49 protein-coding genes and 1 riboswitch (2 of these 50 only partly in view) are annotated in these 57,671 nt (G+C 34.7%); of the genes, 19 read left to right on the top strand and 30 right to left on the bottom strand.

From position 1 onward, the window contains the following. From LKL37_RS04300 to LKL37_RS04270, 7 genes are all read right to left on the bottom strand, one after another. Window positions 1-575 carry the 5' portion of a chorismate mutase gene (locus LKL37_RS04300; RefSeq protein WP_431609368.1) on the bottom strand. Its footprint begins 505 nt before the window's first position, so the window shows 575 of its 1,080 coding nt (coding positions 1-575); its start codon is at window positions 573-575; its stop codon lies beyond the left edge, outside the window. Window positions 576-976: 401 nt separating this feature from the next. After that, on the bottom strand, window positions 977-1,552 hold the full coding sequence (locus tag LKL37_RS04295; protein ID WP_431609366.1) for a hypothetical protein: 576 nt from the start codon (window positions 1,550-1,552) through the stop codon (window positions 977-979). A 38-nt stretch (window positions 1,553-1,590) separates the two neighbouring features. Continuing rightward, window positions 1,591-2,676: a DNA polymerase III subunit gamma/tau gene (dnaX, locus tag LKL37_RS04290; protein ID WP_431609365.1), complete on the bottom strand. Its 1,086-nt coding sequence runs from the start codon at window positions 2,674-2,676 to the stop codon at window positions 1,591-1,593. A gap of 98 nt (window positions 2,677-2,774) precedes the next feature. Next, window positions 2,775-3,407, bottom strand: a complete 633-nt coding sequence (locus LKL37_RS04285; protein WP_431609364.1) for a TetR/AcrR family transcriptional regulator — start codon at window positions 3,405-3,407, stop codon at window positions 2,775-2,777. A gap of 5 nt (window positions 3,408-3,412) precedes the next feature. Further along, window positions 3,413-4,669 (bottom strand): aminotransferase class I/II-fold pyridoxal phosphate-dependent enzyme, encoded by a 1,257-nt coding sequence (locus tag LKL37_RS04280; protein ID WP_431609363.1) that lies wholly within the window; start codon window positions 4,667-4,669, stop codon window positions 3,413-3,415. A gap of 429 nt (window positions 4,670-5,098) precedes the next feature. Next, the gene (locus tag LKL37_RS04275) at window positions 5,099-5,452 is read right to left on the bottom strand and encodes a helix-turn-helix domain-containing protein (RefSeq protein ID WP_431609362.1); all 354 of its coding nucleotides are present in this window, start codon (window positions 5,450-5,452) and stop codon (window positions 5,099-5,101) included. A 97-nt stretch (window positions 5,453-5,549) separates the two neighbouring features. Further along, entirely contained in the window at window positions 5,550-6,287 is a 738-nt protein-coding gene (locus LKL37_RS04270) for a response regulator transcription factor (protein WP_431609361.1), read from the bottom strand. Window positions 6,288-6,376: 89 nt separating this feature from the next. Here LKL37_RS04270 and LKL37_RS04265 point away from each other — a divergent pair, with 89 nt between their 5' ends. Continuing rightward, complete coding sequence (locus LKL37_RS04265; protein WP_431609360.1) at window positions 6,377-7,024, top strand: DUF1349 domain-containing protein; 648 nt, start codon at window positions 6,377-6,379, stop codon at window positions 7,022-7,024. Window positions 7,025-7,116: 92 nt separating this feature from the next. On the opposite strand, the gene LKL37_RS04260 is transcribed toward LKL37_RS04265, so the two are convergent. Continuing rightward, a complete protein-coding gene (locus LKL37_RS04260) occupies window positions 7,117-7,326 on the bottom strand; it encodes a hypothetical protein (protein WP_431609359.1) in 210 nt (69 codons plus the stop codon). Between the two features lie 750 nt (window positions 7,327-8,076). On the opposite strand from LKL37_RS04260, the gene LKL37_RS04255 reads away from it, so the two are divergent. Next, window positions 8,077-9,051, top strand: coding sequence for a sensor histidine kinase (locus tag LKL37_RS04255; protein ID WP_431609358.1), 975 nt, complete (start codon window positions 8,077-8,079; stop codon window positions 9,049-9,051). 5 nt (window positions 9,052-9,056) lie between these two features. Then, window positions 9,057-9,668: a response regulator gene (locus LKL37_RS04250; protein WP_431609357.1), complete on the top strand. Its 612-nt coding sequence runs from the start codon at window positions 9,057-9,059 to the stop codon at window positions 9,666-9,668. Window positions 9,669-9,797: 129 nt separating this feature from the next. On the opposite strand, the gene LKL37_RS04245 is transcribed toward LKL37_RS04250, so the two are convergent. Beyond that, window positions 9,798-10,643 carry a hypothetical protein gene (locus LKL37_RS04245; RefSeq protein ID WP_431609356.1) on the bottom strand — a complete coding sequence of 282 codons (846 nt, stop codon included), beginning with the start codon at window positions 10,641-10,643 and terminating at the stop codon, window positions 9,798-9,800. A 342-nt stretch (window positions 10,644-10,985) separates the two neighbouring features. On the opposite strand from LKL37_RS04245, the gene LKL37_RS04240 reads away from it, so the two are divergent. From LKL37_RS04240 to LKL37_RS04230, 3 genes are all read left to right on the top strand, one after another. Then, on the top strand, window positions 10,986-11,873 hold the full coding sequence (locus LKL37_RS04240) for a helix-turn-helix domain-containing protein (protein WP_431609354.1): 888 nt from the start codon (window positions 10,986-10,988) through the stop codon (window positions 11,871-11,873). A gap of 115 nt (window positions 11,874-11,988) precedes the next feature. Next, window positions 11,989-13,191, top strand: a complete 1,203-nt coding sequence (locus LKL37_RS04235; protein WP_431609353.1) for an MFS transporter — start codon at window positions 11,989-11,991, stop codon at window positions 13,189-13,191. Window positions 13,192-13,387: 196 nt separating this feature from the next. Next, entirely contained in the window at window positions 13,388-13,801 is a 414-nt protein-coding gene (locus tag LKL37_RS04230) for a hypothetical protein (RefSeq protein ID WP_431609352.1), read from the top strand. Between the two features lie 154 nt (window positions 13,802-13,955). Here the strand turns inward: LKL37_RS04230 and LKL37_RS04225 are convergent, their stop codons facing one another. Together LKL37_RS04225 and LKL37_RS04220 are read right to left on the bottom strand one after the other, a co-directional pair. Then, window positions 13,956-14,636, bottom strand: a complete 681-nt coding sequence (locus tag LKL37_RS04225; RefSeq protein ID WP_431609351.1) for a hypothetical protein — start codon at window positions 14,634-14,636, stop codon at window positions 13,956-13,958. Window positions 14,637-14,641: 5 nt separating this feature from the next. Beyond that, the gene (locus tag LKL37_RS04220; protein ID WP_431609350.1) at window positions 14,642-15,391 is read right to left on the bottom strand and encodes a hypothetical protein; all 750 of its coding nucleotides are present in this window, start codon (window positions 15,389-15,391) and stop codon (window positions 14,642-14,644) included. Window positions 15,392-15,635: 244 nt separating this feature from the next. Here LKL37_RS04220 and LKL37_RS04215 point away from each other — a divergent pair, with 244 nt between their 5' ends. From LKL37_RS04215 to LKL37_RS04190, 6 genes are all read left to right on the top strand, one after another. Then, window positions 15,636-16,232, top strand: a complete 597-nt coding sequence (locus LKL37_RS04215) for a Crp/Fnr family transcriptional regulator (RefSeq protein ID WP_431609349.1) — start codon at window positions 15,636-15,638, stop codon at window positions 16,230-16,232. 65 nt (window positions 16,233-16,297) lie between these two features. After that, window positions 16,298-16,918 carry a hypothetical protein gene (locus tag LKL37_RS04210; protein ID WP_431609348.1) on the top strand — a complete coding sequence of 207 codons (621 nt, stop codon included), beginning with the start codon at window positions 16,298-16,300 and terminating at the stop codon, window positions 16,916-16,918. Between the two features lie 13 nt (window positions 16,919-16,931). Beyond that, on the top strand, window positions 16,932-17,333 hold the full coding sequence (locus tag LKL37_RS04205; RefSeq protein WP_431609347.1) for a DoxX family protein: 402 nt from the start codon (window positions 16,932-16,934) through the stop codon (window positions 17,331-17,333). Between the two features lie 139 nt (window positions 17,334-17,472). Beyond that, a complete protein-coding gene (locus LKL37_RS04200; protein WP_431609346.1) occupies window positions 17,473-18,384 on the top strand; it encodes a PhzF family isomerase in 912 nt (303 codons plus the stop codon). A 76-nt stretch (window positions 18,385-18,460) separates the two neighbouring features. Next, window positions 18,461-18,802, top strand: coding sequence for a YciI family protein (locus LKL37_RS04195; RefSeq protein WP_431609345.1), 342 nt, complete (start codon window positions 18,461-18,463; stop codon window positions 18,800-18,802). A 193-nt stretch (window positions 18,803-18,995) separates the two neighbouring features. Beyond that, window positions 18,996-20,234, top strand: coding sequence for an RNA polymerase sigma factor (locus tag LKL37_RS04190; RefSeq protein ID WP_431609344.1), 1,239 nt, complete (start codon window positions 18,996-18,998; stop codon window positions 20,232-20,234). Window positions 20,235-20,281: 47 nt separating this feature from the next. Here the strand turns inward: LKL37_RS04190 and LKL37_RS04185 are convergent, their stop codons facing one another. Further along, window positions 20,282-20,929: a DUF1062 domain-containing protein gene (locus tag LKL37_RS04185; protein ID WP_431609343.1), complete on the bottom strand. Its 648-nt coding sequence runs from the start codon at window positions 20,927-20,929 to the stop codon at window positions 20,282-20,284. A gap of 523 nt (window positions 20,930-21,452) precedes the next feature. On the opposite strand from LKL37_RS04185, the gene LKL37_RS04180 reads away from it, so the two are divergent. Both LKL37_RS04180 and LKL37_RS04175 read left to right on the top strand, forming a co-directional pair. Further along, window positions 21,453-22,868, top strand: coding sequence for an aldehyde dehydrogenase family protein (locus LKL37_RS04180; RefSeq protein WP_431609342.1), 1,416 nt, complete (start codon window positions 21,453-21,455; stop codon window positions 22,866-22,868). 114 nt (window positions 22,869-22,982) lie between these two features. Beyond that, window positions 22,983-23,780 (top strand): helix-turn-helix domain-containing protein, encoded by a 798-nt coding sequence (locus LKL37_RS04175; RefSeq protein ID WP_431609341.1) that lies wholly within the window; start codon window positions 22,983-22,985, stop codon window positions 23,778-23,780. Window positions 23,781-23,881: 101 nt separating this feature from the next. Here the strand turns inward: LKL37_RS04175 and metE are convergent, their stop codons facing one another. Continuing rightward, complete coding sequence (gene metE, locus LKL37_RS04170) at window positions 23,882-26,185, bottom strand: 5-methyltetrahydropteroyltriglutamate--homocysteine S-methyltransferase (RefSeq protein ID WP_431609340.1); 2,304 nt, start codon at window positions 26,183-26,185, stop codon at window positions 23,882-23,884. 178 nt (window positions 26,186-26,363) lie between these two features. Then, a riboswitch (cobalamin riboswitch) is annotated at window positions 26,364-26,549 on the bottom strand. Between the two features lie 195 nt (window positions 26,550-26,744). Here metE and LKL37_RS04165 point away from each other — a divergent pair. Then, entirely contained in the window at window positions 26,745-27,206 is a 462-nt protein-coding gene (locus LKL37_RS04165) for an Lrp/AsnC family transcriptional regulator (protein ID WP_079241360.1), read from the top strand. Between the two features lie 81 nt (window positions 27,207-27,287). On the opposite strand, the gene LKL37_RS04160 is transcribed toward LKL37_RS04165, so the two are convergent. From LKL37_RS04160 to LKL37_RS04150, 3 genes are all read right to left on the bottom strand, one after another. After that, entirely contained in the window at window positions 27,288-27,830 is a 543-nt protein-coding gene (locus LKL37_RS04160; protein ID WP_431609339.1) for a hypothetical protein, read from the bottom strand. A gap of 103 nt (window positions 27,831-27,933) precedes the next feature. After that, window positions 27,934-28,302: a hypothetical protein gene (locus LKL37_RS04155; protein WP_431609338.1), complete on the bottom strand. Its 369-nt coding sequence runs from the start codon at window positions 28,300-28,302 to the stop codon at window positions 27,934-27,936. Window positions 28,303-28,308: 6 nt separating this feature from the next. Continuing rightward, window positions 28,309-29,169 carry an alpha/beta fold hydrolase gene (locus tag LKL37_RS04150; protein WP_431609337.1) on the bottom strand — a complete coding sequence of 287 codons (861 nt, stop codon included), beginning with the start codon at window positions 29,167-29,169 and terminating at the stop codon, window positions 28,309-28,311. A gap of 286 nt (window positions 29,170-29,455) precedes the next feature. Here LKL37_RS04150 and LKL37_RS04145 point away from each other — a divergent pair, with 286 nt between their 5' ends. The 4 genes from LKL37_RS04145 to LKL37_RS04130 all read left to right on the top strand — a co-directional run bounded on the left by LKL37_RS04145 (window position 29,456) and on the right by LKL37_RS04130 (window position 32,278). After that, complete coding sequence (locus LKL37_RS04145; RefSeq protein ID WP_002980068.1) at window positions 29,456-29,599, top strand: bacteriocin-like protein; 144 nt, start codon at window positions 29,456-29,458, stop codon at window positions 29,597-29,599. A 27-nt stretch (window positions 29,600-29,626) separates the two neighbouring features. Further along, on the top strand, window positions 29,627-29,773 hold the full coding sequence (locus LKL37_RS04140) for a bacteriocin-like protein (RefSeq protein WP_431609336.1): 147 nt from the start codon (window positions 29,627-29,629) through the stop codon (window positions 29,771-29,773). A 793-nt stretch (window positions 29,774-30,566) separates the two neighbouring features. After that, complete coding sequence (locus LKL37_RS04135) at window positions 30,567-31,166, top strand: hypothetical protein (RefSeq protein ID WP_431609335.1); 600 nt, start codon at window positions 30,567-30,569, stop codon at window positions 31,164-31,166. A gap of 74 nt (window positions 31,167-31,240) precedes the next feature. Then, window positions 31,241-32,278, top strand: coding sequence for a hypothetical protein (locus LKL37_RS04130; RefSeq protein WP_431609334.1), 1,038 nt, complete (start codon window positions 31,241-31,243; stop codon window positions 32,276-32,278). A 950-nt stretch (window positions 32,279-33,228) separates the two neighbouring features. On the opposite strand, the gene LKL37_RS04125 is transcribed toward LKL37_RS04130, so the two are convergent. The 14 genes from LKL37_RS04125 to LKL37_RS04060 form a co-directional block, all read right to left on the bottom strand. Further along, on the bottom strand, window positions 33,229-33,912 hold the full coding sequence (locus tag LKL37_RS04125; RefSeq protein WP_431609333.1) for an MBL fold metallo-hydrolase: 684 nt from the start codon (window positions 33,910-33,912) through the stop codon (window positions 33,229-33,231). A 53-nt stretch (window positions 33,913-33,965) separates the two neighbouring features. After that, window positions 33,966-34,553, bottom strand: coding sequence for a Crp/Fnr family transcriptional regulator (locus tag LKL37_RS04120; protein WP_431609332.1), 588 nt, complete (start codon window positions 34,551-34,553; stop codon window positions 33,966-33,968). Between the two features lie 483 nt (window positions 34,554-35,036). Beyond that, a complete protein-coding gene (locus LKL37_RS04115) occupies window positions 35,037-36,584 on the bottom strand; it encodes a hypothetical protein (RefSeq protein WP_431609331.1) in 1,548 nt (515 codons plus the stop codon). Between the two features lie 1,399 nt (window positions 36,585-37,983). Further along, complete coding sequence (locus LKL37_RS04110; protein ID WP_431609330.1) at window positions 37,984-38,847, bottom strand: DUF4238 domain-containing protein; 864 nt, start codon at window positions 38,845-38,847, stop codon at window positions 37,984-37,986. 34 nt (window positions 38,848-38,881) lie between these two features. Then, the gene (locus LKL37_RS04105; RefSeq protein ID WP_431609329.1) at window positions 38,882-42,946 is read right to left on the bottom strand and encodes a hypothetical protein; all 4,065 of its coding nucleotides are present in this window, start codon (window positions 42,944-42,946) and stop codon (window positions 38,882-38,884) included. 311 nt (window positions 42,947-43,257) lie between these two features. Next, window positions 43,258-44,976 (bottom strand): UvrD-helicase domain-containing protein, encoded by a 1,719-nt coding sequence (locus LKL37_RS04100; protein WP_431609328.1) that lies wholly within the window; start codon window positions 44,974-44,976, stop codon window positions 43,258-43,260. A 2-nt stretch (window positions 44,977-44,978) separates the two neighbouring features. Next, window positions 44,979-46,949 carry an ATP-dependent nuclease gene (locus tag LKL37_RS04095; protein WP_431609327.1) on the bottom strand — a complete coding sequence of 657 codons (1,971 nt, stop codon included), beginning with the start codon at window positions 46,947-46,949 and terminating at the stop codon, window positions 44,979-44,981. A 484-nt stretch (window positions 46,950-47,433) separates the two neighbouring features. Continuing rightward, window positions 47,434-47,847, bottom strand: coding sequence for a hypothetical protein (locus LKL37_RS04090; RefSeq protein ID WP_431609325.1), 414 nt, complete (start codon window positions 47,845-47,847; stop codon window positions 47,434-47,436). A gap of 5 nt (window positions 47,848-47,852) precedes the next feature. Continuing rightward, window positions 47,853-48,677, bottom strand: a complete 825-nt coding sequence (locus LKL37_RS04085; RefSeq protein WP_431609324.1) for a hypothetical protein — start codon at window positions 48,675-48,677, stop codon at window positions 47,853-47,855. A gap of 191 nt (window positions 48,678-48,868) precedes the next feature. Continuing rightward, the gene (locus LKL37_RS04080; RefSeq protein ID WP_255814766.1) at window positions 48,869-49,309 is read right to left on the bottom strand and encodes a hypothetical protein; all 441 of its coding nucleotides are present in this window, start codon (window positions 49,307-49,309) and stop codon (window positions 48,869-48,871) included. 5 nt (window positions 49,310-49,314) lie between these two features. After that, window positions 49,315-51,852: a hypothetical protein gene (locus LKL37_RS04075; RefSeq protein WP_431609323.1), complete on the bottom strand. Its 2,538-nt coding sequence runs from the start codon at window positions 51,850-51,852 to the stop codon at window positions 49,315-49,317. Window positions 51,853-51,937: 85 nt separating this feature from the next. Beyond that, window positions 51,938-52,444, bottom strand: coding sequence for a hypothetical protein (locus tag LKL37_RS04070; RefSeq protein ID WP_431609322.1), 507 nt, complete (start codon window positions 52,442-52,444; stop codon window positions 51,938-51,940). Window positions 52,445-52,565: 121 nt separating this feature from the next. Next, entirely contained in the window at window positions 52,566-54,143 is a 1,578-nt protein-coding gene (locus tag LKL37_RS04065) for a hypothetical protein (RefSeq protein ID WP_431609321.1), read from the bottom strand. A 29-nt stretch (window positions 54,144-54,172) separates the two neighbouring features. Continuing rightward, window positions 54,173-57,671 carry the 3' portion of a hypothetical protein gene (locus LKL37_RS04060; RefSeq protein ID WP_431609320.1) on the bottom strand. 440 nt of this gene lie beyond the right edge of the window, so the window shows 3,499 of its 3,939 coding nt (coding positions 441-3,939); its start codon lies off the right edge, out of view; the stop codon is at window positions 54,173-54,175.

Here is a 57,671-nt window from a genome sequence, read left to right as displayed (position 1 = left end):
AACTGGCTTTTGAAATCAAGGGCAATCTGCCAGTTCGGGTTGTTTCTGTATTTTGTTTTCTGGTATGTAGAAAATCCTCTGTGAATTGCTCCAAGGTTCTTAATATCCTGCCCTAGAAGTCTTTCCAAAGCTCCGATCCATAATGCAAGATCCGGATTAACAGGATTTTTCACGAATACCGGCTTATCAGTTCCCCTTAAAGCCATTGCAATTTCCTGTACCGTAAATGGATTTACTGTAGAACGTGCTCCAATCCAAAGAACGTCAACATCTGCTTCTAAAGCTGCAAATACGTGGTGTGCATTGGCAACTTCCGTAGCTGTTTTAAAACCGTATTCTTCTTTTACTTTTTTTAGCCAGTTCAAACCGATCACTCCTACTCCTTCAAAACCGTTTGGTTTAGTACGAGGTTTCCATATTCCAGCACGGAAAACAGAAACATTGGCGTTGGATTCTTTAATTCTTCTGGCTGTTTCAAGCATCTGAGCTTCACTTTCTGCACTACATGGTCCCGCGATCATTAAAGGCTGTGTAAGCTCATTGATCCACTCATTTTTTAAATCATTTAAATTCATTATTCTAAATTTTATTGTTTTTTTATATAATTTTTTTTGTTGACAGCAATAGCCCTTTGGATTATAAAATTTAATTTATAATTCTTTTCAAAAAATGCCGTTCAAAATTGTTTAAAGGAATCAGGAAAATAATAGGGCTCTACTTCTCCTGTATTTTTTGGAAAGAAATTCAGTTAACAGTACCAATAAAATCGGTAATACGTTCTAAAATTTCTATAATAAGAAGCAGAAAAACTAAAATAACCGCTAAAAAAGTAATTAGCGGGTGCAAAAAAAGACTGATATGTGTTATTCAATTTTTCCATTTTATTCTGGAAATGTCTTTGTTTAGCGTTTCTGGTTGCAATTTGTTCTTGTTGAAAACATATTTTCAACAGAAATATTTGACAAATATATAAAAATTATGTCAAATCAAACTTCATTAAATCATCAAGATCTTTTAAAAGTGGATTTTTTTCTATAAGTTTTTCAAAAATTTTTCTTTTCGTCACCACCTCAATCTTCAGATTTTCAACGTCTCTGACGTATTCTACCTCGATGATATGGTTCTGAATTTTTCTTTTAAAATGATTAAAAAATTCTCCACTTATTTTATCAAATTCTACTTTTGCAGAATCTGAAGGGAACAAAACTTTGATTTTATGTTCCTCGGCTTTTTCCAGCTTGAAGGTTTTTACTGCATTAAAAACAAAGTTGTCTTTTATCTGAAGCTGTTTAAGCATAATTTTCCATTCCATCTGCAGATCTGTATCTGTAAAATGGTTTTGAGGAAGATTTTCGTTTTTCAAAACAACATTTTCGGCTGTTTCCACTTTATCTTCTTTAGTAAGGAAAGAATTGATGCTGAAACCGGAAGAAATTCCCGGTCTTGATAAGGGTTTGGACGTTTTTGTTAACGGAGCTGTTTCAACTTTTTCTAAAGCAGCAGGCGGTTGCTCTATTTTAGTTTCTTTTTTCTCCGGAGCTTTTTCCGGCATTTTCACTTCCTGTTTCTCACTGAGAAACGGAGCCAGAATCAGGAACTTTTTTTTTTAGTATCGCCTAAATTAGCTGTCAGTGAAGCCAGCTGCATTAATGCAATTTCAACCGTAAGTCTTGGATTTTTGGAATTCTTATAATTAATATCTGCATGGTTGCAAATCTCAACGCCATCTATAAGCTGCTGGGCGGCCCACTTCTGTCCCTGTTCTACAAACTTAGCTTTTGTCTTCTCTCCTACTTCAATGAGTTCCATTGTAGAAGCATTTTGCGCCATCATCAGATCTCTGAAATGATTCCCTAATCCGGCAATGAAAATATGGGGATCAAAACCTTTCTTTACAATTTCATTGAATGCAAAAAGCACTTCTGGAATTTTGTTTTCCTTGGCAAGATCTACAATATTGAGATATTGATCATAATCCAGAATATTTAATACTTCAGCAGCTTTTGCCAGCGTAATATTTTTCTGGGAGAAGGTAGACAACCTGTCGAAGATAGAAAGAGCATCTCTTAATGCACCATCAGCCTTTTGGGCAATCAGATACAAAGCGTCGTCTTCATACTGTATATTTTCTTTCTGGGCAATATTTTTGAGGTGATTCTGGATATCTTCAATGACAATTCTCTTGAAGTCATAGATCTGACAACGGGATAAAATTGTTGGAATAATTTTATGCTTCTCTGTGGTTGCCAAAATAAAGATCGCATGGGCAGGCGGTTCTTCCAGGGTTTTAAGGAATGCATTGAAAGCGGCAGAAGACAGCATATGAACCTCGTCAATAATATACACTTTGTATTTACCGACCTGAGGTGCAAATCTTACCTGGTCTATCAGTTCCCTGATATCATCTACGGAGTTATTGGATGCAGCATCCAGCTCATAGATATTATAAGCAAAGCCATCTTCTGAAACCGAGCCATCTTTCTCATTGATTTTTCTTGCCAAAATCCTTGCACAGGTAGTTTTACCCACACCACGAGGACCACAAAAAAGTAATGCCTGAGCTAACTGACTTTCTTCAATTGCATGTTCTAAAGTATCCGTAATATGGGATTGTCCTACAACTGTATCAAACTCTTGAGGACGATATTTTCTTGCAGATACTATAAAATTTTCCATTGGTCAAAAATAAGAAATATAGTTTTAATTTGAAAATTAAAAGTTTTCAAATATCAACAAAAAACATATTTCTGTTTAAATCGGAAAACTTTTAACCTCTACTTTTTCTTGCTGTATGCAAAGTCAATCAACTCAACGATAGCGCCTTCAATCTCTTTTCTACCTTCTTCAGTTTTCAGGTCAATACCGCAGAACTTGTTGGCGTTATATCCTGTATAAAGGTTAAGATAGTAAGCTCCGGAAACAATCAAAGCCATAATAGCTCTGTGTCTTGTAGCTACTCCTTCACCAAAATAAGGATCTGAGATATTCCCAAATAAAACTTCTCCTACTTCTTCACGTTGTTCGACTGATTTCTTAAGAATAGGCTTACTTTCTGAAAGCTCCCAAAGGATAATCTTCTGAAGTTCTTTATTCTTCTTCAGGTTTTCGAACTGGTTTAATACAACCATTTTGGTAAGCTCGTGTCCACCATCAGAGAAATCCATATCAACATCCTGATTGACCTGGCTCCAGTAGTCCTGAGATTTGATATATTCATCGATTAACTTATCAGTACTTCCAAAGTACTCATAGATCAATTTTTTATCAAATCCGGCCACTGCGGCTATTTTACTTACTTTTAGTCCGGAGTATCCTTTTACTCTTAAAATTTTACCAACTGCAGCAAGCAGTTTTTGCTTTGTTTTTTCTTTGTCCCTAATGGGGCCCTGCACTACTTTTCTAGGCATAATTATTATTTTTTTGCAATATGCAATTTTTTATTAATATCATCAAACGCATTAAGCGTTTTGTCGAGATGTTCTTTTTCGTGTCTTGCGGTTACACTCATTCTAATACGCGCATCTTTTCTTGGTACAGCCGGATAAAGAATCGGGTTGGTATAGATTCCTTTCTCTATTAGTAGTTTCCCGGCCTCTCCTGTTACATAGGGGTCTCCTATTTTCACTGGAATAATTGCGGAACAGGTAACTCCGGTATCCAATCCCAGATCATCAAGTCCTTTTTTGAAATAATTGATGTTGCTCCAGAGTTTTTCTCTCCAGATGGGTTCTTCGTCTATTAAATCAATGGCTTTAACAATTCCTGCTGATGATGGTGGAGCTGTTGCTGAGAAAATCTGCTGACGGGAATGGAATCTCATAAAGGCAGCCAATTTTTTGTCAGCTATGACATATCCACCAAGGTTTCCAAACGTTTTACTGAATGTTCCTGTGATAAGGTCTACTTTATCCAATAATCCAGCCTGTTCCAAAGTACCTCTACCCGTTTCTCCAAGGATACCAACGCCATGTACGTCGTCTACCATTAAAAAGGCATTATACTTTTTCACAAGATTATAGATCTCATTGATTCGGGAGGTATCGCCATCCTGGGAATACACTCCGTCCACAATAACGAGTTTCGTACGGTACAGATTTTCAGATACCTTCAAAATGTGTTCCAAAGATTCCAAATTATTGTGCGGAAATGTTTTTTTATTGGTAAAAGCGCATCCTTCGTGTACGCTGGCATGCACGGCCATGTCTAAAATAGCAAGATCTTCTTTCTGCATTAAACATTGTAAACTCGCGCTATTAGCGGTATAGCCGGTAGTAAATACTACGGCTTCATCTTCTGTTCGTTTAAAAAAACTTGAAATTTTTTTTTCTAAGGCGTTATGGTAATCAAAATAGCCACCAATAAGAGGAGTAGCTCCTGTTCCTGTTCCATATTTTTCTATTCCCTCAATAGCAGCTTGTTTTACTTTTGGGTGCTGTGTAAATCCCAAATAATCACTTGATACAAAACTAACAAATTCTCTGTTTTGGTTTGCAATATTTACATTCAGTATTGCATTTGTTCCTGAAGTATTCTTCAGTCGATAGTTCATGTGTCCATTAGACTTTACAAAATCTAAATATTCATAAAAAATTTCAGCTCTTTGAGCCATATCATTATCTGGTATATTCTCAAAGTCTTTAATAGTTGCTGTTGTGAAATTGATGTTCATCCTTAATCTTGTTTGTTGTGTGGTTTAAAAGAAACAAATATATAACTATTTATAAGGCCTAAGCGCCTCTATTGAGATTAAATATTATTAAAGACACAATATTTTATTCTTATTATCTGGAAACCAAAGTATTTGTATCTGTATCAATCTTTTTAACGTTTTCACCTATTGAATTAATTAGTTTTTTCTTACCTAAATTTAATAAAAAAATCAAACAATAAAGAAATATTAGTAAATAAATAATAAAAAAATGTTATTATTTTTCACAAACAGCTCATTTATAAAAGATTATTTTCTTGTTATTTTAACATTTTAATTCACTAAACAGCTTTTTAAATCTGACAATTTAGACGGCCAAATCCCTACCCAGAGGCAAAAGCCGGCACAAATCTTCTGACACAGCAATATTAAACAAAAAAAGTGGTCAATTTAAGCTCTATTTGAATTTCTGAAATTTCCGGGAGTAAAACCGGTCATTTTTTTGAAAAATTTTGAAAAATTGGAAGGGTCGTAAGTAAAAATACGGGCAATTTCTGCTACAGATTTATCGGAAGTAATAAGCATTTGTTTGATCTGATCAATAATCTTTTCATCATAGAAGGAACAGGGATGCTGTCCGGTTTCTTTTTTAATGGTATCCGTAAGGTGCTTGTGAGATATTGCAAGCTCTCCGGCAATTTGGTTCAATTCCAGGAATTCAGGAACAGCTCCGGAAATAACATCATGGATATGACTATCCAAAAAGGCAAAATACTGAAGGGTAATTTCTTCGCTTCTTTTCATCGTGTAGGGTTCTTGCTAATCTGTATTCAAGATATAAATTTAATCATAAGATACAAAATAACACGGTGAACTTTTCGGATGATGCCAACTCGAATAGTTAATAAAAACTATCTTTAAAAGCCTGCGTAGAATTTTTCACCTTCAGTTTTTCCAGAATATTCTGGCGGTGCCTGCTTACGGTATTGATACTGATAGAAAGCAGATCAGCTATTTCTTTGCTTGCATAACCTTCGCCAACGAATTTTAAGACTTCCAGCTCCCTTGGACTCAGAATATTCTTATAATCAAGTTTATCTTTTACTACCACCTCTCCTTTTATGGTATTGATAATCATAAAATCAGGAGCTGAAGATGAAGAAAGAGATAGGTTATAAAGACAAAAAGCCAATCTCAGTTTGCTATTGTAAGGAGAATAAATATAAAACATACGGTGTTTTACCCAACGGTACTCCTCATTTTTATCTTTCATCCTTATTTTTGACACCACACTATAGGCGGTACGCTGTTCCATTTCCATGGCATCCAGTAATTTAAAAAAACGAAGTTCATGGATGTATTTCTTCAACCGGTCGTCGGGATGCATTTTTTTCAGCATTTCCTCTTCCCAGATGGTATTTATTTCTGTTGGACTTTCACCCATACTAAGTCCCAGTTCGGCCGCTGCTGCAGATTTATAAACATAGCTCTTATTCGCCTGCATATCGCTCAATACAGATATAGCACCTTCCATCTGAGAATACACAAGTGCCCTCTGCTTATAGATTTCTATGTTTAGCAGGCATTTTTTGGAGACATTATCCAGTAATTTATCGCTGAGTTGTTCACGGATTTCCATAATGGTTATTTATCAGTATTGACCCGATTTGAGTTTAATTATACTTTTGCTAAAATAATAATTTACCTGTAGAACTTATTCAAAAGAGAATGAAGAAATTATTTTTAGGCTTTTGTACGCTGATTCTGATTCAAAAATTGTCATCTCAGACTCTGGAAAAAATGACCTGGTTTAATGAGCCCGAAAAATGGGAGGTTAAAAACAACAGCCTGTCGATGTTTGTAACACCACAGAGTGATTACTGGAGAGTTTCACATTATGGATTTACTGTTGATGATGCCCCCTTTTATTACACCACTTACGGAGGTGAATTTGAAGCCAAAGTAAAGATCACAGGAAACTATAAAGCAAGGTTTGATCAGATGGGTCTGATGCTGAGAACAGACAAAGAGCATTATATCAAAGCCGGGGTAGAGTTTGTTGATGGCAAATATAACCTCAGCACAGTTGTTACTCATAACAAAAGTGACTGGAGCGTAATCACTTTAGACAAAACACCGCCTGCCGTATGGATAAAAGCGGTAAGAAGACTGGATGCTGTGGAAATATTTTATTCTTTTGATGATAAAAATTACATCATGATGAGAAATGCTCCTCTGCAGGATAATACTCCTGTAATGGTTGGTTTAATGGCCGCATGTCCTGATGGACAGGGATTCAATGCTGTTTTTGAAAACTTCAAAGTAAAACATCTGCCGGACGAGCGCAGACTGAAGTGGCTTGAAAACAATAAATAACGATTGAATTACACTTCAATATACAGTCAATTTTATTCACCTCCCATCATTTCCGGGAGGTTTTTTTATTCACGTATGTAACGGGAAACAGACTAACGGTTTTTAAAGGTTTTATGCAAATTCACATTACTTGCTTTATTGTCATTAAATAAGACAGACAGAATAACCTTTTTCCCAAACCAAGTCTTTCCTACCTGGTATGTCCAGATATCATGTTTAAAAAAATTGAATCCATCACCCATTTCCGCTTTCACTTCATGGCGTGTTTTTCCAATAAGATAGTTAAAATTATCTTTATTCATATCATTGTGTTTGCCACCAATCATCAAAATCAATGCCATTTCACAACCCTGCAAATCAATAGTTTTTATGATTATTTTTTTAATAAAAGAAGTGGTTTTTATGATAGAAGCAAAAGAACGAAAACATCAAAAGATCTCCTTAAGAGACCCTTTGCTTTTTGAGATAAAACCGTTTGTGTTCTTAGAATCATTATTGAGACCATGAAACGTCCTTAATTGTTCTGAGAATATTTTTGCAAAAATATGAATATTCATGAGCCTTAACAAAGACCTTATGTAGAATTAACCTCAGTTTTTTATCAAACTTTTACTACAAGAATGAATATATATAAATTAAACCTGTAATCAAAAAACAGTTAAAAAATTACAAAAACATCAATATTTATCATTTATAAAAATCGAAAAAAAATCGAAAATTCTGTACAGCATTGGGATTCAAACAAGATATTTCAAAACAAATTTATCACTTATTATTGAAATACTAGAAATATTTCAGAAAATGACAAGTACCACACCAACCGCAAAGCATGATAAAACTTATAGAAAACAGATTATAAGATACTGATTTATCTCCATAATTTCACTATTTTTACACGATCAAAAAATATAAAACACAAAAGACCAGAAAACTTCAATGATAAAAATTTATTTTCAATCGTTCCCGATCATTAAAAAAACTTCGACTTGTACAAATACTATTATTAACCACCTATTGCATTAGCAGCAGGTATAGACCAGTTTTGCACATATATGAGAGTTTGGGCATTTATTTTTGCTTGCATATATTTAAACGTTTCCGGACAGCGCCACATTTCCACGTGGTACAACATAGACAATAGGGTTTCACAGGTTGAACCACCCTTCTATCAGACAATGCTGTTCAGAGTATCTGCAGCCATCATTATTCTGATTATTATTATTGTTATTTTTCAGCTAACGACCAATTTCTTAAGAATAAAAAATAAAACATTAAAACAAATTGTTCATAATAAAAATTCTGAGCTAAAAGAAACCTATCTCCACCTGGAACTGGTAAAAAGCAATCTACAAAAGGAAACAGAATATCAGAAAAAACTGGTAGAAACCATTAGCCATGATATCACCACTCCAATCAGGTTTATTGCGATGCTTTCTCAAAAAATTCATGAGTCTGATGATGTAGAACTTCAGAAAAAATATTTCGACAGTATTTATAAATCTTCGGAGCAGCTTTATCAATTTACCTTGAACTTAAAAGAATATACGGAGCTGTACAAAGCCGAAAATATTTTTGAAGAAAAAGAATATCCTATCAACAGAATTCTGGAAATCAAGCACAGATTATTCTGTGAAATTGCTAAAGAAAAAGGAACCGTCATAACCAATCTGACAGAGCATAAGGTGTATTCGAAGGTCAATGAAAGTATTGTAACTGCCATTATTCATAATATCCTTGATAATGCTGTGAAAAATACTTTTGAGGGAAATATAACCCTTAATATTACAGAAAATCCACAAAAATCCATAATAATCATTGCTGACACAGGAACCGGAATGTCTGCGGAACAGATTGCCAACTATATGAATCTGTTCAGAAATCCTAAGCTGGAAACTCCAAGTTTCAAAGGAAAAGGCCTTGGATTACATATGGTTATCCATCTGGTGAAAAAGATCAATGCAGAAATCAGCTTCAGGCAAAACCAACCTGAAGGAACTATGGTAGAAATAACACTCACTAAAAACTAATTTGTATGAATGAAAGAATTTTAATCGCTGATGATCATTATGTAGTAAGGGCAGGAACCTCTTTGGTTCTTGAAACTGCTTATCCGGAGTTGAAAATAGATTTTGCAGAAAATTATGATCAGGTGAAAAAAAAGATCGCCTTTTCGCGTTATGATCTTCTTATTTTAGATATTGATATGCCGGGAACTCAGTACAAAAAAATGATTCCGGAATTGAAAGATATACAAAATGACCTAAAAATCCTTATATTCTCAGGATATGATAAAGATGTTGCTATCCAGTACATCAGAGAAGGTGCTGAAGGGTATCTGAATAAGCAAAGCAGTGAGGAAGAAATTAAGAATGCCGTGAAAACAGTAATCGAAAAAGGATATTTCTATCCTGCCGAACTAATTGGTCTTATTATTCAAAATAAAAGAGATAATCCTGTAGAAAAATTATCCTCCCGTGAGTATGAAATCTTCAAGCTTCTTGCTGATGGAAACGGAAACCTTGAAATTGCCAACAGGCTCAATATCCAGATGTCAACAGTGAGTACTTATAAAAAAAGGATTTTCCAAAAGCTTAATGTTGCTAATATTGCAGAGCTGATCAAAGTATACGAAATGATGCATTAAAAAGAGGCTGGAATAATTAAATTCCAGCCCCGGAAAAAACACAAATCTCATTAGGTTTTAAACAGCTAACCTATAGAGCCCGTAGATTTTTTATATTTCATTGCATTTTTAGAATCATCAAAAACCTTATTAATAGAGTCTCTGTACAGAAAGAAACAGTTCTCTTGTATTATCAGCAGTATTGGAATCTGTTGTTGTAGCATCACTGCTTCCTGTTGTAGATTTGTTATCTACACGGAATGCAAAATACACTCTGTACCATCTTGGTTCCGGTTCCTGGATTGTAATATCGAATGTTACGGTTTCATTATTCGTCTGGGTAAGATAAACACCATCATCAAACTGTCTGAAGGCTCCTGGTGATAGTTTAATATTTCCGTTATCAGAATCCCCGGTATGGGTAGACATTTCCGAAACCCAGATTTTCACATCTGAAGTTCCTACATTATAAAGTCTTGGATTAAAAGTGGTGGCTGCTCCTGTACCTGCTGAACTGCTGTTAAATTGAGCATCAAGCCTTAAAAAACCTCCCAACACAGGAAGATCTGTAAGATAGGTGCTTGCTAAAACATTAGCTCCGGAAGTACCTGCAGGAATGCTTCCATGATAGTAAATAAGATCTCCAATGGTAATATCATCGTCTTTACCCCCAAATGCAAACTTCCAGGTGGTTCCATTGAACATATAGTATCCGGCTTTATCTACTTTCGCCGTTTTTACAGAAGGTGCAGTCACAGCCTGCGTTACATAGACTAACGCTCCGGTCTGTGCGGCTAAATAAACATCATCTTTAGCTTTCAACTGATCTCCTGTTATTCTTGGAGCCATCACACCATCAGGCACAGTAACCACGTCTGGCTTTCCTTCTACATGTAATGTTACTTTGGGAGAATCTGTATTAATACCTACTTGGGAAAATGCAGCTACTGAAAAACACATCATTATGCTGGCAAGAGTTAATTTTATTTTCTTCATTTTAGTATATTTGTATTAAAAATTATTTGACTTATTTAAGAATTGAACAAATCATGTGGGATCAACTGAGATATCATCAGTCAACTTTTATTGAGCTAGCTGGTGCAAAGTTATCTGCATTGACAAATCAAATTCATGAATAATCAATGAAAAACCGGAAACGGTTCATCAAAACACAAATAGCTAACAATCAGTATTTTAATCCAGCCATTTTTTAATATTTGACTGTTGGAGAAACGTATTGGAATGATTTAAAATTATCTATTACCACAAATGACTACCGAACAAGACATACAAATTGAACAATATAAAAGACAACTGGTATATTATTACAATATTCTCATGTCAGTTATTCTTGCCATATTTGGTTTGATATTTACTTTTATCATTCCTGACAAAATAATGGCATGGTATCTTTTCGGGGGACTTTTTTTACTATTATACACTTACATGATCGTGCGTAAGACGTACTCGGTAGATGTAATGGTGCATTCTTATATTGTTATTGCAACCCTTTATAATTTTTACATTATGCTTGCTTTCTGGGATAATTCTATAGCAAGTTTTGTGTGGCTTATTCCAATTCCACTAGCCGCATATGTCTTCTTTCAGAGAAAGTATGTCTTTATTTACAGCCTATTTGTATTGCTGAATATTATTGTGGGATATCTTATTTCAAAAACATTCAGCTTTAATTTCCCAAAACACAGACCTGAAGATGTAAGAATTACAGACACCATTCTTATGATGTCCAATGTAGCTGTAATAGCACTCCTGCTCTATTTTAAGGATAAAATAAAAAGAGTTGAAATTTACCAAGAAATTGAAGAGAAGAACAAGAATACAGTGACCCAAACAATTCCTGCGGCAGAAAAAGCTCCTTTTGCAGATGAATTATTTGAGAAAATTGAACTTGTAATGAGGGAAAAACAACTGTATAAAGATGTTAACTTTAATATTTCAAAACTTTCTACAGAGATGGATATCAACAGCAGTTATATCTCAAAATCAATCCGTGCAAAAGGATATCCTAACTTCAACAATTACCTGAATATGTACAGAATTGAATGTGTAAAAAGGCTTCTTAGTGAAAATGATATTGAAAAGGTAACGCTTATGTATATTTACACGGAAGCAGGGTTCTCCAACCAGTCTACCTTCAACCGGGTTTTCAAACAGATGGAAAATATTACGCCTTCAGAATACATCAGCAGTCTGCAGCTTCACTGATTTGTTTCACCAATAAATATTATTGAGATAATGATTTTTAAATTCGGAAAATAATCAGGAAATTTACAGGACTTAATTTTCTGTCAAACCACTGCATTTTAATTGCAAAAAAATCATGAATTCATCTGAAAAAGCCATTCAGGGAAGCTCACGTTTCCGATATATCAAACTTTGTATTTTCTTTTCAGGACTTTCGGTTTTTGCACAGCTTTATCTTTTCCAGCCAATGCTGCCAATGGCAGCAGAGCAGTTTGGGGTATCCGTAGGTGATACTTCCCTGCTTGTATCATCTTCTACGATCGGTATGGCGTTGGGATTGCTATTTTTTGCTTTTAAGGCCGACAGCTATTCAAGAAAAGGCCTGATGGTATTCTCGCTAATTTCGTCTGCTCTGCTTACCATTATTTCTACATGGATTCCGAGTTTAAGCCTCCTTATTGCCGTCGGAGTACTGAAGGGTTTTGTTGTTTCCGGTGTCTCAGCAGTCGCCCTGGCCTATCTTACAGAGGAAGTAAATGCTTTGGCAGTGCCTGCAGCAATCAGTATGTATCTCAGTGGGAATACAATCGGCGGGATGAGCGGAAGGATAATGGCCACTCTGTTTGCAGGTGAATTCGGCTGGCGTAATGCCGTTCTTTTGATTGGAGTAGAAAGTTTCATTCTTGGGGCTGTATTTTGGAAATTATTTCCTGAATCGCGGTTTTTCAATCCACAGAAAACCGATTATCACCTCAAGGTAAAACAAATGAAATTTTTCCTTACCAATCCTTATATGCTTCGTTTATACTGTACAGCAGCTTTACTGATGGGTGTTTTTGTGAGTGTTTATAACTACCTGACGTTCAGACTAGAGGCAAAACCTTTTTCATTAAGCCATTTTATTATTGCTTTTATTTTTCTGATGTATATTTTTGGCGTCTTTGGAACGATGATCGTAGGCCGTCTTTCCAGAAGGTTTCCCATGAATAACATTCTTAAAGCATCTATCCTGTCTATGATTACCGGAGCCGCTTTATTGCTATCTAAAAATATCTATATTCTTATTTTCGGGCTTGGACTTTTTACTTTGTCATTTTTTGCAGCCCATACGATGGCAAGCCAGATGACTGCATTATATGCCAAACGTGGAAAATCTTCAGCAACTTCTATTTACTGGCTGTTTTACTATTTTGGTTCAAGTATTCTGGGAAGCGGCACCGGATATCTGCTGCATGCCTATTCCTGGAACGTTTTCATTGCCGTTCTTATTATTTCTGTAATCATCGCACTCATTTTGACGACTTTTAATGTAAATCCAAAAACAGCGACAAAACGCTAGTACCACATACATACCACATTTATTTTTTACAGATATGCAATAATTCGCCTTTGTGTGTACTATTTTAACATATCATTAATTTTTTATAGTAAAAATTTAACCTAATCTTTACTAAAACAAGGCTTAACAAAACAATGCAGGGCATACTATTTGATGTTTATCTGGGACCCTATCATCAACTAAAAATCAAAATATTATGAACGTAGCAGATCTAAAAATCAAGAACTTAGTCGAGTACAAAAATCAGATTTATACCATTACTGAGATCTTTCACAATGTGGAGCAGGATTATTTTGTTAAAATTGAAAATGATATTCAAAGTATTTCCGTTCCGGCAGCCTCCATAAAACCTATTAAAATAACGGAAGAATGGCTTGAAAAACTTGGATTTTCAAGAACGTACAGTTCGGAACAGAGCATCCGATATGAAAGACCGGAATCCTTTATAAAATACGATATAGACCTGAGTTCCAGAAAAATACTGGAAGGTCTGAAAATATACGGGAACGCCATAAAATGCAGGTATATCCATGAGTTTCAGAATATTTTCTCAAGCTTATTCGGAAAAGAAACTGCTTTACATTATGGGTATTTGAAAACAGAATCGTAGTTAAATAGTTCTTAGTTGAGGAAGACCACAATTTAGCCCGTAAATTGTGGTCTTCTTTTTAGAATAAAACATACAAAATCTCTCATCTTTTTCATTTAAAATAAATGAAGTAAAAAATGGCATATGTTATTAGTTTATGATTTAAATGACATTGCTAATTTTCAAACAGATTTTCGTGTTTTTGAATAAAGTAAATTTTTTTGTTTTTATCATTTTCTTTAGAGTTTAAATTATAAATTAAATATGTATCATTTACATACTCTAGCTTGATATTTGGAAATTGCTTTTTAAGTGATTGTATTTTATTGTCATGGGTAATGTTAAATACATTTAGTGGTTTAGAATAAGTTAAAAATATGACCACAACTATTGTTAAAAATAAACCAAATGCCATTGGCAATGCACTGACTGACATTAATTTAATGATATAAATACAGAACATTGTTGCTAAAATTAAAAAAAACGTTTTTAAAACGATATCAGAATAAGAAATTGCGGAAAAATTATAATAATTTTTTAAAAAAATATAGCATATTATTAACAAAGAACCTATACCAAAAAGAATTTTGAGTGAATGGGATTTATACCTCTCAACAAATTTATTAAAATAGAAAACTGTAAACAACATTATAGAAAGCTGAAATAATATTGAAATTCCATCAAGTAAAACTTGACTAGTTGAAAAATAAATTAGCAATGAAGGAGATAATATACTTAATAATAAGAATTGTCTAATACCTCCCAATAATGCAGGGATGATAATTATAAGGGATAAATTTTCTGATAAATATTTAATTATCCGGTTTTCGAAAAGTTGATTTTGAGTACTTGTCATGTTAATTATTTTTTATCCAGTGTTTTCTCTTCTTCAAATAGAGTTTCAAACTTTTGAACATAAAACCTTCTTTTATCAAGTTCATCATCAGGATTTTTGATAAATACTAAATATGTATCGTTATAATAAATTAGTTCAGCTTTTTTTGAAAATTTTTCTCTAACATTTTTTGTCAAATTAGTAACATTCTCCACATTATACTGGAATGGTTTAATCATAACTATATAAAAAACAGCATATAATATAGTCACAGCAGTAATAAGCTTTAATGCTATTTTCATTTTATTTGAAGAGTAAATTTGAGTATTAATCGATGTATCGTAAGAATCTGCAAGAAGTAAAGAAAGTAATATTAAAGAAAGGCTTTTCAGAAAATATGATGTGAAAGTGGATAAATTATAAGTTGTTTCTATTACTCGAAAACCATTAAAATAAAAAAGTATTCCAGAATATAATAATAAAAAAAAGAGCATTAGAATTTTTTTTGCAAGAAAGTTTCTAATGTTTTTTAATACTATTTTATAAAAAAAGATTGCAGTACAAATCATAAATATTACTTGAAAAATTGTTTCTAAACCATCTATTGCAATTTGAGTAAAAGAAAAATATTGTATAAGGGTTGGAGAATAAAATAAAAGTATGATGAATTGTCTTAATCCACCTAATAATGAAGGGACAAAAATAATTAATGAAAAGTTTTCTTTAATAAATTTGAAAATTTCATTTTGCTCGATTTTTTGTATTAATGTATTCACAAGTTATTTAGTTTCAACAAATATATTAATTAGTTAGGGATTTGGAAATATTCGAAATATCTTAATTGTCGGTTACTTTCATTGTTTATTTTTTGAATAGTTTTCTGTTGTGTACTTTACTCCATTAGAAGACTGTATCTTTCAAAACCTATTATCCTTTCCGCTGGTATTCACCCTGCTTTATCACTACAAATTTTTAATATTTGCTTAAATTTGTATCTGTAGGCTATAAGTACAAATTCTCATGACAGATACAATATTTTCACAACTCATAGAACACTTTAAAGAAATCGTATCTTTAGAAGATAAAGATATTAACTGTATCACTTCCAAATTAGAAATCATATCCCTTAAAAAGAAGGAATATCTGCTTCGTGAGGGACAGGTTTCCAGACATATGCGTTTCATTGCAAAGGGAAGTTTGTATGCTTATCATATTGATGAAAAAGGAAAAGAAAATACCACACAATTAGGTATTGAAAACTGGTGGGTGAATGATCTTTACAGCTATCTGAGTGAACTGCCTTCAAGAATGTTTATTCAGGCTAATGAAGATAGTACAATCATACAGGTCAGTAAAAATAACCTGGAATTATTATACAAAGAAGTTCCCGCGATTTCCGAATTCTGGCGTCTGAAAATGCAGTCTGCCTATGTTACTTTACAGGAAAGGACTTTTGAACATTCACGCGTTGATGCCTATACCAAATACAGAACATTTGTCACTACCTACCGCAATATCGAACAGAGGTTTCCTCAATATATGATTGCATCCTACCTTGGAATCACGGTAGAATATCTGAGTTATCTGAGAAAAAAACACCTGTCTGACGTTTCTTAAGATTTCTTAAGTTTATTCCCCTCCAGCCCGAATAATTTTGCTCACAGAAATTTAATGAGTGAAATATGAAGGCAAAAATCATCACACTAACAGCTCTTGCATCAGCTTTTTTGAGTCTGAATGCACAGAAACTTTCTTACACCCCGGATATTGTTTTAGGACACCGCTCCTATACTTATATGCACAATATCAATTATCAGCTGAATGACCGGTTGAAATTGAACAATCTTACCCTATTTGATACCGAATATACCAAAGACAAAGAAAATATATTCTTCATCAGAAATACTCTTGCATATAACCTTACCAAAAGACTGAGCGCCAATGCTGCATTTGGAATGAAAAATCCCGGAGCATTTTTCAGTGTTTATCTTCAATATAAAATTATTCAGCCTTCCTATTCTCTCTCCTATTCTATAGGAACTACTTACCAAAAAGGATTTTCGCTGGAACAGTCTATATCTTTTGAATATACACCATATCTCACGGAAAATCTCAAAGGTTATTTCAGTGTACTGGCTATTGGAAATCTCGATGACAAAGGGTATCCAAGAGGACTACAGTTTATCAGGCTGGGGGTAAAACAAGATAAAATAATGTACGGAATGGCTTACAATTTCGACCAGTTTAATAACGGAAAAAAGACCCTGAAAAACATCGGGGTATTTGTAAAATATAACTTTTAAATAATTATAAGAAATGAAAAAGAACATTGATTTAGGAATGCTTATCACAAGAATAGCAATCGGGTTTCCAATGTCAGTTTATGGAATAAGCAAATTGATCCATGGAGTTGGTTTTATTAAAGATATGATGACGATGCACAGTTTACCATCATTCTTTGCGTATGGAGTTTTTGCAGGGGAAATTATAGCTCCCGTTATGCTGATGATAGGATTTCGGGCACGTCTGGCAGGACTTATTTTTTCTGTCAATTGCTTTACTGCCACTATTCTTGCACAAACAGCCAATATTTTCAAACTTAATGAATTTGGAGGCTGGGCTTTGGAACTCCTTGTGATTTATATGCTTGTAAGCCTAAGTTTTTTCTTTACAGGAGCCGGAAAGTATGCTGTTTCTATCCGGAATAAGTGGGATTAAAACAACTCACAAACCTTTCTATTTCTATTAAATAAACCAGCATCTCAGGATTTTGGTTTATTTTTTATCAAATGACAATAAAACAGACTCCAGATCCCCGGTTTCATTCCGTATTTTTACAATAAACTTAATCACTCATATGAAAGAAGTAATCGTCTATCAAATAGATTCTTTTACAAAAGAAAAATTCAAGGGAAATCCCGCAGGAGTAGTATTAAATGCTGAACATATGACGTCTGAAGAAATGCAGCTGATTGCCAGGGAACTTAACAATTCTGAAACAGCATTTGTCTTCAGGCCTGAGACCCAGGAAAAAAACTTTGATTATCACGTCCGGTATTTCACTCCTACCACAGAAGTTCCTTCCTGCGGACACGCCACTATTGCTGCACTTTATGCAAGAGCTCAGGAGGATCAATTGGATTCCTGTACTATTAAAATCAATACCCAAATCGGAATATTGCCCATTTATATTGAGAAGAAGAATAACGATTATCTCATCACTATGACACAGGGAAGCTTTGAGCTAAGTCCTGCATTTGATACTCCAATCATTCAAAAAATTGTGCTGGCTCTGGGACTAACAATGGATGACCTTGATGAAAAATGTCCGGTGCAAATAGCTTCTACAGGTCATTCTAAAGTAATGATTGGCATCAAAAGCAATACAGTTTTAAATAATCTGGATCCTGATCTTATCGCTTTATCAAAGCTGAGTAAAGAAATTGGCTGTAACGGGTATTTTGTATTTACTTTCGATACGGGCGAAAAAAATATTTTAACCAATGGAAGAATGTTTGCTCCTGCCATTGGTATTTCTGAAGATCCGGTAACCGGAAATGCTAACGGCCCTTTAGGCGGGTATATTATTCAAAATAAAATCAAAGACATAACTGACGGGATTTTTGAATTTACAGGAAAACAGGGCGAAGCTCTCAACAGGATTGGAAAAGTAGAGGTAAAAGTTAACGTCAAAAGCAATCAACCCAATATAATCAGTATTACCGGAAATGCCGTATGTGTTTTCAGAACAACCATGAATCTGGAATAATTCTGACATTTATAAAAAAACAGTCCCCATTGGAGAAAGTCAGTCGTCATTAAGATGAATCAAAAAATTGAATACAATGAAAGAATTCTTATTAGTCTTCCGTGCAGATTACAAATCTATGCCTAAGACATCGCCTGAACAAATGCAGGCTAACACTCAGAAATGGATGAACTGGATTGCCGGAATTGCTGCTCAGAATAAACTGGCAGACAGAGGTAACCGTTTGGAAGCTGCAGGACAGGTTTTAAAACCTGACGGAATCATTTCAGACGGACCTTATACTGAAATTAAAGAATCCATTATGGGATACACCATTATCAATGCGGAATCTATTGAAGAAGCTACGGCTTTATGCAAAGAATGTCCTATCCTTTTATCGGGAGGAAACGTAGAAGTGAGAGAGATCAGTAGGTTATAAAAAGTATTGAAAAAACGAAAAAAATTCATCTGCGTAATCTGTATTTTCTGTGAGAGATACAATATAAATTCCCCGTGCAGAAAATACAGATGGCGCAGATTTTTGAAAAAAAAAGATCTCCAACATTCCGATCAAACGTTTTTGCATTTCCAAAACAAATATAACTCCCTTTGATACAGCCTTTTCATCAATCATGGCAAATCCGAATGAAATAACTCCGCATTTATTCAGAACCGAATACAGCAAAATTGTTGCAGTACTTTGCAAAAGTTTTGATATTAAACATATCGAAATTGCAGAGGATATTGCCAGTGAAACCTTTCTGAAAGCCTCAGAATATTGGGCAGTGAATGGACTTCCCGACAATCCTGCAGCCTGGCTTTACACAGTGGCTAAGAATAAAACAAAAGATTACTTTAAACACCTTTCCATTATTGAAAAAAATAAACAGGAAGAAGTAAAAACGGCAGAGAAAGAGTATCAGACCATAGACTTCGATACCAAAAACATCTCTGACAGCCAGTTGGAAATGATTTTTGCTACCTGTAATCCTGTCAATTCTCAGGAAACACAAATATGCCTGGCTCTGCAGATTCTCTGTGGGTTCAGTATAGAAGAAATCGCCAATGCTTTTCTCTCCAAAACAGAGACTATAAAAAAACGTTTGCAACGAGGTAGAGAAGTTCTCAGAACACATGATTTTAAAATAGATTCTTTAAGTGAGCAGGATATTCACCAGCGTTTGGAAACAGTACTCACTACTTTATATTTACTGTTTAATGAAGGCTATTTTTCCAGAACGAATACTCTTTTAATCCGTAAAGATCTTTGCCTGGAAGCGATAAGACTCACCCTTATTCTTACGGATAATCAACTTACCAATACTCCCCAAACCAATGCATTGCTCGCTTTGATGTGTTTTCAGAGCTCAAGACTTGATGCCAGAACGAGTGCTGAAGGAGAATCTATTCTTTTTGATGAACAGGACGAATCGCTATGGGATAAAGCCTTAATTGAAAAGGGCTGCTATTATCTGATAGAAGCCTGCAACACCAACAGTAATTCCGTTTCAAAATATCATCTGGAAGCAGGAATTGCGTATTGGCACACCTCATCAACCGGTAAGGACAAATGGCAGCATATTTTAAACCTGTACAATCAGCTTGTTATTATTGAATATTCTCCTGTTACCGCTTTAAACAGGGCTTTTGCTTTTTCCAAAGTCTATGGACATCAAAAAGCACTCGTTGAAACAGAAAAACTCAACCTCATCAGCAATGAATATTATCATGGCTTGCTGGGATATTTATATTCTGAGCTCAATATTGACAAGGCTGTTTATCATTTTGAGGAAGCCATCCGTCTGACCAAATCAAAGCCGGAAAAACAAACTTTGCAGAAACAAATCAATCTTTTGAAACAGTTAAAATAAAATTAAGTAAAAGCCTCCCGATCAATGATCAGAAGGCTTTTTTATTATCACTCATCATCTGCAGTATTGAGAAATACCTCCTCTTTTCCGATAAGATAAATATTGATCAGCTCCTGTCTGTTGACGTCAACAATATCCCCATTCCTGAACTTATATTTCTTTTGAAGAGGTTTCTCATTGAAATAAACCGCACCTGAAGCAAGCAATAGGTTCAATTTAGACAATGAAAGGCCTAAACATGTTCGGATTACCGTTGAGATTCTCATATTAAAATCAAAAGGACACTGTATTTGAAATGAAATCATATCGCTTTCCCTATTAATAAGACTTTCTACCGTAAGGTTTTGAAATGAAATTTCATATTCTACACTTTCCCAATCGGCTTCTGCATTATTTTTCCTGATAGCTTCCTGTGAGAAAGCATACTGCCAGGCAATTTCCATATTATTTTCTGAAAACTTGTTGAATATTTCTTTACTGATGGATTCTGTTCTGATTCTTGAAAACACCATCATATTATAGGTGTTGTTACATTTTACACATCGGTAAATTAACCATATATCAATATTCTTTTTCTGAGCATTCAGTCTGAATTTATCACTGCATTGAAATCTGTCGCTGTTACAATGATTGCATTTCTTTTTGAGTAAGGGAGTATTTTTCGCTTTTACCTCCCAAATATGCTGGGTATTCATTACTTATAATCGTGCTTAATATTCTTTGTTGGATTTTTTCCATACTATTTACGCACTACAAGGTGGTTACCCCTATCCGGATTATAGCTCAAAGATGATCTCTTAAGCCATAATTGCTGTATATTTCAATTTTTGATCAATCGCAATTGTCAGATCCAAAATAGCAGATAGAGTCACCTTTAACAGGCAATACGATAAATAATATGATGAAATAAAAACCTGTTCGGGCAGAATTACCCAAACGAAAGAACGATCAGCCTGTGGTTACGGAGACTGATACTAAGCCAAAATAAGTTTAAGAGTTGTTCTCAAAATGAGTTATTTACTTGGTTATGATAAAAATAGTCAATTTTATGAAAGAACTGTACATTTTTTCATTTTAAATCAAAAAGGAAAATACTCCGTTTATTTTTTCCTTACAATTTCATCAGGAAAATGAACCATACAACAAACAAAAATTGAGCTTTACAACAAACTTATCTTTTCTGTTTCTGCCGAAATTTGTAGTATTAAAATCATCAAAATGATACAGATTAATAAAATTTACGTAAACGGAGAATTCGTTACCCCAAAAGGTACAGACACTTTTGATCTCATAAACCCTGCTACCAATGAGAAAACCGGAGAAGTAGTTCTGGGAAATGAAGAAGATACCCGAATGGCGATTGCTGCCGCGAAGAAAACCTTTAAAACATTTTCAAAAACAACAAAAGAAGAGCGAATCAGTCTTCTTAAAAAGCTTCATGAAGCAGTAAGCAAAAGAGAAGATGAATTGGTTTCTGCCATGGTGAATGAATACGGAGGAACATTGCAATTCTGCAGAATGAGTGTTCAAAATGCAATTTCCGCCTTTACAACCACCATCAACACCTTAGAATCTTATGACTTCGAAAGAACAGTCGGACATTCTAAAGTACGTTTTGAATCTTTAGGCGTAGTAGGAATTATTACTCCATGGAATGCCAGCAACAGTTTCATCTGTAATAAGCTTGCCACTGCTATTGCTGCCGGATGTACAGCCGTTATCAAACCAAGTGAAATGAGTGCCGTGCAAACTCAGCTGCTCACGGAATGTTTTCATGAAGCAGGTTTACCAGAAGGAGTATTCAATATTGTAAACGGATTGGGAAATGTAGTTGGGGCTGAAATTACACAGCATCCGGATATCGCAAAAATATCTTTCACAGGATCTACAATAACTGGAAAAGCGATTGCAAAAGGAGCTGTAGACACGATGAAAAGAGTAACCTTAGAACTTGGCGGAAAGTCTCCTAATATTATCCTTGAAGATGCCAATCTTGATCAAGCAATTCCTATGGCGGTTTTCGGAGCTTATATGAATAATGGACAGGCATGTATTGCTCCTACCCGTCTGCTTGTTCCTCAAAACAGATTGGATGAAGTGAATGAGCTGGCTAAAAAAGCCGCTGAACAGGTAAAAGTAGGAAATCCTAATGAAGAAGATACTCTTGTAGGACCTATGGTAAGTGCAAAACAGTTTGAAAGAGTACAAAGTTATATCCGACTGGGACAAGAAGAAGGAGCCGTTCTGCTTGCAGGTGGTGAAGGAAAACCGGAAGGTCTTGAAAGCGGTAATTTTGTAAAGGCAACCATCTTTACCAATGTTCGCAATGATATGCGCATTGCTCAGGAGGAAATTTTCGGGCCTGTGCTTTCTATCATTCCTTATGCCAATGAAGAAGAAGCAATTTCTATTGCTAATGACACAACTTACGGTCTGGCAGCCTATATCAGCTCTGCCGATAAAGAACATGCAGAACGTGTAGCTGCACAGATTGATGCCGGAAGAATCTGTATTAATGGATTTGCGCATGATCCTTATGCTCCTTTTGGTGGATTTAAACAAAGTGGTATCGGACGTGAGTTTGGTACATTCGGGTTGGAAGCCTATCTGGAGCCCAAAGCCATCCTTGCCTAATATTATATTCCTCAAAGTCCATGAATATTGGGCTTTGGGGAATTTAAATATATAATCATAAAAAAAGTTTTGTAAGTTTGAATAAGAATCTATCAAGAAATACCCGTCTGAAAGATGAGCGACAATAAAATTCCTTTCCCTATTAATTACTCCTGTTACTTCTCAGAATTCAGAGAAGGAGAACAGTTTGCCCAGATACATAGCCTTGGGCTGGTTCTTTCCGGAGAGATGGAACTGAACGACGGTATTACGAAAACGATATTCAAAGAAGGCGAACTCTATTCCGCAAGGAAAAACAGCTTATTGAAATTTGCAAAATATCCTCCTAAAAATGGTGAAATAAGAACCGTATCCATCTATTTTGATGATGCAATGCTTCATGATTTCAGCCGTGAATACGGGTATCAGGCAGAAAAGAAAGATCATGTTCCCGCCTATATAAAACCAGAGCAAAAAGCATTGACTTCTTTCATGTATTCATTATTAGCCTATGAAGATCTTTCTGCTTCTGAAGAGATACTGCGTCTCAAACAAAAAGAAGCTTTACTGCTACTGCTGAACTATGATCCGGGTCTTAAGGATATTTTATTTGATTTTTCTGAGCCTTTTAAAATAGATATTGAAGCTTTTATGAATAAGAATTTTCATTTCAACGTTAATGTTGAGCGTTTCGCTTATTTAACGGGAAGAAGTTTGTCTGCATTTAAAAGAGATTTTCAAAAGATCTTTGGTATACCGCCAAGACAGTGGCTCCAGCTTCGAAGGCTGAAAGAAGCTCATTTTCTGCTTACTCAAAAAGGAAGATCCGTTTCTGACATTTATCTGGATCTGGGATTTGAAAATTTATCCCATTTCTCCTTTGCATTTAAAAAACAGTTTGGTTATCCTCCAAGCACATTGCAGGCAAAATAATTCAATATTTCATCAATGTTTTAAAGGATTACCATAATAAATCGTGCCATGAATATCATGGCACGATCCGGGTGATTGTATCTAATTATTTCTAAAGTTTTCTAAAGTGCATATTCTACGGAAGCTTCTTTAGCAGCTGCTACCATTGCTATTAAAGCTTTTTCGGTTTCATCCCAGTGTCTTGTTTTCAGTCCGCAGTCTGGGTTTACCCAAAGTTGATTGGCAGGAATCACATTCTGGGCCTTTCTCAGCAGTTCGATCATTTCTTCTTTTGACGGAACTCTTGGTGAGTGAATGTCATATACTCCGGGACCAATTTCATTTGGATATTTAAAATCGGCAAAAGCATTCAGCAGTTCCATCTGAGAGCGGGAGCATTCTATGGTAATCACGTCCGCATCCATGTCAGCAATGTTTTCAATAATATCATTGAATTCTGAATAACACATATGCGTATGGATTTGGGTCGCATCTTCTACTCCACTTGCTGAAATTCTAAAGGCTTCTACAGCCCATTTCAGATAATTCTGCCAGTCTGTTTTTCTTAACGGAAGTCCTTCTCTGATAGCAGGTTCGTCAATCTGAATAATCCTGATCCCAGCTTTTTCCAGATCCACAACTTCATCACGGATCGCCAAAGCAATTTGTTTACACGTTTCGGAACGAGGCTGATCATCACGTACAAAAGACCACTGTAAGATGGTAACCGGACCTGTAAGCATTCCTTTTACCCATTTTTCAGTCTGGGATTGTGCATATTGAGACCAGTAAACTGTCATAGGAGTCGGGCGGGAAACATCACCAAAGATTACAGGAGGTTTTACACAACGGCTTCCGTAGCTTTGTACCCATCCGTTTTTGGTGAATACAAATCCTTCCAGCTGTTCTCCGAAGTATTCTACCATGTCGTTACGCTCAAATTCCCCGTGAACCAGTACATCTATACCGATTTCTTCCTGCCAGCGGATTGTTCTCTGAGTTTCTTCTTTCAGTAAAGTATCATATTGCTCTGCCGTAAGCTCTCCTTTTTTGAATTGGGCTCTCCAGCTTCTTACCTCTATTGTCTGCGGGAATGATCCGATGGTGGTAGTTGGGAATAAAGGAAGCTGCAATACTTCCTGCTGTTCTTCTTTTCGGATTTTGAAGGTATTTATTCTCTGAGCATCCTTTTCAGTAACAGCATTGGCTCTTTGTTTCACCTGATCATTATGAATAAGAGAAGAAGTTCTTCTGTTCTCAATAGCTCTTTTATTTTCTTCGAATGCTTCAAGAACCTGTTCATTTTCTGTTCCTGTTGCCAGTTCTTTAAGGGTTACCACTTCCGCTACTTTTTGTTTGGCAAAAGCCAGCCAGTTTTTGATTTCAGGATTAAGACTAGTTTCAAAATCCAGATCACACGGTGAATGAAGCAATGAACATGATGGTGCAATGAAAATTCTTTCAGATCCTAATTTCTCAACTGCTTTTCTGATGAAAGACAGCGATTTTTCATAATCATTTTTCCAGATATTTCTGCCGTCAATTACCCCTAATGAAAGACTTAAGCTTTCCGGGATAACATTCAGGATATCATCCAGCTGTTCAGGATTTCTAACCAAGTCAATATGTAGTGTGTTCACCGGAAGTGAAGTGGCAAGCGATGTATTATCTTTTAATCCGTCAAAATAAGTAGCAACGATAAATTTCAGTTTTGGGAAACGTTTTCTTATTTCAGCATATACAGAAAGATAGATTTCTTTTGCTTTCTCTGTTAAATCCAATGCCAGAAAAGGTTCATCAAACTGAATCCATTCAGCACCCTGCTCCTGAAGTTTGGTTAAAATTTCTATGTACACAGGAAGAAGATTTCCGGCAAGATCTAACTTATCAAATCCTTCTTCTTTTTCTTTTCCTAATAGCAGATAAGTAACCAGACCGATAATAACAGGTTTAGCATTGATCCCAGCCTGCTTTGCTCCGGCAAATTCATTGAAAATTTTGTCTGAGCTTAGTTTAAATTGTTGGTTTTTATAAAATTCCGGAACGATATAGTGATAGTTGGTATCGAACCATTTGGTCATTTCCATTGCTGTGATATCCAGTCCATCTTTCTGATATCCTCTTGCCATGGCAAAGTAAAGATCCAGCTCAGAATTGTTTTTTTTAAGCACTACTTCATGATAACGAGTCGGGATTGCTCCTACCACAAGGCTCATATCCAATACCTGATCATAATAGGAAAAATCATTACACGGGATAAGGTCTATTCCTGCTTCCTTCTGGATATTCCAGTTTTGATTACAGATATTTCTACCTGTGTTCAGAAGTTCTTCCAAAAGGATTTTACCTGACCAATACTGCTCGCAGGCTTTTTTGAGTTCTCTTTTGCTACCAATACGCGGATAGCCCAGAATGTGAGTTTGCATTTTTTTAAACTTTTTAATTAAACTTAATATTAAAGCCCTTTAAAATGCTTCTGCATGTTTTAACGGATAAAAATTTCAGGAAATAATGACATAGCGAACAATGCAGTTTCCCTTTGAGAGAAAATACATGAATCCGATATATCATCTGTATGACCCAAAAGCTTCAGACCGCGAAAGCATTGTCAATTCAGTAAAGGCAGGTCTCCTGACTTGTAACAGTTTCCGTCATCCTTCCCGCTTTTGGCAGTGGATCTGCAAGGACAGAAACCTTTGATGTGTTACTTACAGTTGCGCGACAGCTCGTGATTTTCACACGATTCCCTATTAATCTACCTTAAGTAAAACCTTTCCTGTTTGATGAAGTATCTATAAAGAACTGTACTTTTACCTTTAACAATTGCTTTGAGTAAAAGTTTTTAATTTTGTGTAAAATTAACAATACAGAATAAAGATACAATTAAAAAGAAATAATTAAGCAAATTAAACTTTTGAAAACAAAAATAAAAGAATATAATTCTTTACATTTGACTGTTTTAATTATTTAAAAGAATAATATTCTGTGGAACAACTCGATGATAAGGACTTACAGCTGCTCAGGCTGCTCCAGAAAAATGCAAAACTGACCGTTAAAGAATTGGCAAAGGAAGTGAACCTCTCTACTTCACCTGTTTTTGAAAGGGTGAAAAGACTGGAACAGGACGGATTTGTTAAAAGATATGCCGCAGTTCTTGATGCTGAAAAACTGAACCGGGGATTTACGGTTTTCTGCCAGATTAAACTGAAAATTCACGACAGATCTGTGGGTTATGATTTTGTAAAAGAAATTTTAGAAATTGAAGAAGTTGCTGAATGTTACAATATTTCCGGTGATTTTGATTTTCTTCTGAAAGTTCAGGTAAGAGATATGAAACATTACCAGGATTTTGTTTTCAATAAGCTTGGATCCGTAGATTCAATCGGGAGTACACACAGTACTTTTGTGATGGCTGAAGTGAAAAATAATCATGGATTAACGATATAGCTTTTTAAAGCTGATCCATTTATACTAAAAAATCCGCCAAATATTGGCGGATTTTTTAATATTTTGAAGTTTTTCCAGCAATTAATTGGCAGCCGGATCAACAAGTTCTGTAGTTAAGCCGAGTGATTTCAACAGGTTTTTACTATCAAAAAGCAAAGTCGCATAATGTTTCCCTTTCTTAAAAACCAGCTTTGAGCCTCCTGGAAACTCACTGCCTGAAGCTAATTTCTGTGTTTTTGCATTGTATTTACTGAACTTGGTTTTACTATCCTGCAATGTACTTTTATTCAGGATAAGGCCAAAAGGCAATCCCTCTACCACTAAAGGTTTATTGTCTGAAGTTGAAAAAAACATCTCATTAACAGCATTGTCTTTCTCCAAACTGCAATAAAGCTCCAATCCTGTTTTTGTAGGCCATTTCGCATATTTTTCTTCATTGGCATCTTCATAAAAAACGGTTTTCACATTCAGTGCTTTTGAGATCTTATCAGTAGTCTGCGGGAAAACAAATTCTGAGTTTTTATCTAATAAGGAATTTAAAGTGGCTGTTTTCTGTGAAAATATGGTTGAGCTTACTACCAGAAAAAAAATAGTTACCATAAAAGTAAATCGTTTCGTCTGCATGGCAAATTGTATAATTTTAATGATTTGATGGCTAAAGGTATTAAAATTATACAATTTGCCAATATAATTTTATGACGGAATTTCATCTATTGAATATCTGAATTTATTCCTTTTGCTGCAAATTAAAAACCGTTCCCGCAGGATCGGGAATCCAGTGCATATTTTCAGGGAGTTCTTCAATTTCGTCACAGGTTTCCACGCCATTTGACCGTAAATATTGTGTAGCCTCTTCTACATTGGGAACAATGAGCTGCAGCCAGGTTTCGGAATGGGTATAGTTGTCCACACAATCCAGCCATATAATGTTATGACCAAATTTTACTTCGTGTGTTCTGGAAACAGTAGGATTTTTTATGGGTTTTTCTTCAACGTCTAATTTTAAAATATCCCTGTAGAAAGCAACAGTCTTTTCGTATTTACTTTTTGGAATTTTTATAGCGATATTAATTCCGGCTTCAAATTTTATATCCATATCAAGTTATTTTAAAAAACTGTTCAGATAGTTCAGAATTGTTGTAGTTTCCATCATCAGACTTACATGCCCCTGACCAGGAACAATTGCCAGTTGGGACTTGGGCATAGGTGCCATATCCGCAGAAATATTACCACCAAGCAACTTATAGGTTTTTGCCAGTTCTATTTTATCCAGCCCATCATTATCACCGGCTATGATTAGAACAGGTGCCGGAATTTTAGAAATATTATCATCCCCCAAGTCAAAAGGCTGTCCGGCAGAAGCTATCATTTGCTCCAGGAATTTTGTCCATTTTGTTTTATCCGGCGCTACAGCATTGTAGCCAGTATGCAGAGGGCTGTTTGTAAAGAGATCTGGTTTCATTCCTTCAAAGGCTTTATTTACTTCAGGAAGCCAGCCATTCGTTTTATAGGTTGATGAAATAATAACCAATTTATTCAGCCTTTCCGGGCTCTGTATAGCCAATTGATAAGCTACTTCCCCTCCAAAACTGTACCCCACAACATCAGCTTTGTCAATTTTCAGGAAATCCATTACCTTCGTAACATCACTTGCCAGCGTAGCATGTGATAATTTTCGTTCTGAAAACGGACTATGTCCGTGTCCTTGTAATTCAAGAGCTATTACTTTTCTGTTTTTAGACAGTTCCGGGATCAGTTGTCCCCAATTCATATCGATCGTCATAAAAGCACCGTGCAGCAATACAACAGGTTTTCCCTTACCATACATTTCATAATAAACTTTAATGCCATTAACAGACGCATAACCACTTTCGGAAGGTTTTACTTTTTGTCCATATACTTGAGCTGCGGTAAGGATTATGGCTAAAACCAGTAATGTAGAGAATTTAAATAGAGTTTTCATAATATGATCAGATTTGGTAAATTAAACTTTAAACAAAATTAGCAAGTCATTATGAAAACGGACTTGTCACAGGACAAGATTTTATAGAAACAAAATCAAACCTTTATGGATTCTATCAACCTTACTTTTAAAGCCTATTTGCCCACAAATTAACTTTACTCAATTCAACAAAATAAATGAAAAATACAAATCATTTAATTAATTATAAACAAATATTTTTACAATAATCCCACAATAGTTGATAAAATTTGATTAATTTCGAATAGAATTAAACCTAAAAAATATTATGAAAAATTTAAAAAAAATCGAAAGACAGGAATTGAAAACAATTAAGGGTGGAATCGACTGCAGAGGCGGTCAATTATGTTTAATCGGAGGAAAATGGCAATGCATGCCATATGACGGATGTGGCGGCGGAAATCAGCCATAACTTTATGTTTAACTCAATAACCTGACTATGAAAAATTCTAAAAAAATTTCAAGAGACCAATTGAAAAGTATTAATGGCGGAGCAGTAAGCTGCTCTGAAACATGCTGTCCACCTCCGGGAATTAAAAGATGCCCATGGGTGTATTGTGTAGCACCATGTGAGATTTTAAGTTAAAAGAAGGAAATTTCTTATCAACAAACATAAAGGCCGCTGTACATACAGTGGCCTTCATTTATTTATAACTACGAGCCCAATATTCGGATGGAAAGAATTTTACAAAGTTCAAAATCATGAGCCTTTGCACAACAGGAGTTGGCAAAATATCATTTTTTAGGATGCAATATTAAAGAGAAATCCCCTTTTCTGGTTATACTATAAATAAAACGTTTTTGATTTTTGTAAATCTAAAAACCTCTAATCTTATTTTCAGAGGCAGTGATAAAATATTTAGAGAACAAAATATAAACACAACACATGCATGACATACCTATGACATTTAAAATTTTTGATTGTTCTAGCTTATTTTTCAGGAATGTCATCTTATTATTTAACCTCAAAAGTGTTTTTGCAATTTCCAAAATCTAGCACTACAAATTATCATTCTCACAACTTAAGAATAAACTCTAGTTTGATCTGCTAAAACTGCCTTATAGTATAAAATCCAACCTCTATTTTCAGTTCGCCATAGCTCTCTATTCAAAACAAAAGCATTAATTAAATATCATTAAAATCACAATAAAGTGAATAGATTAAACACAAACCACCTATTTAATTAATAATTATAAGTCTAATTATCAAATAGTTATAGAGATGTACTATATATGTAATAGGCAAAGTTTTGCAAAATATAAAGTTCGGAATGTAATATTGTACCAGTAATCATATCCAGTTGGTTTACAATACATTCAAACTGCCAACAAAAAAAATTAGTCAATATCTGTACTAATGTGAAAAAAAAACACAATTCTTGAAAACATTATATCTATATCTCAACAACAAAATCTCTTCATTATGGAGAGAATCTAAAGGTATAATGATTCTGTTATTCTTATTATTGATTAATCCCATTTTAATATTCTCACAACAAGACAGCTTGTTAAAAGAAAATGATTCTTCTTTAAAAATAGTAGCTGCTGATAAAAAAGAATTAATTTTTGTCTCAGACGATGTGAAAGTTTGGGGATTAGAAGAAAATTCTAATGCTGTTGTAGTTCATGTTAAAAATAAAAGTGATTTAGAAAAGACTGTAGGAAAGAAATTAAAAAGGCTTAGTAAACTACCGCAAAAACCTCTAAAAAGAAAGACTTTAAACAAAGATTCAACTCATTATAATGTATTTCTTTTTAAACCGCTTGAAAAAATCAATTCTTTTTCATTTTACAATAATTCGATACAGCAATTTTGCTTTCCTCAAACACAATATAAAAATAGTATAAAGACATCGTCTTGGAATGTTTACCAATTGGCTTTTTTTGAGAAACCACTCAATACAAGAATAAAAAACAAGAGCCTTTTATTGGTCAATTTTAATTTTACATACTCCTCACGTCCTCCACCGATATATTGATTTTACCAATCGAATATCAAATTAAAAATTACTATAAGATACCTATTGTATCAAACCTAAATAATGAAAAAAAAATGAAAAATAAGATTATTCTAATGGCAGGTTTGCTTTCCACAGGACTTGCATTTGCACAAGTCGGAATTAATAATACCAGTCCAAAGGCTACTTTGGATATTACCGCCAAAAACACAGACGGCAGTACACCGGAAGGGGTAATTGCTCCAAGACTTACAGGAGACCAGATTAAGGCTGCCGATACGCAATACGGATCAAATCAGACAGGAACTTTGGTTTATGCTACAGCTGCTGTGTCTTCATCAACCGCCAAAACCGCCAACATCAATGCTGCAGGCTATTATTATTTTGACGGAACTATTTGGCAGAAAGTTATTAACTCCACCACATCACCTGTTTACAGTGCGAATAACGGGCTTACAATGTCAGGCAACAACGTAAAACTGGGAGGTAGTCTTATTGAGGCTACTACTATTTCAGGAGTTACAGCGGCTAACAAACTTGCTGTAACAGCTACAGGAACTGATGCCATTAATTTTGACAATAATACTTTTAGCGTTGATGCAACAAACGACAGGATTGGTATAGGAACCAATTCTCCTGCACAGCAGCTGGATGTAAATGGCAAAGTGAGAATTGGAACTGTTAGTTCGACATCTTCATCTTCTGTATCTACATTAGTCCGAGATAACAGTACGGGAGAGGTAATGGTGGCTGGTACAGCAACCAACAATAAAGCTTTTAGTTATGTAAAATATGTAATAAGCAATGTTAACAAAGATTGGATAAGCGACTTTAATACAAATATTTCTACAGCTAATTACACTGTAGTGGTTGTAGGAAGCAGCTTTAGTGACCCAGGCTTAACCAGTAATGTCGCAGGCAGCACATACAATCCGGTTAACGTTAATGCGTTTACCTCCGGTGGAACCTGGAGACTCACTGCAGATTTTAATGGTGGTTCATCTTCTACTAATGGAACATGGACTATATATTGTCTTATTCTTAATAATTCACAGGTTAAGACACTTTCGGACGTGACGGCAAATCTTGGGGGAGCAAGTACAGGCACTGGCTCTGCTCCAGCAGGATTATAAACTTAATAAGAATATTTAATTCAATTAATTTCTATGATGCAATAATAGGCTTTAATTATACAGTTTTAATTTTTCTAAAATTTAAATACCATGTGAAAATTAGCATCTTTTGTATCAATTGAATTGTTTTAAGTATTTCCTTTTACAAACTCTCTCTTTTCTTTTTTAAAATTTTAATCAAGGCGATTCGAGAGAGTTTGTTTACTTCAAAAAAAATGACAATAAATGGATTTTAAAGATCATCATGTCAGATTTAAGCTAAAAGAAGGAAATTTCTTATCAACAAACATAAAGGCCGCTGTACATACAGTGGCTTTATTTATAAATACGAGGCCAATATTCAGAGGGAAAGAATTTTACAAAGTTCAAAATCATGAGACTTTGCACAACAGGAGTTGGCAAAATATCATTTTTTCAGGATGCAATATTAAAGAGAAATCCCCTTTTCTGGTTATACTATAAATAAAACGTTTTTGATTTTTGTAAATCTAAATACTTACTTTTATATTTATTGAATCATAATAATCTTTCTTCATAGATTTTTTCAAAATAATTTCCCAGCGAATCTTTTTTATAGTCTGCTTCATTACCTCATAAATCAAGTTTAGATACTGTTTTAGTTAATCTTTCGAACAGCTATCATCTTCAATATTCATTATTAAATTGAGCACAGGGAGTTTTTTTATAATAAGCTGTTAGATTATTTTAAATCTATATAACGGGATTGTTCAAACAGGTCTATCTGGTATTGGTAAGTATTTTGATTCTGAAGAACAAAATACCGTATTTATCATTGCTTTTATATTATAAAATTTCCAAGTAGAGCTAATTTGGAGAATTTAATGAATAATGTACTGCCTCAATTAAAAAATGAAAAATCCGGATTATTGGTTTGACAATATGAAACCTGTAGAAATTAATAATCTATTGGCTCACATTACAATCTATCTTTAAATAATCCAACTGCATTTAGCAACAAATTGTTCAAACTTCCGATCTGTATTTCTCATGACCGGTCCGTGGCCGAAACAGATAATGGCAGGATGCAGTTGCGCCAGCTTCTGGAGCGATTTGATGTTGCACTGCTGATCTGAGGTGAATATGTTTGGCGGAAGTCTCAGACCAGTCACTGTCGTGAGCAGGTGCATATTTGTCGCCACATCTCCAATTATCAAAACACCATCCCGTTCACGGAATAACGAAATATGACCTGCCGAATGGCCGGGCGTCTCTATTACCCGAAAGTTTCCGATCCTATCATTTTCAACGATTGTCTGTTCGACTTGATGTCCCTGACCTGCCCAGTACTTTTGTTGAAGCTTTGCTACCCAATGTTGCGGAGTTGGATAGTCATTGGTTACCATACCCGTTTCGGTTCTAAATACTTCGTCAGGATGGCAGAGTAAAGGTATACCGAATTCAGCGCATATCTGATCACTACAGCCCTGATGGTCTGCATGAGCATGTGTAAGTATATGCTGATAAACAGGGATTTTCTGAAGAGCATTCATTACAGTCGTATATGAACTCCGTATTCCGGAGTCTACCAATACACCTTCAATAATATAGCAGTTGATACCGTTTCGCGGCATCAGTGAAATCTGGAATACTTCGGGAGCTATTTGACGTAACATAGTTTTTTCTGCAAATCTACATCACTGATCATTACTATATAAGGACATTTGTCCTATAATACGCTGGGTCTATGTATTTGTCCCTTCGCCCGTGTAAGCGATCGCTGCGTAATGCCCAGGTATGATGCCAAATCCTGCGTCGGTACACGCTGGACGAGCATCGGTTCGTTAGATAGGACATGACGGTATTTATCCACAGCCGACCTATTATTGTAATTCAGCAGATAACGTTCCTTTTGGTTATATTCCTGCTCCATTACTGATTTTATAACTCCATTCAAAGCAGCTACCTGACTAAGCAGGTGCTGATAATCCAAGTAGCCTATCTTATAGAGTACGCTATCTTCTATAGCCCTTATATTCCTTCTGGATTTTTCTTGCGCTACAAACTCGGGAAAAGAAGTAACAAATTCATTTTCAAACTTGAAGCATGTTATATTTTCCTTTCCCTCTTTGTCGATCGCAAATGCTTTTACAGCGCCACTAGCGATAAACCCAACATGGGCGCAGGATTCATCCTCACGAATAAAAAAATCACCCTTTTTTAATCGGATCGGTTTGAAGAACTGCAAAGAAAAGTTAATTTCTTCGACGGATAGTCTTCCTGTTGAGGATAGGTAATTTTCAAATATGTCCACCATTTCGCAATCTTTTTATCATTTTTATTTTCTTCTTAATCGTCTATAGATTACACAACAAATCCAGCATACAAAACTAACAATTATTGTACATTCAAAAGATTAAGGTTCAAGTTTTATCCACAACGATTTTAAGATTATATTTATTGATAATGGTAACTCAGACTCCACTTTCTCCAATAGAGAGATTCTGTTTATCCAAAAGCTGTTCTCCATCTATTTCTATAAACTGAGATTATTTTTTATCATCTATTCTCTGAGGAGGTAAAACCATTATATGGTTCTTTCAATATTCATATGGTAATTTTTAATGATTGGCGAAATAAAATTGACCAATAGAAATCACATAAAAACCATTACTTTTTCATAATACCGAAAATATTTTTGTTTTTAATTCAAAAAAAAGACTGCAAAGAATAAATCCTTGCAGTAAAGTATTATGTGTTTTTAGAATCGATGAACCTTATTATTTCAATGAAAAGGTTACTAGTTTTGGAATTTTACAAAATCCAGATAAAAAGAAGGATTTCCAGCATTGAATGAGGCTGGTACTACTCCATTTGTTTTACCAGCTAAAACAGTATAGATTCCTGGTGCAGCAAAATATAATACACGGTTCTGATCTCTTGGAAACATGAATGCAGCAGTGTTTGATCCACAGTAGCTTCTCCAGACATCACCAATGCCGTTAATATAGAAAAAGTAATCATTACAGTCAGAATTGATGGAAACACCACATCGGAAAAAATACCAGCCCTTTGCCGGAATAGTTACCTGAACTCCCGTATTCAATCCGGCAGCCCCGATTCCACCCGTATAAGGATTTATCAAGGTTCCGGTATAGGGTGTCCAATTATTGGCAAATGCTGTAGTAACAGTGGATGACCATGTTGCTAAACCGTTGGCATCACTTGTCAGTACGTAACCCAGCTGCTGCGTACCATCTTTAATCTGAAGGGCTCCATTGGTAGTCCCATTATCAATAACTACTTTTGCATTAGATGCACCTGGTGGTACTGTATTGGTGCCCATCAGGACTTTCCCGGCACCATTAATACTTAAATTATTTCCCGCCATTGCAATATCAGTAGCTTGTGAAAGGGTTCCTCCCAGTTTTACATCTGTACCTGATAAAGCAAGACCATTGCTTGCGGTAATATTGTTATTAATAATTGTTGTTCCCCCATTTCCGTTACCTCCTGCAAGTTCTGTAACAGTTATAAATCCTATTTGAGGATTCAACTGAGCTGTTCCTGCTCCTCCTAATCTTACTTTTACAGAGGTATCAACTGTAGGTCTATAAATAGCATAAGCTTCTGGCTGCCCGCCTATTGAGGTTGCAGGATAGTTATTTATTGCATCAACAACACCGGTTGTACTGGAAGGAAGAACGGAATTGTTCGAAGCATCAACCCATTCATAGACAAAGAAACCTCCAGCCAGCGAGAAGTCCGTAGCATGCAACTGGCAACGAAGCACATATGTTTTCCCGGCCTTCAAGTTAAAAACACCAGTATTATAAGTAATGTTATTGGATGCAATCACAGATCCGAACGTAACATCTGATCCGGTAGATACCGTTTGAATAGCGTTAGGCTTTACAATAATATAATCCCCTGTAGAAGAAGTCCCTTTTGAAAGTATTTCCCAAGTCGAAACAGCCCCTGTAAGCCCGGTATTAACTAGTTCTATACTTTGATTTGCTGGTACAAGAACGCTGGGATTTCCATTAATGGTCTCTGGGGCTGAAGAATTTACTGTAATGCTAAAGTTTGTATTATTTTTAATCCTATAGATACGTCCTTTATAATTTCCAATCCCATTTATTGCTGAAGGAAGATTAAAAACAGCATCTGAACTTCCATTATAAGAAACATGAAAATCTGATGAGTTTAAATTATAAGAGTTTGTATTGACAGCATTATAATTTGCCGCTAATGATCCCGAAATATCCATAGTGGAACCTGGATTTGCAGTATTAATACCAACATTTCCTGCCTGGGAAAAGATAATAGCAGGACTTAAAGCTAACATTGCAAAAAATAATTTTGTATAAATTTTAACCATTCATTATTGTTTTATATATCTTCATTGATATTGTTATTATGGAAGTAAAGATATTCTAAGATTTATGTAAGAATTTATGAATGTTGTGGAAATACATTTATAAGCTTGTGGAAAAATATCCACAAATAAATTCAAAGAATAGCTTTGCTAAGGAGCTGCTATTAAAAACATGAATCTACTAAACTCTTTTGATATTGATAGGCTATATATCAGAGGCAGATTGAATTTTTCATTTATTTTTAATGTAAATTAGCTCTACTAATTCAAAACAAAAACAGATATGAAAACAATTGATTACTTCAACACGCTTTGCTCCATAGTCACAATTTCAATTATGCTTTATCCTTACAAGAAAGGGATTAGGACCAAATTAAATGAGATTTATAATACTCGGAAGTACAAAATAGTTAGCAACTGGGCAACAAAGCTCTGCTCGGTTACTTTAGTTACTATTTATTTCATGGAGCAATGCTTTGCTGGACACTCAAATTCAAATGTTCCATGTTAGGGTTTTATGTTTGTACCGCTGGAATTATACCTGTGATTCTGTTTTCACTTTTTTTCTACAAAGCAACTTATGAAACCGTACCTCCCAAGCCATAAGTTTTTATTTCCTGACTAAATTTTGCATTTCGTAAAACTCAATTGCTTTTTATTTTTATGGATTTGTACTCCATTCTCCCCACTCACCAGTATAAGGATTGTAATCACATTTTAAAGGGCTTGGAAACATCAGGAACTTTGGTATTATCCAGAATATAAAACTTCACTTGAATAGTGAAGGCAATTTTTTTTAACCATCACCTTGATTATATGAGAAATGTAAGAAGGAAAACTTTAATCAAAAAATAAAAGCCTACTGATTTTATCAGTAGGCTTTTATTTAATATTAGCGGAGAGAGAGGGAGTCCTGTCGAACTCCTAATACCATTATTAACATTCTTAAACAATATTAAATAGTTGATTTAAAATAACTTAATTGAAACTCAAATTATCTTCAATCTGTAGGGGCAACCAGAAACATTTAATTCTTTTAAATTATAGTTAACAACTTCAAATTGGATAATTTTTTTGAATATACTGCTAATAAAATAAATGTGATTTGCTTTCTAATATTAGAGTACGGATTAAAAAAACTCGAACTTTTTTTGGAGGATTTAAGAAAACTAAATGCTCCTTATAATACATTTATATCTTGGCAGGTGCCAATTTTTATAATAATTAAATAATTACATATACAATCCAAATAAATATAAATACATTCTTTAGCAGACTAAAACGAATTCTTAATTCAATTTCGTCCTGTTTAATGAGATTAAATCACTGAAACATGCTATTTACAAATAGATCTTTTTACATATATAAATTAATCTAGATTCATCCTTCTTACAAAATCTTGTAAATAATACTCATCCTCACAAGCAATGATTTGCCTACTATAATCATAATTTGCCTTATTAAGTAAATAGACCTGTTCACCGGAAACATAATGTATTCCTGGAGGTTTAGGCAGAATTCTCAGTTTGGAGGAACAAAAATGTATATATAGCTTACTGGTTAATGGAAGACCAATGTAGACAATATCCTTTGCATCTGGATTGAAATAATTATTGATACGGTCTCGCATTGTAGCAGCACCAAAATCTGGTAGTATAAAGTAATCATTTTCATTTTCTGGTATTTCAACAGAAAAAATAAGATCGCCCATTGCATTAATCACTTTATGAACAAATTCAACATAATTAAGACTATTGCTGTATTTTACTTCATCATTAAAATCAAAGTGTCTTTCAAATGTTGATTGCAACTCGGGGGTACCCATTTCCATTATAATCTTCATTCCATTTTTGAGTGCATTGTCTGTTTCTCTCTTACGGGAAGGGGTTCTTAATTCAGCGATAAGACCATAACCTGCCAGATAAAGAAGCGCTTCTTGGGTATCACTATCTAACTTATTTGTCTTTATTAACTTCTTTACAATTTCTACACAACCTGGAAAATCCTTTTCAAAATTTTGGTTCAGTTCTTCTTCAATTGTGGAATAATCATATTCATCATATTTTGCACGCTTTGTATTAAGATTCTTTTCACTAAAAATACTTTTTGCACTGTTCCTTTTAAAATGTCGATTTTGGGTTTTATCAAAAAGATAAATCTCATTCTTCTCCTTATTGAAAAAATTCTTTATATGTGCTTGTGAAATATAATGGTGGTTCTTGGGTATACTCATAAATAATTTTAATATTTTTCCTTTATTCCCGTCCTTATGGGGTTGTTACGTTTTGTGAGACTTCATTTTGATAGGAATTAATAATTTTTTCGTTTAATAATAGCAAAAACATTCCCCAATGTTGGGTACAAACGTTTAATCGCTCCGACCACTTAGAAGCGGCCTCCATGTCAATACTGATTTTAGAATTTTCTTCAAATACCATTGATTCAGGAAGTATATTATCTTTAATATCAAACAATGCTTGATAAAATGCTCTTTCCAACTCACTTTCTAAATAAGCTTTTTCGTCTATTGGGAACATGTTTACCCAAAGAACTAGAAAATCAAGCATAGGCTGTAACGACTCCTGTATTTCTGCACAGATTTTCTCTATGTGCTGCCTCAAATTTTCACTTTCGAGTTTATCCAGTTTCAATTCATCCAACTGTCGCAAATCATAAAAATGATCTACTAAAAATACCAGCCTGCTATAGCTTGCAGAAGCTTTCAATATTTCATTAAACTTGGGGTATAGAAGAGTCCAACTTTCAATTTTGAGATTTTCTAAGATATCATCATCAATCCGTTTCGGCATGGAACTAACAATACCCTGTTCTTCAAATGGCTTTTCCATGATCGTATAAAAATGTACTTCATTGCAAAGATGATTTATACTTTTTCCGCGTACTGTTTGAATAAAATATAAATTTGGATACCATAATTCTAGCATAAGGTATTTAAGACTCGTATTTTCTGGCATACCAATTATGAGGTAAATGATCTCGTAAAGTTCTGCGTATCCGGTAAGTGACAAAAGAGGGCTATCACTATCAATGATGAAAACAGGTTTTCCCCCTGTTTTAGCATTGTTGATATATTTCACAGAAAACAGACTGGATGCAGAGGCATCTTTACAAGCTTTAATAATCTTTTTTTCAAAGTCATCTTTCAGTTTCAGGATTCGTTTGAAAGAATGATCTCCATTAACGCTATCATTCACAAAATCTCTCCAAAAGGTAGCTGCCGTTAGAAGTGCATTGGTTTCTATTTGCGTTTCGTGATGTGAGTCGATGTTTCCAAAAGTGCTTTCATAGTTAAGATTATATTGTTTCAATTTTTTGATAGCATCAAATAAATTAACTTGAGATTGATATTCTATTTGTTCATCATGGCTATGTCCTTGTTCAGTCTTTAATTTAATTTTTGAATACAGTGTCTCAGCAGATTGTTGCATAAAAATTTCAAAACTGCTCTTAAAATCAGAAAGATTTCCAAAAAACTTTTCATGTTTAGACTTCAGTTTTTTGTTTACTTCTTCTTTCTCATTTTTTTCGTTTGATTGACTCTTCTCTACCCGATATATACCTAATGGATCAGTAATTGACTGTGGCTCCAAAATTTTTTCCGGCCACTGAAATAATGCATTGTGCATGACGGGGACAACAGGTGCATAAGTTTTACTACCCTTATATAACTGTTTGAAAGCGCTGTTATATTCATTGATCTTTTCCCGAGCCAGTACTTCCCATTGATTTAACATCGTACGATATTCATTCCAATCTGCCGGCCTGTTTTTATAATCATAAAGTTTGATAAAACATGAATTCATATTTACCCATTCTTCCAAATGCATATTTTCAATGGAAATGCTCCTGCGTGTTTCATCGTAATCCATAGAAAGCAACTTAAACCAATGCCCGTGCCCTTGGGAGTTGAACTGCTTTTGATCGGGTAAAGCAGTCCTGATAATATCAAGGATGTTTACGGCAAAACCATTTGTTGATCTTTCAAAATTATACTTAATAATATCAATGATAAAGTGTACATCCACCTGCCCTTCATTCATAGATAAATGGATAATGTCAAAATCTTTTTTTATTCTTTGTATAAAGAGGTCAATATGTCTTTCTCTAATTGCATTTAATATCGGAGAATAGGAATACATCCCCAACATCAATTTCGATAAACTTTTGCTATCCATTGTTTTAAATGCAAATTCAAATTGATACTCCGGAATGTCTGGCACAACATCTTTATCATTAGGAATATTTTTCAGCCAAAATAACGCTTCTCCATAAGATCTCCATTCAAAAGTATTAAGTGGTAATGCATCCGGAAAAGGAAGTTTATTGATTATAGCCAATGCTAATTTGAAAACGTAATCCTTGGGAAGCAATCTTTCATTAATCTTTTTAATCTTTTCTCTAAACTCTTCATCTGCATTTATCATGTCGAGCATGGCGCTTGGGTCGTAGTTGTTGCCAAATCTAACATCTGTAAACATTATCCATGCTCCTTTGCTAAGATCTCTGCATTCATCTATGATTGTACGATTTTGTTCAACGTATTCACGAATGCCCACCCAGATAAATGCTTTAATAATTGCCGTGTATACTGCCCAATTATTTACAACGACCTGCTGAGATATATCCTCAATGAAAAGATAGGGGTCAAAAACTTCTTCATAAAATAATTGCACGAGAAATAAATACAGATCTTCTTCTGCAAGTAATGGGATGGATTTATAAGCATATCCAAGTTTACTATTTGTGAACTCGTCAAAAAGAATTTCAACTAATTTGGTAGATCTTACGATATGTAAACCTTGTATATATTTTCGATCGGATGATCGCCTAATTAAATATTCATTTTCTAATTTTTCCAGAATAAACTGGTAATCTACATTTGCATCCAATTTGGAAACATCAATTTTCGCTCCATGTGAATCTGCCAAACTCACCATTCTTAAAAACTCAATCTGCTGATTACTGTTATAGGAACCTTCATTTGCAATTTGTCGAACCTGATGTTGTAATTTATTATATAAAGAGTCCCCTTGAGTAATGGAATAAACAAATTCCAATAAGGGAACTTTACCTCCCATTTGTATCCATGCTTCTTCAAAATCAGTAAAATGGCAGATCTTATTTCTTTTGTTCAAATTGGAATAAATCACTTTAGCATCCTCTTCTGAAAGGGATAAATCCACTTCGTGATGAAGAAATTCTATACCTGCAGCCGTCGCTCTATACCAATCTTCGTTTCTTATGGCAATCAGAAATTTAATATGATTGAAATGTGCCGATTCTTTTACAATCTGAAGCCAATCAGTCGTGTTGGGATTAACATTGATAATAAAAACAACAGGAATTTCTAATTTCTTACTGATGGCAGCTATGGCTTGAATCGATTGTTGGGAAATCACAGGGTCCTGTTGAATCTTCAATTCAAAAGAAAGCCAATCATTGATATAATGATATACATAGCTGTAAAGCAGGGCTGTTTTCCCCTGCCCGGATGCACCTTTAACCACCACGATATTATTCCCAATTAAATTGTCTTTTATTTTTTGTAGATAGCCTTCCCTGCTAATATCAAGGCCTAATAAAATATGCTCAAACCTCGTCAACGTTGCATGGTAAAACTCTTTTTCCAAAAGTTCCAGATTTACATCATCTGTTGAAGTCTTATGCAAAGGTTTTAAAACCAGACCATACTGATGGTGTGCCGCAATTCTTTCAGTGATATACGCTGCAAAGTCCTGAACCTTGCTATAAAAGTCTTTTGAAGTAATAGGCTGTTGTTTTTCTGCAATGAGTTGTAGCCAATTCAATAAATAACCTGCTGTTGGTGTTGGGTCTATTTCTGGGAAATTTTTTTTCATCATTTTTTCCACTTCCTCAGCAACAGTTTCTTCTGAGATTTCCTGAAACTGTATTTTAGACTTGACTAATTTCCACTCTTCTCCTGAGAGTTTGTATTTTTTTAAAACATCCCTTTCTTTTTTAGAAATATCCCTTGCATGTTGATTCCAGTTTCTCAAATCAGCACTTACTTCGCTATAAGAGACCAATACAGGGATTGCAGAAACATATCGCTCCAAAAATCTTTTTATAAATGAGGTTTTCTTGTCGGATAAAATATCTGATAAGGTAATTGTTTTACCTAGATTCTTTAATTGTATAGCATAAAGAAGCTCTCCCTTAATATCTAATACATCCAAATCCTCTTCACCTTCTAGGCGGTAAATCAAATCATTTTCAAGCGTGGATAAAATATAATGTAGAGAATATAAAAATTGGGTTCTATAACCCCGTAAAGCAGCTATGGCAGACATTTAATGTAGTTGTATTTGGTGTTTTTCTTATATGCACAAATATACCAAAAACAAATGTCGAAACAATTGTGGAAAACCATAATCGATAAATAATACTTTACACCAAATGTAATATCCAAGTCTCAATATGATTGATTAATAAATAGATGAAATAATAGAATAAGCAACCATCTTCTCAGTTCTGCCTGTCAAGACCTTAAAGTATTTTCGTATCTTGATAATATTGACAAATTTAAAAACATATTTTTCAGATACTTTCAGTTGTTTCTGATACTTATTCAATATTCAAAACAACATATTCAAAAACTATTTTAAACAAACCTTATGTTTGCACCAAGCTGTACCTGTATTTGCTCTTCTGAAAAATCTTGAGGTATAGCTAGACAACAAAGTGACTTAGGACGGGAAAGAGCAACATATAACATTCTTTGTTTTTCATTAGGAAGGCCAGTGGGTTTAATAAAGTCGGATAAGGATATTTGCTCACCACTACTCTTTTTACTCAGTACTACTAAAACAGAATCAAAAGTCATCCCTTTAACTTTATGGATTGTTGAAATAGGAAATATCATTTCTACTTTCGGGAACAATAGATCTTTAAGATTCTGGGAATAAAACTTAGCGCCTTTTTGTTTCAATTGTAGGTCTACACTAAATCCAAGATTGTTCTTTATGTATGTGGTCATTATAGTAGTCCAATTTTCTAATGTATCGTTAATATCAGGCATATTCTTTACAAATTCAAAAAGTTTTATATTCAAATCAATATCTTCTTTCAACTTTTGTTCTTCGTTTTTTTTATCCTTAAAGTTTGCTGCAGGCAATGTAATTTCTGCAAGAAACATTCTTAGCTCATCAATACAAGTCTTACTATTTCCCATTGAAAAATGTCTTTGCGCATTAAGAAGGGTCTTTGCTAAACTATTCTTCCAAGGTTCTTCTGATACAGGTTTTACACCAAAACGCTCAAGATGTGTACCACCTCTTACAAGAATATAATTTAGAGAATTTTCATCAACAAGTCCCTGGTATTTAGTAGTCAAAGATGAGAAATCATTTTCGTTGTAGCGAATAACATGCACTTCATTATTTGTCTCATGGTTGCAAGCAGAAATAATAGGTTCTTCACCTACACTTCTAAAAATGCTATACATACTGATTATACTTTGTGATGATCTTCTGCAATGTGTCAATCTGGTGGCTTGCCATTCTGAAGTATCATTAAACCTTTGGATAAAGAGATCCGGGCGTGCTTCCCTAAATTCATATAGGCTTTGATATGGGTCTCCTACAAATTCAATATTGGAAAGTCCTGCATCAATTAACAAATCAAATATCTTATACTGGATCTCAGATGTGTCTTGTGCTTCATCTACAATTATATAAGGAAATCTTTGTACCAGGCTTCGCCCTATGCTTGGGTAGGTTTCTAACAGATAGGCTGCTATAAATGTCGCATCATCATTATTTAGATAACCATTTTCAACTTGCCATTTTTTAATTGATTTTGCATACTTTCTAAAAACTTCACTATTTACGATTGTAGGATTAGGTTTATGACCGTCAAAACTATGTGAGCCATCGATTTCAATTTTAATTTTTGATGGCGGATAAGAAACTTTCAAAAGTTGATTACGTTTATTCCGGAAATTCCCCCAATACATATCATCTAAAAAAGCAACGGTATTTAATATTGACGGGCGTATCGTAGATTTTCCAAGTAAATGATAAAATGGTAATGTTATATACTGATTTACAAAACTATCAATAGTAGATACTATATGTGGATAATGAAGACGGCTCACTTTTATTTTCTCGTAAGTATTCGCAATTTCGTCTTTTGCTACATTGGTGAATGATAAACATGCTATACCTGCATATCGTCCAAATTCATTTTCACATTCGGTTGTCAGTGTGGTAAGCTTATAAGATACAGCAGTTGTCTTTCCACTACCTGGGCAAGCATTCAAAATTACTTTCCCTCTGGCATCAAGGTATGGTTTGTTATCTGGTGTTATTTCGAAATTCATTTTCATACAACGTGGCTAATAGCTTTGTATATATATTGTGGGATATTAAAAACAATAGTTTCCTCGGCTTCCATGGCAATTTCCAAAGCCAAAGAAAAATCTTGTGCAAATGTTGCTTTTGATGGAAGTGCTTTCCAAACCAGAATAGATATTTTTTCCTGTTCTTCCTTTGACAAATTATCATTGAGGAGGCTGTCAAGATATGCTTTTATTATAGTGTAATTTTCAGAAACATTTGTCGATAAATATTTGATAAGGAAATTTTCTGTGAATGCTGCTTTGGTGTAAGCAACATTTGCCTGTGCTATTTCATATTCAAGCGTTTTAAATGCGGTAAATAGTTTCACACCACTTCTATGGGACCTGATAGTTGATTTCAGATTCCCAATACGGTTATTAATTCCTGAAGAATAAAGACCTGCATGAAAGCTATCTAAAGCTGCATAATTCTTGGTAATTAAATTTTTAAAATTTTTTTTCTGCTTTGCATATCGATCGTCATCTGTTATTATTGCTACTTTGTGCCCTAATCGTTTATTAATATCAGTTGAATTAAACAGATGTAAAAATGCATAGAACGAAATTCCGTCAACACTTATTAATTCACAACGATGGTCTTCAAGGTTCTTACCTGCGAACTCTGCAAAGGTTTTCAAAAGAAGTTTTTCAGATATTCCCTCCACAAACAAAAGACCCTCGGCAAAAAACAATTGACTTTTGGTAACATCTAAATAACGTTCGATCTGCCTTTTCCTCTCCAAAAAATCGGATGCCTCTAATATCTTTTTTTTATCGACACGTTCTATTATATTTTCAATCTCTCTATTTTCAAAACATCCTCCAATATTAATTGCATTGTTTTTTAACAGAATGATATTATCCAAATTAGCTTTAGAAGTTAATGTCGGGGAATGAGAAGTAATAAATAATTGACAATTATTGGGAGCACCGGCAGATTTAAGAAAATTATATAAATTTAGTTGCAGTTGAGGATGTAAATGAGCCTCTGGTTCTTCAATTAAAAGAGCAAAATGATGATTGGGGTTATCAGTAATCCGTTCTTTTATGTCACCCAAAATAATAGCTATATATATTAAATTATTAAAGCCAAGACTGTTTTGCCACAAATTAAAACCGTCATCCTCCAACAATTTTTTATCATGTGGAAGATATGGCTTTATAACATTGACAATACCTTCAATCTTAGAGGATTCTTCGATCCGAAGTCCAATCTGATTGTCTTTGGAAATCTTAAAAATATCCTCCAGATGAGAGTTAACACTTGTCCTGGTTTCAAGTACTTCCTTTTGTTTCAGCAGTTCATCATTAGCTGTTTTTATAATTTTCTTAAAATTCTCTTCAGCTTTTGATCGTTCCACCAGTCGCTTAATCACCGAGCCAAGCATATTGGATTTAACGTTTAATAAATCATTAGTACTATCTCTCAAAGCCCCCAAATAATAGTGCTGAAAAATATCAAAAGTGCCGGAATCCGCCTTTTGCTCTATAGCTACCCCAGTATAATATGAAAACTTTGGGTACATATCGTCTCTTAGTTCGTAAATAAGTGTAATTTGGGCATGGTCTAAATCCGAATTCGTAGGATCTAAAATCAGATATTCGTAAAGAGCACCTTTTTCTGAAGATGATAATCCTCTAAAAATATATTGGATTTCTATCTTTCGGGATTGGACCTTAGTTTTGGAATTAAAGAAAAAATCTTCATAACTGACATAAATATCTTTTTTATAATTACCAAGATTATACATTAACCGGATTGCATCTATTAATGCTGTTTTACAGGAACCATTTTCTCCAATGACAATATTTATTTCCGGATTAAAATTGACGGTTAGATGCTCTACACCTTTATAGTTTTGGATATTAATCGTTGAAAGGAACATTAGTTTTTTCTTTAAATATAAGAATTTAAAGAATTGGTTAAAGAATGTTAATTCATAAAAACGATACATTGAAAATTACCTTTCTGTTCATTAAGGTCATTGAAAAACCATACTTTCCCATTTTCCATTAAACCATTTATCGCAAATAAATTTGCATTTATCTACTCTCAGTAAAATCATAAGAGGCCTTATAAAAAATACACAAACACCTATTAGTGCATCTTTTATAATCATCTCCCACAGCCACTACCTAACAAAATATCCCCAAAAACCAAATTTATAACCTCCGGCCATTGCTCTAATAGATTTGTTTCAGTGCTGCAAAACATGGTAGAAATCGACTTAAAATTCTTCTGTCACGAAAACAAAAATAAAAAATCATGCTTGTTGATGCGATGCTCTTGACGGCGTCGGCAGCTCTTGCTCAAAATAATAGCGCCATAGTCTGTATAGATATCTGTCTTTATCCACGTGCTTACCGTTCCCATCTACTTTACCATATTTTTTAAAATCGAAAAAGGCTGCAAAATGCAACCTTCAATTTTTATTAATCTTAGTTCTCGGAAGTACTTAAATATATGGGCTTATTATTTTCCAAACATTCTTCACAAATTTTGTAAGCTCTGAAAAATTTATCTATCAATAGGTCTTGGTCATTTCTCCCAAAAGGCGTATAGTTTAATCCAATAGTTTGACCTAAAAATTCAATTTTTGTTCTTATATCGGGCTCTGAAACTCTTATAGATAACAATTTTTGAATCCTATTTTCCAAATGTTGTTTTAATTCTGTTGACTCCTCTTTTGTTAAAGGCTCATCATTAAATATTACTTTTCCTATTCTATCTAGTACTTTTTTTATAATAACACTATTTTCTTCATTAAACCCCTGATATCTTGTTTCATGGATTCTTGTAAAATCTTCAAAGGATTCATTAAATCCTTTTGCATTGGTTATAATGTATATCATGTTTTTTATTTTAAAAAATTAATTATTACTTGATCTCTTTCAACAAAATTCTTATCCTTTATATCAAATCTTACCTTACTAAAGCCAAACTTTTTAGCTTGTTTTCCCGCAAATGTTGAAAAAGCAGCCTGTTCTATACTCACACCAGCATCTCTTGCTTTCCAAAACTGATCCAAATTGATGGATTGGCCGCCATAATCTGTATAAATATCTGCCTTTATCCAAACACTTACAGTTCCGTCTACTTTACCATATTTTTTAGCATTTAAGAAATATTTTAAACCGTCCTCATAAATAATTTGTCCCAAACCAGAATATTTATCCGTAACTTCTTTTGGGATATTAAGATCTCCATATAATAAATGTTCACCTTCTTTTATCGGTAAACCTCTTAATCTATACTTATCATCCAAAAGCTTAAGCGTACTTTTAATATCAATTTCTTTACCTCTAAATATTAACCTATAATAAAGCTCATTTTTATTTGGTGATCTGATAAGTTGTCCTATATTGTTGCCAAGTTCATCAAACAAATTAAACAACATTTTTACTCCTTTCTCTGGGGCTTTCCCTAAAAGTGAGACATCTTCAACTGAAACAATTCTTCTTCGGTTAACAAAAGACTCTAATATTTCTCCAACTTTCTCTGAGCTATAACTTACTTTTCTTATTTCCTGCAAAACTTTCTGATACGCTTTATCATAACGGCTTCCCTGGGCAATAATCTCTCCTTTGTACACCAAAGCAAATCTCCTGTTACTGTTTATTGAGCCGATGGCATCAGGATTAACACCTCCTTTTTTTCCAATACCAGCTGCATCAAGTTCCATAAAGAATGCCCCATTTTGTATCAATGCATCACATTCCGATGTTTTTGAAATGAAACCTGCGCTTGGGATTACCCATTCTGTAGGACTAAACATACGGAGATCTTTCCTTTGAAACACTCCGCTGTTCAAATCCAAAAATAATAAAAAGTATAAAAATGAATAATCCGCTCAAGTACTTGAACGGATTATTACTAATTTTCCTCTGTAATACTCAAATAAACAGGCTTATTCTCTTCCAAACATTCTTCACAAATTTTGTAAGCTCTAAAAAAATTATTAATCCAGTTATCTTGGCGATTTTTCCCCAATGGGGTAAAATTTATACCAATAGTTTGTCCTAAAAAATCAATCTTTGTTCTTACATCTGGCTCAGGAATCCTTGTAGACAAAAGTTCTTTAATTTTATTTTCAAGAATTATTTTTAATTTTTCTGCTTCTTCTTTACTTAAAGGTTCATCTTTAAAAGGGACTTTTGATAGTTTTTCTTTAAATAAATCTAAAGCTAATCCTTCTGCAAAAGCAAAATTACTCCAACCTGCTGCTTTGTAAAATTTATTTATACCAACATTTTGAAACCATTCATCTTCAGATTTATCTAATCTTGTGGTATTAGATAATGATATTCTTTTCATATTAATTATCTTAAAAAATTTAATTGTACTTCATCTCTTGTTATTTGCTCTTGTTCGTTTATAATACGAACTTTTGTAAATCCAAACTTCTTGGCCTGTTTTCCCGCAAAGGTTGAAAAAGCGGCATCCTCAATACTTAATCCCGCATCCCTTGCTTTCCAGAACTGTTCTAGGTTTACAGATTGTCCACCATAGTCTGTATAAATATCAGCCTTTATCCAGACGCTTACCGTTCCATCTACTTTACCATATTTCTTAGCGTTTAAGAAATACCTTAATCCATCCTCATAGATAATTTGTCCCAAACCAGAATATTTATCCGTGATTTCTTTCGGAATATTCAGATCTCCATATAGCAAATGTTCACCATCTTTTATTGGTAGATCATTCAATTTATATTTATCGTCCAAAAGTTTAATCATACTTTTAATATCTGTTTCTTTACCTCTGTAAATTAACTTATAATAAAGTTCATTTTTATTTGGCGATCTAGCAAGTTGTCCTATATTATTTCCAAATTCATCAAACAAATTAAACAACATTTTTACTCCCTTTTCCGGAGGTTTTCCTAACAGTGAAGCGTCTTCTACAGAAACAATTCTTCTTCGGTTAACAAAAGACTCTAATATTTCTCCAACTTTCTCTGAGCTATAACTTACTTTTCTTATTTCCTGTAGGACTTTCTGATATGCTTTATCATAACGGCTTCCCTGAGCGATAATCTCCCCTTGATACACCAAAGCAAATCTCCTATTACTACTTATTGAGCCTATCGCATCAGGATTAATACCTCCTTTTTTTCCAATACTCTCCATAATAGCAGCGGCATCAAGCTCCATAAAGAATGCCCCGTTTTGTATCAATGCATCACATTCCGATGTTTTTGAAATGAACCCTGCGCTCGGGATTACCCATTCTGTAGGACTAAACATACGGAGATCTTTCCTTTGAAACACTCCGCTGTTCAAATCCAAAAATACGGAAATTGCACTTGCACGCAACCCCTGTCTCACATTTTCTGCAACATTCGCTGATGTTCTCAATAAACTTAAGCAACTTCTATAAAAAGCAGCGGCAAGCTGAGCTAAACCAACGACTAGCTGCGGTGCAGCTACAGCAGATCCCAATACATTATAAATAAGATCCCATTGCCGCAGAAACTCATCTCCTCCAGGAAGCTTGGCAATTTCTTCCCGGAAAGCCTGTATGGTAAGATCCGGTAATGCCAAACTAAGATCTGCAGCGGCAGCTAATAACAGGTACGGGTTTCCTGATAATGCTAATGTTCCGATTCCAAAAACGACTCCTACCATGTCAGCCACAATCCGGATCGTTTCATTAATATCTTCCCATTTTTCTGCATCAGCCAGCGCTTTTACATAAATAGCCGGAACCATCATAATAGTACCCTGCTGTTCTGCTCCTTCATTGGTTTCTGATGTATGCTGCTCGATGAAATAAACCATGTCAAGAGGATAAAACTCAGCTCCTTCATCCAGATCTTCTGTTACCTGTTCTGTTGCATTAGGATCTCCTTCCTTGGGTACAATGAAAACTCTTTTTGTAACTTTTTTCTGCTGCTGAAGAAAAAAAGTTTTTTCATCTGATTTTCCAAAACCCAATAGATCTCCCGCAAGCCCAAACACTTCTGTATTGACTTTATACTCATTTCCTATTTTGAAAGTAGGAGCTCCTGCCTTCGGACGACTATAAGAAAACAGGCAATACTCCATCAAGATTGTAGCAAAAATGATACGGTTGGATTTCATTTCTCCCTTGAACTCGCTTACCCCATCCAGGTTGAAATAAATTCTGTTACAGAGTTCAGGACTTTTTCTGAACTTATTCAGTAAAAAAATATGATCAGGAAATACTTTCAAGACATTGACTAAAGCGGAACTACCATCCTTCCATCCGCTGAAAATACCGGTATCATCAAGTTTTGTTAAGGCAAGCAGGTGTCCGAATAATGTTTCATTCTCAAGAGCCATTCCTCTCAGGACGAATTCAGGAGTATTGGTATAAAGAAATTTAAGCTCCTCTGCACTCTTTGCTTTAAGAAAACTTGATTTAAAAATTTCTGTGAAATAATTTTTGTATTCATAATAATTTTCAAAATCATCAAATCCTACATGCATGACCAATCTCCTGAATTCCTCATAGGAAAAGGTTTCCAATACAATAGCTTTTTTTCTCCTAAGCTCTTCCCGGTCAGCATCTCTGTGATAAAAATAAATAAGCTGGCAGGAGATCTTCTCTTGTGCAGCATTAATCACAAATTTGATTTCACACTCTGTTTGGACCAGATCCACAAGCTCTTTATTCTTATTGAGATAGGTTTTTAAATATATAATGTTCTCTTTATCATCTTTTATATATTTTTCTTCTGTATTTTCATCATAATCATTGATATTATAATCCAGAATAAACCGCTGATTAAACTGATTACTGTATCTTAGTTTATTACATAACAGCTGTTTTTTTATATAATCATCAGTACGCCATTCTTTACTGATAATTTCCCTAAGTTCAAGTGTTTCCATAATTTTTTCTTTTTTGAAAAAGGCAGGGCTTTAAGGCCCTGCCAGTAAAATGGTGATTGAATTCATCTCAATAACCTGTTGCTATTTAAGACAGCTTATTGAGTTCATTGCTTTTCAACTCAACAAACTCCTGTAAATAGCTTTTCAGAAGATCCAGAAAGCCTATTTTATTGTTCTTAACAAGCCAAAGCATATAATGATGGGTATTCACTTTGATGATAGACGTTTTAGGATATCCTTCCTCATCCAGTACAGGGTTCTGCGTTTCTTCATCTACCAGAGGAACAAGTATTCTGTCAAAGTTTTCATCTCTAAGGCTTGACCATTCCTCTTCTCCAATCAGCCATTCAGGAGTTGGAAGGTTTGAAGGTTCTATTTCATTGGTTTCTTTATCTCTTAAAACCTGCTGATAAAAAAGATAGGTTCTTGGAAGCTCTGTGTCTACTACCATTTTATTGATTCTGATAAACCTGTTAAAAGATGGAAGCAAAGGATGTTTGGAGATCTTGATTTCCCCAAGGTTGAGATCTGTTGTCTTAATTTCGTTTAAAAGTTGCTGTACCTTTTCAGGTATTAATAATTTTTCTTTCATTGTTTTAAAATTTTGCTGGTTAAATAACAGTGCCTATAAAGTCATAGATCCTGTTTGATTAAAAGGCAGAATTTTAAGGCTCTGCCTTTTTATTGATTTTATCTCAAAAGTTTGATAAAGGTTATAGTTTATACAATTCAACGATATTAGCGCTTACCCCTGTATTTCCCATTGTATTCATGTTATACATTCCAAAAGCAACCGGACCGGTATAGCCTGTTTTGGTATAGGTGACTGTCTTATTATTGAAATTGACAATAACCGTCCAGCTTCCCCCACGTCTTATAAATGTTGCATTAAGGGCGTAAGTAGGCTCCGCAGTAGTGACTGATTCAGCTGAATTATCCGGAAATATTTTTCCCATAGGATACCAATAAGACTGTACAAGCCTAACATTGGCAACGGTTTGATTTAACAGGTCTACTCCATTGCCTGCATTGACTAATCCTACAAAATGGGTCATCGTACCAAATCCGTTTGCTCCATTAATTGTTGCAGTTTTACCTGTAATTTCAACACTCATATAAAAATCTTCATCTGCTCCAATCAATTGGTTTGTCTTTCGGGCTGCGATGAAAGAAGAGTCATCAGCAAGTGCTTTTACATTACTGTCAGAACTGTAGCTTACAGCAGCTCCTGCCTGTGTAATGGCAGGTGATACCGCATTATTGTATATTTTCTGTTCCCAAACAATGTTATTGAGAGGGATACGCTGTATCTGGGTTACTACACGGATGGTAAAACTTGTCAGATACCACGCTACACCATTCCACAATCTGATTTTATATTCTCCTACAGGAATATTTTTGAAGTTGTAATAGAAAGTGAGGTCAATTCCATTGGTATACAGCTGAACCTGTGAGCCAGGTATTGTAGCGACAACAGTAGCTGTATCAGCAGAAACACTGTCCAGGGTACATAATTCGACTTTAAAGCTGGTGGATGGAAGATTTAAATTAGCTCCTTTTAAGTTGATCCAAAACGGTCTGTCTGTTTTATCTACAATTGGTGGCGATATAACAGCCACACTCATGGTATCCGTAGTCCAGCCTCCGTTCATTTTTGCTTTCCATGCTGATCTTTCAGCTTCCGTCATTTGGTTTGGCATTTCCAACAGTAGATTTTTACTGTCTACCACAGCGTTTAGGCCATTGGTATTTTGAACCACAACTTTTTGAAAATTAGCAGTATCAGAATTCTTATTGGGTAACCCGGATAATACATAGGGATTTCCTAAGGTATTGATTGAAAATGAAGCATTAAGGGTATGACTTCTTGCTGAGCTGTTTGAAAGGTTTGCATTCATCATATTTTTCCCCAGATCACCAGCCGGAAGTTTGGCAACATTTCCATTATCATTCAATCCTATGATTTTAGGATAATCCTGGGCATTCCCATCTGTCAGAGGAATTTCTAGTTTCTTAGCTAATTTCTCTGTTGTTTTGATATTATACTGAGCCTGGCTTGCTATTCCTTCTGCTAAAAGGTTGGCATTTGAAATACTGACATGACTATCAGCTAATTCCAGGGGAATAGTTCCATCAACAACGGCATGGGTCTTTAAATCACCGTTTTCATCAACGGCATAGTCCGTGTAAGATAAGGAACCTGGAGCTGCTACCTGATAAATAGCATTCGTTTCCCTTTCTCCAATTGGAGGTAATTCATTGACACGTATAATTTTTCCTATAATTGGCATTTTTTTATTTTTTTAGGTTAATAACTATTTTATTTCCAGTCTCCTGAAATAACTTTCTGACCTTCCAGCGATTCTACTCCAAGAAGATTATTATTGGGTTCAAAATTGGTCCCGCAGACTTCTCCCAATTCATCATCGAACTTCACTCCCGGTTCACAGTTGCAAGGCAAAGCTTTCTCAACTTTTAGTCCAATAGATCCTGCCTGAAGAATGGTAAGGGATGTAGGAATTTTCTCTCTCCATGGTTCTCCTTCTTTTGTAGCTTTTGGTGAACGTAATTCATCCACAATGGATAAGAATAGAGGATCATCAATAACAGGAACTTCGCCTCCATTCCAGATTTGTCCTGTAGCAAGGAAATGTCTCACGGCTTCCTCGAATCCTGGTCTTACCGTAACAATAACCCTTGCCATCCCCGACTGCATAAAGGCTCTGAATGTAGGATCATTATCATCAAACTGATATAAATCTGCCCAGGATTTTCTTTCCCCCCAATAATAGGGATAGAAATAGTAACTCATGATTTCCCATTCAAATGCTTGTTCCATAAATTTGATAAATGCAGCATATTGATCCAGTTTCTCATCCACTTTGATGTCTGTATTCTGGAAAGTTTCTACAGAAGCATTATCATTGGTATAATATCTTTTTTTACCAAAAGTGAGCAGTGCATCAGGATTTTGGTTCAACATATAGGAGATACAGTTTCTTCTTAAAATGGTATTTTCTATTTTTCTGTAGAATCCCGGATTAGATCCCTTGATCTGAACTCCCACAGCTTTTGCATCGGCCAATGCAGCTTCATATTTGCTGAACTCCACTTTATAGGCTTCAATAATTTTATTAAATGCTTTCTGCAACCAGCCATTTTTATATTCTTCCTGCAATACACATTTAATATTAACCGTTGCATGGAAATAATGGGCATTTGTGGTTGCAATAGTGATAGGAACCTCTCTTACAAATTTTAAAAAGGCATTGGATGCACCATTTCCTCCTACTAACAAACTTGCTCCATTTCCCCAACCATTATAACCTGGGAATGAATTACTGCTTTGCACAACATAGGATTCAGTGATATAATGCTCCGGAATAGCAATAAGGTCAGATTTTGAAGAGGCTTGCTTTGATTCAGTGGATGAGTAATCAATAGATTTTCCAACATACACCACAGGTTCCAGCTTTTCATCTACTTCAACATTATAATAACCCAGCCAGTATTTTAGTTTTGTGGAATCTGTAAGCGCACTCCAGTCTTTGATCTGCATCCCGGCGGATTCTCTCGGATCAATAGGCTTTACCAATTGATTTTCAGTAATGTTACTTACCTTCATTCCTAATGAATGTAATTTTGCCGGCTCAGGAATCATAAACTCAAACATCATTCGCTTTCCATAGTTGAAGATCTGGTTTTTGACTACTTTGTCCACCCAACGGTACACTCCTACTACATGATTGCTTCCTTTGGTATTATCAAAACCATGTTTGTTATTTTCCTCATATTCCTCAAGGATTTTATCAATTCGTTCTTCTTTCACCTTGGTAACAATCCTTTCCAAGGCTCTTGCTGTAACATCTTTAGCCTCGGTAACAGCCTGTCTGTTACTTTCTTCTTTAGAACTGTGGGTAGCATAGTTAGCAGCAGTATTTAACATATATCTTGGAGAAGCACTTCCTCCCCATGATGCATTAAATCCTGCCTGAGCTGCAAAATCCTTAGATTCCTGAAGGACTTTAGAAATTTCACTTTGCATCTCATTTCTTTCCGTGGAAGTAGTATCCGTTAATTTCTCTTTTTCAGATTCCGTAGATTTGGTGGTTTGGGATTCACTTCTTTTTAATCTTCGTGAAGATTTTTCTCTATACTCCCTTGCCATAATATTTTCGATGTGTGAAACATCTCCTTCTACATAGCAGTAAGTACTTTGTTCTACCTTTCGGTAGTCCGCAATACCAATATTTTTCATTCCAAAGCCTGATGGGATGAATGGCTGATCATCCTCAGGTGTTGTCGGGGTATCTTTACTTTTCAGACAAACACTTCCTTCACCTGTCAGATTATAGGTTTTTGTTACCGAATCTATTCCTCCTGCAGTATATATTGTCATAGGAATTTTGCAGGTATATACTTGTCCGTCGTCAAGGGTAAGCTCTGCTTCAAGCTGGCAGCCATTCTTTATAGCATCTGTAATTTGTAATTGAGGCAAAACGCCATCACTAAACAGGGATAAGTAATCTCCTCCACCGGCAACTTGTAATTGATTTGAGGTTTGAACTACATTACCATTATTATCTAATATTTTGATGGTTCCTGAAGCTGATGAAAATAACGATGTAGTCTCTTTAGGCGTCATACTTAATAGCCATCTGTCCGAATAGTTCTGAAAAGACCTGGTTCTTAACAAAACAGGCAGGCAACTACCGCCTCCTCCTTCACCTCCGGTACCTTTATTTTTTAATGTAAATGTTCCAGGTCCTTCAAATCTGTACATTCTGTTTGCCGTCCATAATAACTTTGCTTTCATGGTATAGGCAAGCCCATCATTAAGAATAACCTCGCCTTCCAATAGCAAAACTTCATTTGTATCGATAACAGCAACAGGAATTTTTTCCGGAGCAAGGAATAAGGAGGTCACATTGGGAGCATCAAATGTATAAGCATTGGTTCCACCTGCTAAAAGTTGATCATCATAAGACTTTATAGTGTAACTTCCACTTACAATATGCTTAGGAACATTTATATCAGTGGTCAGAATCATACAATGATCCCCCAAGCCCATATTACCACTCAATGTTCTCACAAAAAAGGGAACTTCTTGAGTATTTAGAGATTGCGTTACAGGAATAACAACACCTCCTACCGTTGTAGAAACCTGTGGAGTAAGGTTTGTATTATTTAAGATCGTTTGCTGTAATTGCTGGCTGTTTTGTTCAATGGTTTGAAAAAGCTCTGTAAAGGTTGATACTTTATTTAATGTACCTGCCAAATCAGAAGTACCAAAGATTCGTTGTAAGGACTCATTATTTTCCTGATTTAATTGTCGCTGCAGATCTTCTGCCTGAATTTCAGGACGAAAATTAAATGTAAAGGTTTCGACTTCCGGAACCGGAATATATTTTAAACTTGACAGGCCTTCACGATTATCTGCTGCCAGAAAAATTTCTTTCTGATATTCCTGTTCTTTGACAAGAGCATCATATCTGGCCTGTTCGGGTCTTACCTGTTCCTGATATTGTTTATAAGCAGTATCATATGCCGCTCCATATTCTTTTTGGTAATTTTTTTCAAATTGTTCCAAAGTTCTTTTAAGCTCCTCATTTCCTTTTAAGTTTACTGTGGCCTCTGCAAACTTCAGGGCACTATCACTAAAAGGAGTACTTTGTATACTGTTTCTCTCTCGTGAAACAACTGTATTTGAAGAAGCAGACTTTGCGCTAAAAAGTTCCTTAGGAAGGACTACTTTGGCATTAATAACATCTTCATACTGCGCCTCAGTAGCTCCATCATAATTGGAAAGAATATGATCC

It is taken from the genome of Chryseobacterium sp. 'Rf worker isolate 10', assembly GCF_050753305.1.
Taxonomy (GTDB): domain Bacteria; phylum Bacteroidota; class Bacteroidia; order Flavobacteriales; family Weeksellaceae; genus Chryseobacterium.
The sequence above is the reverse complement of the archived record's forward strand: the minus strand, read 5'-3'. Positions and strand labels throughout refer to the sequence as shown.

Coding starts and splice junctions, on each gene's coding strand:
- LKL37_RS04295 (WP_431609366.1), bottom strand. CDS start 1,552: ATGCCGGAAAAAGCTCCGGAGAAAAAAGAAACTAAAATAGAGCAACCG.
- dnaX (WP_431609365.1), bottom strand. CDS start 2,676: ATGGAAAATTTTATAGTATCTGCAAGAAAATATCGTCCTCAAGAGTTT.
- LKL37_RS04285 (WP_431609364.1), bottom strand. CDS start 3,407: ATGCCTAGAAAAGTAGTGCAGGGCCCCATTAGGGACAAAGAAAAAACA.
- LKL37_RS04280 (WP_431609363.1), bottom strand. CDS start 4,669: ATGAACATCAATTTCACAACAGCAACTATTAAAGACTTTGAGAATATA.
- LKL37_RS04275 (WP_431609362.1), bottom strand. CDS start 5,452: ATGAAAAGAAGCGAAGAAATTACCCTTCAGTATTTTGCCTTTTTGGAT.
- LKL37_RS04270 (WP_431609361.1), bottom strand. CDS start 6,287: ATGGAAATCCGTGAACAACTCAGCGATAAATTACTGGATAATGTCTCC.
- LKL37_RS04265 (WP_431609360.1), top strand. CDS start 6,377: ATGAAGAAATTATTTTTAGGCTTTTGTACGCTGATTCTGATTCAAAAA.
- LKL37_RS04260 (WP_431609359.1), bottom strand. CDS start 7,326: ATGAATAAAGATAATTTTAACTATCTTATTGGAAAAACACGCCATGAA.
- LKL37_RS04255 (WP_431609358.1), top strand. CDS start 8,077: ATGAGAGTTTGGGCATTTATTTTTGCTTGCATATATTTAAACGTTTCC.
- LKL37_RS04250 (WP_431609357.1), top strand. CDS start 9,057: ATGAATGAAAGAATTTTAATCGCTGATGATCATTATGTAGTAAGGGCA.
- LKL37_RS04245 (WP_431609356.1), bottom strand. CDS start 10,643: ATGAAGAAAATAAAATTAACTCTTGCCAGCATAATGATGTGTTTTTCA.
- LKL37_RS04240 (WP_431609354.1), top strand. CDS start 10,986: ATGTCAGTTATTCTTGCCATATTTGGTTTGATATTTACTTTTATCATT.
- LKL37_RS04235 (WP_431609353.1), top strand. CDS start 11,989: ATGAATTCATCTGAAAAAGCCATTCAGGGAAGCTCACGTTTCCGATAT.
- LKL37_RS04230 (WP_431609352.1), top strand. CDS start 13,388: ATGAACGTAGCAGATCTAAAAATCAAGAACTTAGTCGAGTACAAAAAT.
- LKL37_RS04225 (WP_431609351.1), bottom strand. CDS start 14,636: ATGACAAGTACTCAAAATCAACTTTTCGAAAACCGGATAATTAAATAT.
- LKL37_RS04215 (WP_431609349.1), top strand. CDS start 15,636: ATGACAGATACAATATTTTCACAACTCATAGAACACTTTAAAGAAATC.
- LKL37_RS04210 (WP_431609348.1), top strand. CDS start 16,298: ATGAAGGCAAAAATCATCACACTAACAGCTCTTGCATCAGCTTTTTTG.
- LKL37_RS04205 (WP_431609347.1), top strand. CDS start 16,932: ATGAAAAAGAACATTGATTTAGGAATGCTTATCACAAGAATAGCAATC.
- LKL37_RS04200 (WP_431609346.1), top strand. CDS start 17,473: ATGAAAGAAGTAATCGTCTATCAAATAGATTCTTTTACAAAAGAAAAA.
- LKL37_RS04195 (WP_431609345.1), top strand. CDS start 18,461: ATGAAAGAATTCTTATTAGTCTTCCGTGCAGATTACAAATCTATGCCT.
- LKL37_RS04190 (WP_431609344.1), top strand. CDS start 18,996: ATGGCAAATCCGAATGAAATAACTCCGCATTTATTCAGAACCGAATAC.
- LKL37_RS04185 (WP_431609343.1), bottom strand. CDS start 20,929: ATGAATACCCAGCATATTTGGGAGGTAAAAGCGAAAAATACTCCCTTA.
- LKL37_RS04180 (WP_431609342.1), top strand. CDS start 21,453: ATGATACAGATTAATAAAATTTACGTAAACGGAGAATTCGTTACCCCA.
- LKL37_RS04175 (WP_431609341.1), top strand. CDS start 22,983: ATGAGCGACAATAAAATTCCTTTCCCTATTAATTACTCCTGTTACTTC.
- metE (WP_431609340.1), bottom strand. CDS start 26,185: ATGCAAACTCACATTCTGGGCTATCCGCGTATTGGTAGCAAAAGAGAA.
- LKL37_RS04160 (WP_431609339.1), bottom strand. CDS start 27,830: ATGCAGACGAAACGATTTACTTTTATGGTAACTATTTTTTTTCTGGTA.
- LKL37_RS04155 (WP_431609338.1), bottom strand. CDS start 28,302: ATGGATATAAAATTTGAAGCCGGAATTAATATCGCTATAAAAATTCCA.
- LKL37_RS04150 (WP_431609337.1), bottom strand. CDS start 29,169: ATGAAAACTCTATTTAAATTCTCTACATTACTGGTTTTAGCCATAATC.
- LKL37_RS04145 (WP_002980068.1), top strand. CDS start 29,456: ATGAAAAATTTAAAAAAAATCGAAAGACAGGAATTGAAAACAATTAAG.
- LKL37_RS04140 (WP_431609336.1), top strand. CDS start 29,627: ATGAAAAATTCTAAAAAAATTTCAAGAGACCAATTGAAAAGTATTAAT.
- LKL37_RS04130 (WP_431609334.1), top strand. CDS start 31,241: ATGAAAAATAAGATTATTCTAATGGCAGGTTTGCTTTCCACAGGACTT.
- LKL37_RS04125 (WP_431609333.1), bottom strand. CDS start 33,912: ATGTTACGTCAAATAGCTCCCGAAGTATTCCAGATTTCACTGATGCCG.
- LKL37_RS04120 (WP_431609332.1), bottom strand. CDS start 34,553: ATGGTGGACATATTTGAAAATTACCTATCCTCAACAGGAAGACTATCC.
- LKL37_RS04115 (WP_431609331.1), bottom strand. CDS start 36,584: ATGTTAGCTTTAAGTCCTGCTATTATCTTTTCCCAGGCAGGAAATGTT.
- LKL37_RS04110 (WP_431609330.1), bottom strand. CDS start 38,847: ATGAGTATACCCAAGAACCACCATTATATTTCACAAGCACATATAAAG.
- LKL37_RS04105 (WP_431609329.1), bottom strand. CDS start 42,946: ATGTCTGCCATAGCTGCTTTACGGGGTTATAGAACCCAATTTTTATAT.
- LKL37_RS04100 (WP_431609328.1), bottom strand. CDS start 44,976: ATGAATTTCGAAATAACACCAGATAACAAACCATACCTTGATGCCAGA.
- LKL37_RS04095 (WP_431609327.1), bottom strand. CDS start 46,949: ATGTATCGTTTTTATGAATTAACATTCTTTAACCAATTCTTTAAATTC.
- LKL37_RS04090 (WP_431609325.1), bottom strand. CDS start 47,847: ATGATATACATTATAACCAATGCAAAAGGATTTAATGAATCCTTTGAA.
- LKL37_RS04085 (WP_431609324.1), bottom strand. CDS start 48,677: ATGGAACTTGATGCAGCTGGTATTGGAAAAAAAGGAGGTGTTAATCCT.
- LKL37_RS04080 (WP_255814766.1), bottom strand. CDS start 49,309: ATGAAAAGAATATCATTATCTAATACCACAAGATTAGATAAATCTGAA.
- LKL37_RS04075 (WP_431609323.1), bottom strand. CDS start 51,852: ATGGAAACACTTGAACTTAGGGAAATTATCAGTAAAGAATGGCGTACT.
- LKL37_RS04070 (WP_431609322.1), bottom strand. CDS start 52,444: ATGAAAGAAAAATTATTAATACCTGAAAAGGTACAGCAACTTTTAAAC.
- LKL37_RS04065 (WP_431609321.1), bottom strand. CDS start 54,143: ATGCCAATTATAGGAAAAATTATACGTGTCAATGAATTACCTCCAATT.